The sequence below is a fragment of the Homoserinimonas sp. OAct 916 genome (assembly GCF_003260275.1).
Taxonomy (GTDB): Bacteria; Actinomycetota; Actinomycetes; order Actinomycetales; family Microbacteriaceae; genus OACT-916.
In genome coordinates, this window is record NZ_QJHB01000009.1 from 114,603 (window position 1) to 172,273 (window position 57,671).

The window sequence follows — 57,671 nt, forward strand, 5'->3', positions numbered from 1 at the left end:
ACCGGTACCGACCCCGAGCATGATGCGACCCGGGTACAGGCAGCCCATCGTCGCGAACGCCTGGGCCATGACAGCGGGGTTGTAACGGAACGTCGGCGTCAAAACCGAGGTGCCGATCTGGATCGTCTCGGTGCGCTCGCCCACCGCCGCCATCCACGCCAGGGAGAAAGGCGCGTGCCCGCCTTCGTGACGCCACGGCTGAAAATGGTCACTGACGGTGACCGAGTCGAATCCATGCTCCTCGGCCATCACCCCCAATTCGACCAGTTCCCGCGGTGCGAACTGCTCCGCAGACGCCTTCAAACCCAGTTTCAGCACGGTGCCTCCGTAAAGTCGTGGTGGCGGACGTCAGACCGTCCGTTTCTGCTCACTTCAGTGATGCTATCGATAAATGGGGTGTGCGGTCCGAAACAGCGCAGCCGCACTGCCAACGAAAACAAGGGGCGAGTACCGTTTTAGGTGAACTACCGAGAAGGTGTCCGGCCACGCCTCGTCCATCCGACTGGAGTCTGTCGGTCTGCCGAACAACGAGAGAGCCATCTCTCGGATTGGCGCCATTTCCCGGTGGCGGAGGAGCGGCACATGACGATCAGCAAACATCCGACTTCCGACGATCTACCCGCCTCGGCGCCCGACCTATTGCCGGAGATCCTGGGCAGTTTTCGTTCTGAGTTGACTCGCAAGAAACATGATGTCATCGACCCGGAGTGGGCGGGCAGCATTCCGGCACAGTACGGTGTTGCCCCACGGATTCGGATCGGGCGCTCGAAGTGGTTCAACCTGCTCTGGTTCATTCCGATCGGATTTGTGCTTCTCATCGCAGCGATCGCGGTCGCACGCGGGTTGCGCACGGTCCCGGCCGTACAGGATTTCCTGATCACGTACCCCGGGACATCCGAGTTGCCCGCCTGGGCGCCGGTCGGTTTTCCGGCCTGGGTCGGGTGGCAGCATTTTCTGAATGCATTCATGATATTTTTCATCATCCGCTCCGGGTGGCAGATTCTGGCTGACCACCCACGGTTGTACTGGACGCGGCACAGTGGCCCGGGTAAGAACTGGTTTCGCATGCAGAAGCCGATCCCGCCGAACCCGCTGTACACGGCGAAGGAGGACTCCATCTCGTTGCCGTCCGCCGTCGGCCTGCCCGGGCGCCGGCACACCATCGGTCTTGCCAGGTGGTGGCATTTGGGGATGGACACCCTGTTCCTAGCGAACGGCATCATCTTCTACATCCTGATTTTCAGCACCGGGCAGTGGGTGCGTCTCGTGCCGCTTCACTGGGATGTGATCCCCAATTCGATTTCGGTGGCGATCCAATATCTGTCGATGGATTGGCCGTTGGAAACGGGCTGGACGAACTACAACGGGTTGCAGCTGATTGCCTACTTCATCACTGTGTTCATCGCCGCACCGCTCGCGTTGATCACCGGGCTGGGGATGTCTCCGGCGTTGTCCACGAAATTTCGCTGGGTCAGCCGAGTGTTGAGCATCCAGGTCGCCCGCTCATTGCATTTTTTTGTGATGCTCTGGTTCGTCGGTTTCATCATCATTCATGTGACCTTGGTGATGGCGACCGGCGCGCTTCAGAACCTCAACCACATGTACGCGATGCGCAACGACGATTCGTGGGCCGGGTTCTGGATCTTCACCGCCTCCATGGTCGTCATCGTCGTCGCGTGGGTTGCGGCAACACCGGTGACCTATCGGTATCCACGGATGATCCAGAAGATTGGGTACGCGTTGATCGGGCCGGCGCAGCGATTGTTCGAGCACATCGATTCCAAACCCGGCCAATACACGGAGAAGGATATCTCGCCGTACTTCTGGCACAACGGCAAGTATCCCGAGAGCAAGGAGTATCACTCGTTGCGAGATAAAAACTTCGCCGACTACCGGTTGCGGATCAACGGGTTGGTGGAGAGCCCCGTTGAGTTGGACCTGCTGCAGCTGCGGGCGCTGCCCCATCACGAGCAGATCACCCAGCACTACTGCATTCAGGGCTGGTCGGGGGTGGCCAAGTGGGGCGGTGTCTCGATGAAGGCGATCATGGACGTGGTAAAGCCGAAACCGGAAGCGAAGTGGGTGGTGTTCTACTCGTTCGCCGACGGTTCCGACGGCGGAATCTACTACGATGCACAACCGATCGCACAAATGAGCTATGAGTTGACGATGCTGGCCTACGACATGAACGACCAAGCACTGTCGTTCGGCCACGGCGCGCCGTTGCGTCTGCGCAACGAGGTTCAACTCGGGTTCAAAATGGTCAAGTGGATCAAGGGCATCGAATTCGTCGAGAGTTTCTCTGACGTCGGAGGTGGCCAGGGCGGATACAACAATGACCACGAGTTCTTCGGGTACAGCCAGTCCATCTAGGCAATTTTTTCAGAGGCGCCTTCTCGGCTTCAGGGCTTCGTCGGCTCCGATCTGCTTCTGCATCTGGTCCACAACGACTGGAAGCCACAGGAGCGGCGGGAAGGCGGGCGCGCCACCGGGGAATGCGCGTTCGGCCGGAGTAGGCTCCATATTCGAATGAACCGGATGACCGCTGCCCTGCTCGCCTCCCTGGAGGCGGTCATTGCTGCGGCCGTGGGCATCGGGATCGCCCTCGTGCCACTGACCGTACTCTGGGCCACTCACTTCGACCTGATGGTCGACTGGGCGATCTTCTGGCGCGCAGCCGCCGACACCTGGCTGCTCGGCCACGGGACGGACCTGATGGTCGCGTTGGACCCATCCACCGCGACGGCCCTGGGGCTGCCTGAGGCCGGGAGCGCGTTCGCCGTCACGCTCGCCCCCCTCGGATTCGCGCTGGTCGCAGTGCTCTTCGGGCTGCGCGCCGGAACCCGAGGGGCAGCCAGCGGGCACCGCACCCTGGCGCTTGCAGTGGCGATCGGCACGTATGCCCTGATTGCGGCGTTGGTGACCTGGAGCGCGAATGACCCTGCGGTGCAGGTGAATGCCGTGCAGGGAATCGTATTGCCGGCGCTGGTGTACGCGGTCGGGGTGCTCGCGGGGGCGTTCGTGCGCAACCGTCAACCGGCCGAGCAGAAGGACGCGCTCAGCCGCCTTGTGCGCATCCAATGGGAACGAGTGCCGGTTGTGGTGCGGGCCATGACCCGACCCGTGCTCGCCGGAGGTGCGGCGGCCGCAGCGAGCATCGTCGCGCTGGCAGCGGTGGCGGTGGCGTTCAGTCTGGTGTTGAACTACGCCACCATCATCCAGTTGTACGAGAGTCTGCAGGCCGGGGTTCTTGGCGGAGCGACACTGACAGGTGCGCAACTGCTTCTGCTGCCGAACCTCGTGATCTGGGCTGCGGCGTGGCTGATCGGGCCGGGATTCTCAATCGGGGTGGGCTCGTCGGTGTCGCCACTCGGAACGCAACTGGGGCCCGTTCCGGCGCTCCCGATTCTCGGGGCACTGCCGGAGGGTCAGTTGGCGCTCGGCTACCTGGGTCTGCTGGTACCCGTGCTGGCAGGCTTTCTCGCCGGAGTGCTTTTTCGCCCGGCAGTGGTTCGTGCCCTCTCCGGTATGGCAAGCTGGCGCTGGCAGGCCGGCGCCGGGGTCGGAGTAGGGGTCGTCGGCGGGGCCATAATCGGCGCCCTGGCATGGTTTTCAGCCGGTTCGCTCGGCCCCGGACGGCTGGTCGAGGTTGGCCCGCACCCCTGGCAGGTCGCCGGATTCGCGGCACTGGAGATCGGGATCGGGGCCGCGGTGGGGATGCTCGTGGGAGCGCGAGCCAGGACAGACGCCGTATCAGGTGCCGCACCCGGCTTCGGCTGGGCCGACGACGAGACCGGCACACCCCTGATCGCACCGCCCAAAGCCGCCTCCGACGGCGCTGATGATGACTCCGCCAACGACACCGGTGATGGTACCAGCAGTGCCCCGGATGGGTCCTCCTGGCTGCCCGTCTGGCAATCCGCATACCAGCCCGCAGACCCACCCGTCTCCAGCTCGGCCGACGACACCGATACCCAGGAGATAACGCTGCCCGGGGATCCGGCGACGGACGAGGGCTCACACGCGCGCGGGTAGGCTTGACCCGTGCTGAAAGTGCTGGTTCTCGTCTCTGGCGCGGGGTCGAACCTGCGTGCATTCCTCGAGGCTGCCCAAGCCGAGAACTACCCCGCCCGCGTCGTCGCGGTGGGTGCCGATCGGCCGGCGTCGGGGTTGGAGCACGCGAACGAGCGGGGCATCCCCACCTTCGTCGTGCCGTTCACAGACTTCGAGAACCGGGAGAGCTGGGGCGAAGCGCTACTCGAGGTCATCAGATCCTGGCAACCCGACCTGGTATTGCTGAGCGGATTCATGCGCCTGTTGCCCGAATCGGTGGTCGACGCATTGTCTCCACGCCTCGTGAACACGCACCCGGCCTACCTTCCGGAGTTTCCCGGGGCCCATGGCGTGCGCGACGCACTGGCCGCCGGGGTGCGAGAATCGGGGGCCAGCCTCATCGTGGTCGACAGCGGGGTGGACACCGGCCCGATCATCGCGCAGGAGAGGTGCCCGGTCCACCCCAACGACACTGAAGAGACCCTGCACGACCGCATCAAAGTGATCGAACGCGAACTCATCGTGCGATGCGTGCGGCAGATCGCAGACAACACCATCAATCTCAGGGAGCTGAAACCGGCATGAGTCACGAACCAGAATCCACGGCCCAGGCCGCAGGGAAGGTCGCCGGCGCCACAAGCCCGTACGACCAGGCCGAACGAATCCCCGTGCGCCGTGCGCTGATCTCGGTCAGCGACAAGACCGGTCTGCTCGACCTGGCCGGTTCGCTCACCCGTGCGGGCGTGGAGATCGTCTCGACCGGGTCGACCGCGAAGGCGATCCAGGATGCCGGGTACCCGGTGACCGAGGTGAGCCAGGTGACCGGATTTCCCGAGTCGCTCGACGGCCGCGTGAAGACATTGCACCCGGCGATCCATGCCGGAATCCTCGCCGACCTGCGCCTGGAGTCACACCGAGCGCAACTGGCGAGCCTGGGCATCCAGCCCTTCGAACTGGTGGTTGTGAACCTGTACCCGTTCCGCGAGACAGTCGCCTCCGGTGCCCCGAGTGGTGAGATCATCGAGAAAATCGACATCGGCGGGCCCACCCTGGTGCGCGCCTCGGCGAAGAACCACGCCAATGTGGCGATCGTCGTGTCGCCCGCGGGATATGCGCTCCTGGCCCAAGCGGTGACGGCCGGTGGGACCACGCTCGCTCAACGGCAGCGCCTGGCGGCCGAGGCGTTCGCACACACCGCCTCCTATGATGCCGCCGTGGCGGGCTGGTTCGCCCAAGGCATGTCGCTCAGCGATGACCTGCGTTCCAGCACCCAGGCCGCGGTGCCGACACCGTCGGGTGCGGCGGGCGACGGGGAAGAGCCTCCGGCGCTGCCAGCCGCACTCAGCCTCACAGCGACGCAGGATCGGGCATTGCGCTATGGCGAGAACTCCCACCAGCGGGCCGCGCTCTACCGTGACGCCAATGGGCGAGGAATCGCGCAGGCCACCCAGCTGCAGGGCAAGGAGATGTCCTACAACAACTTCGTCGACGCCGATGCGGCGGTGCGTGCCGCGTGGGACTTCGACGAACCCGCAGTGGCCATTGTCAAGCACGCCAACCCGTGCGGCATCGCCGTGGCGCAGGCCGGGGCCGAAGACTCGATCGCGTCGGCGCACCTCAGGGCACACGCCTGCGACTCGAAGTCGGCGTTCGGCGGCGTCATCGCCGCGAACCGAACCGTCACCGCCGCGATGGCGCAGACGGTCGCCGGGATCTTCACCGAGGTGTTGGTGGCGCCGGCCTTCGACGCCGACGCACTGGAGATCCTGGCAGCGAAGAAGAACCTGCGGCTGCTGCAGCTGCCCACCGTGTTTGCGCGCGACGCCGTTGAACTGCGACAGATCTCCGGCGGAATGCTGGCACAGACTCCAGACACGTTCGACGGCTTCTCCTCGGTGAGTTGGCAACGGATGTCCGGGGCACACGCCTCGGACGAGACCCTGGCCGACCTCGAGTTCGCCTGGCGGGCGTGCCGTTCGGTGAAGTCCAATGCGATCCTGCTCGCCACCGGGGGTGCCGCTGTCGGGGTGGGCATGGGGCAGGTCAACCGGGTGGACTCCTGCCATCTGGCCGTGACGCGGGCGGGGGATCGTGCGGCTGGGTCGGTGGCCGCATCTGATGCATTCTTCCCCTTCGCCGACGGATTGCAGGTGTTGATCGACGCGGGTGTGCGTGCGGTCGTGCAGCCGGGTGGATCGATGCGGGACGCAGAGGTGATCGCCGCGGCGCAGGCGGCCGACGTGACGATGTACTTCACCGGCGAACGGCACTTCTTCCACTGATCCTCAGCTTCCAGGGATCCCAGCGAACTCAAGAGATTGTGTGGGTTCGCTCCCAGCGAGCGTTCGGTAGGCTCGAAGTCATGACTTCTGCCCCAACCGCCGCGCTCTCACCCACCGCCCCCCAATCGTGGGCACGCCGAATCGCAGCATCGGGGGTCTCCGCGCTGGCGGTCGCGCTCGCCGCACACGCGATCACTGTGATCGCGCTGTTCATCGGCAATCAGACGAATAGCCAGATGCTTCTGCCGATCAGCGACTTCTTCGCCCTGCCGACCGTCTTCGTATTCATTCTGGTAGCGGTCCTGGCGATTTTCAGCGGGCTGCGTTGGTGGTACACGGCACTGGTCGGCGGGTTGCTCGCGGGCATCATCGCCGTGGTCGTGGGCAACATCATCACCGCGGTCGTCGGCGCCAAGGCCGAGGTCTCCGGTGAACTGTTCCTCGCCCTGCTCGACTCGATCATCGGCATCAACCTGGTGTTCGTGCTCGCCACCGGAATTCTCACCGCCACCCTGGCGCGGGTCGTTTACTCCGCAATGCTCCGCCAGGGAACCCAGATCCGAGCCGGGCAGGGGCGCACCGCGCTGATCCGAGTACCTGCTTCGAACCTCAACGCCGGGGAACTCACTCACATCGAGCGTGTGCCCGTCGACGCCGACCTCGCCGACAGCCAGTGGGACAACTACGTCAATGCCCTGCACGAAGCCGGTTGGCAAACCGTCGAGGTTCCGCCGGCGCCCGAGATGGCCGACTCCGTGTTCGTCGAGGATACCGTCGTGATGTTTGGCCGCACCGCGGTGATCACCAACCCCGGCACCGAATCCCGACAGGGAGAAATCGTCGATGTCGAAGCGACCGTGCGCGGCCTCGGCCTGCCCGTGCTGCGCATCGAGGCCCCAGGCACCCTCGATGGCGGCGACGTGCTCAAGGTCGGCCAGACCGTGTTCGTCGGCCGGGGTGGGCGCACCAACGGCGAGGGCATTCGCCAGTTGCGCGCACTGGTTGCACCGCTCGGCTTCACCGTGGTCGCGGTGCCGCTAACCCGCGTGCTCCACCTGAAGAGCGCCGTCACCGCCCTTCCCGACGGCACCGTCATCGGTTACGGACCGGTTGTCGACGACCCGACGATCTTCGGTCGCTACCTGGATATGCCCGAGGAGGCTGGGGCGCACGTTGTGATCCTGGCCGATGACACCGTTCTGATGGCAACATCAGCGCCGAAATCGGTCGCGTTGATCGAAGACCTCGGCTACCGGGTGATCACCGTGGACATCAGCGAGTTCGAGAAACTCGAGGGCTGCGTGACCTGCCTGTCCGTGCGCATCCGCTGAGTCGGCGCGTCAGATGATTCATCCCGTCGGATGAGCCAGCGCATCCGCTGAGCTCGGCTCTGACCTCTGGCGTCAAAAGACGGCCGTGAGGTCGAGCGATAGCGGCGCACGAGCATCTTTCGAACTCTCGGCGATGGTTCGCCGTTACGCCAGGTAGACCTTGCGCAGAGTCTCGGTGACCGTCCACTCGGTTTCCATGCCGGTGCGCAGGGTGACCACGTCACCCGCGACCAGGTTGAGCGGTTCGTCCTGGCCCGCGATGGTGACCGTCGCCCGACCAGAAATCACCACGAACACCTCGTCGACCTCGACGTCGGTCATGGTGCCGACCGACATCTCCCAGACGCCCACTTCTAAGCCTTTGAACTCACCCAAGCGGGCGGAGCCGGTTGTGGGCGAGTTCGCCACACTCTGCTCCGCCGGCACCGCCTCGTGCTCGAGCCGGAGCGCTGCCGCGTTCACCGCTTGGGTCGGCGCTGCCTGACCCGCCTGTGCTGTCGAAACCATTTCGTACCTTTTCTAGGAGTCGAAACCGAGGCCGAGGGCGTCGAGAGTCTTGAGGATCACGTTGCGGCGTCCCTGGTTGTGATCGGCCTGGTTCAGGGACATTCGGGTGGCCTGGATGCCGATGGAGGCAACCGGCTCGGGGGGGAACGGGATGGCGCTCTGACGCACCATTTGCAGTTGGGTGCGCTCTGTCCGTTGCCCCGCCATGAAATCGACCATGACGTCGGCCGCGAAGTGCGTGCTGGCCACACCGAGCCCGGTGAACCCGGCCGCATACGCGACCCGGCCCTGTCTGGCCTGGCCGAAGAAGGCACAGAACCGGGTGCTGGTGTCGATGGCGCCGGCCCAGCGATGCGAGAACTTCAGGCCTTCCAGCTGCGGGAAGGTCGTGAAGAAATGGGCCGCGAGCAATCTGTAGGTTGCGGTGCGGTCTTCATAGCTCGGGTCAACCTTGCGCCCGTAGTGGTAGATCGCGTCGTAACCACCGAACAGAACGCGGTTGTCTGCGCTCAGCCGGTAGTAGTGGAACTGGTTGGCCATGTCGCTCAGCCCCTGCCGATTGGCCCACCCGATGCTCGCCATCTGTTCGTCGGTGAGCGGTTCGGTCATCAGCGCATAGTCGTACACCGGGACGGTGTGCAGCTTGGTGCGCTTCAGCAACGATGGGAATACGTTTGTGGCGAGCGCGACGCGCCGGGCACGGACCGTACCGCCGCCAGTGACCACGTCAACGGGTGCGGTCGGGGTGCTCCTGGAACTGTTCAAAGTGTCGACCTTGGTGTTCTCGAAGATCTCCACACCCGCATCCGTCGCAGCCTTCGCGAGCCCCACGGCCAGCTTGGCCGGATGCACGAGGGCGGTGCTGCGCTTGTTCCAGATTCCGGCGAGGTAGGTGGGTGAGATGACCTGGGCGGCCAACGCCTCACGGTCGAGGAAGACATTGTCGGCGTCGGTCTCCAGCTGGCGCAGTTGGTCGACCTGGTACGGCTCGACGGCCACGGAGATGGAGCCGGGGCGCTCGAACTCGCAGTCCAGGCCCAATGCGCCGATCTGGCGCTCCAGGGCATCGAGGTTCTCGAAGCCCAACTCGTTCAGCCGATCGATCTCCTTCGGCCAGCGGCTGGCGCCGTTGTCTTCACCGTGGGTCAGGCTGGCCTCCATGAAACCGCCGTTTCGACCGGATGCCGCCCAGCCGACCGTCTTGGCCTCGAGTAGCACGACGCGCGCGTCGGGGTTCGCCTGTTTGGCCTTGAGCGCCGTCCACAACCCGCAATAGCCGCCTCCGACGACTGCTACGTCTGCGTCGAGATCGCCTTGAAGCGCCGGGTAGCGTCCGGGGTCCACCAGATCATCCAGCCAGAACGGGGCGTGCTTCGTGCCGGCGAGGGAGTGCTGCACGGTTGAGGCAGCGGGAACGGATCGCTCGAAAATGGTCGACTTCATAGTCTCAAGCCTAATTGAGGGAATCATCGCTTGCGGCCCGGCCCGATGTGGAACTATCCTGAAAGGCTGCCTGCCACGGGTGGTCCCTGATCGATCGGCGGTCGTCGGGAAAAAAATACGCACTCGGGAGGATGCCATGACATACACAATCACCTCGGAATGCGGCGTGGCCTGCAATCTTGGCGCCGGTGTCGTCATGGCCGGTGCCACCACACTCACCTCGGTCACAGCCCACCCCGCCCGGCGTGACCGGTGAAGCCCCACTAGGGACTTTGCACGGCCGATCGCCAGAGACTTTCCACAACGTTCGCCAGGACACACCCGTTTGACGTGTCCTCAGAAAACATCCCATGATCGCCCCGTCCCGGGCGCGCTCGATCGGGTCACAGCCTGCGGGTAGCTCGCCCGTCACTACTTGAAACGTCACTACTTGAAAGAAGACCTCAGTGTCTGCCACAATCCAGGCCGAACACCTTCCTGAACCGGGTGTCCCACCGAAGAAGCCGAGCACGTTCCGCGCCATCATGCGCGTCTACCCGTATGCGAAGCCGGCCATGCCCCGCATCTACATGGGGATGATCGCTGCACTTCTCGCCGGTCTCGTCGCGCTGGCGATCCCACTGGTTCTGCAACAACTGGTCGACGGACCGCTCTCCAAGGGTGACCCCGGCCAGGTCTGGCCCGCCGCGCTCGCTGTGCTGGGCCTGGGGATCGTCGAGGCAGTGATGATCGCACTCCGCCGCTGGTTCGTGCTCACCCCCGGCACCCATATCGAGGCGCGCATGCGCAACAGCCTCTACAACCGGTTGCAGGCGTTGCCGGTGGCCTTCCACGATCGCTGGCAGTCGGGGCAGCTCCTCTCCCGAGCGATCAGTGACCTCAGCCTGATCCGCCGCTGGTTCTCCTTTGGAATTGTGCTGCTGGTCGTCAACCTGATCACGATCATGGTCGGTTTTGGCATACTGCTTTCTTGGAGCTGGATCCTGGGGCTGGTCTTCATCGTCTGTTCGATTCCGCTCTGGATCTACGGGTATGTGTTTGAGGAGAAGTACTCGACGATCGCCCGCCGCAGCCAGGACCAAGCTGGCGACCTGGCCACTGCCGTCGAGGAGTCGGTGCACGGCATCCGCGTGCTGAAGGCATTCGGCCGCGGCAAACACGCGCTGAAGAACTTCACCACCCGCGCCGAGGACCTGCAGGGCACGGAGATCGAGAAGGCGAAGGCGATCGCCGGAATCTGGCTCTGGCTGGTCCTGGTTCCGGACGTCGCGTTTGCCCTCTGCCTGTTCGGTGGCGTATGGCTGGCGTCGGTCGGGGAGCTCAGCGTCGGCGAACTGTTCGCGTTCTTCGCGACGGCCGCCGTACTGCGCTGGCCCGTGGAGTCGATTGGATTCCTGTTGTCGATGACGTTCGACACCCGCACAGCCGCCGACAGGTTCTTTGAGGTGCTCGACGCCGAGAACACGATCGTCGATCCACTTCAACCGAAGACCATCGTCGACCCGCGCGGCGAACTGCGTTTCAAAGACGTGCACTTCCGCTACCAGGACTCGCCCACGGGGGTGCCCGACCTCATCAATGGGGTCGACCTCACGATCCGCCCCGGTGAGACGATGGCCCTTGTTGGCCTGACCGGCAGCGGAAAGACCACTCTCGTCTCGTTGGCCACCCGCATCTACGACGTCACCGGCGGCGCTGTCCTGGTCGACGGCGTCGACGCCCGCGACCTCACCCTGGACGAGTTGCGCACACATTTGGCGATGGCCTTCGAGGATGCCACCCTGTTCTCCACGTCGGTGAGGGAGAACGTGTTGCTCGGCCGGCCCGATGCGCGGGAGGAGGACCTCCTGGAAGCGTTGGCCATTGCTCAGGCCGACTTCGTCCACGAACTGCCCGACGGGCTTGACACGGTGGTCGGCGAAGAAGGCATGAGTCTGTCCGGAGGCCAACGGCAGCGGCTGGCGCTTGCCCGCGCGGTTGCCGCCCGACCCCGGATTCTGGTGCTCGACGACCCACTGTCCGCGCTCGACGTGGACACAGAGGCTCTGGTGGAGGCGGCGCTCAGGCGTGTGCTGGCCACCACCACCGCCCTGATCGTGGCGCACCGGCCGTCGACAGTGATGCTCGCCGACCGGGTGGCGTTGCTCGAGGCCGGGCGAATCACGGCGGTTGGCACGCATTCCGAGCTGCTCGCAACGAGCGCACATTACGCCTTCGTGATCTCGAGCCTTGAAGACGAGAACCGGCGCGAGACTCGGATGCGCACCGAGGTGGAACTGTGAGCGTGTACGGGGTGCAGGGAGAGGAGCGCAACGACTTCACCAAGAAGGAGAGCAGGCAGATCCGCTCGAGGTCGCTCGCCCTGCTCGGATCATTGATGCGTCCGTTGCGGGTTCGGGTGATCTGGATGAGCATCGTGGTCATCGTCGCCGTCGGAGCCCAGGTGGCCGGCCCGGCGCTGATCGCGGTCGGAATCGACCGCGGCCTGCCAGCGGTTGTCGCCGGTGACTGGGCGCCCCTGTACGTGATTGTGATCGCTTACCTCGTGACCGGTGTGGTCGGCGCCGTCTTCATCGCGCAGTACACCGTGATGTCGGCACGGATCAGCCAGGCCATTCTGATTGACCTTCGCAAACGGGTCTTCTTACACACGCAGCGACTCAGCCTCGAGTTCCACGAGAAGTACACGTCGGGCCGCATCATCTCCCGGCAGACCAGCGACCTCGATGCGATCAGGGAACTGCTTGACTCAGGCATCAACTCGCTGATTCAGGGATTTCTCTACATGTTATTCATCGCCGTCGCCCTGTTCTCGCTCGACTGGGTGAGCGGTGTCGTGTTGTTCGGCTCCCTCGTTCCGCTCTGGATCCTCACCCGGTGGTTCCAGCTGCGTTCGCAGACCATGTTCCGCCAGTCGCGGGTCGCTTCGGCCAGACTGATCGTCTCCTTCGTCGAGACGATGACCGGGATCCGGGCCGTGAAGGCGTTTCGCAAGCAGAAGCGCAACCAGGCGGAATTCGGTGCTCAGGTGGAGGCCTACCGAAAAGTCAACAACGACGTGATCCAGCTGTTCGGTATCTTCGACCCTGGCCTGGTACTCATCGGCAACGTGACGGTCGCCGTGGTGCTCCTGGTCGGCGGGTTCCGGGTGGCGGAGGGCCAGCTGGAGATCGGCGCGTTGCTGGCCGCGTTGCTCTACACCAGGCGCTTCTTCGACCCGATGGAGGAGATGGCGATGTTCTACAACTCCTACCAGTCGGCGGCTGCAGCTTTGGAAAAGATCTCCGGTGTGCTGGAGGAAAAGCCGAGCGTGCCCGACCCTGTGGATCCGGTGGATCTGTGGGAGGCCAAGGGGAACCTGTGCTTCAAAGGCGTCGAGTTCGCCTACGCGGCAGACCGGGTGATCCTGCCGAAGTTCGACCTGTCGATGACCGCCGGGCAGACGATCGCCCTTGTGGGGTCGACCGGCGCCGGCAAGTCGACACTCGCCAAGCTCATGTCCAGGTTCTATGACCCGACCGAGGGCTCGATCACCCTGGACGGTGTAGACCTGAGGAAGTTGCACCCGAAGGACTTGCGCCGAGCGATCGTGATGGTCACCCAGGAGTCGTACCTGTTCTCGGGCACTGTGGCTGACAACGTCTGGATCGGTGACCCGGAGGCGACCTTCGACGATGTCGTTCGAGCAACGAAGGCGGTGGGGGCCCACGAGTTCATCGAGGCGCTCCCGCACGGCTACGACACGGAGGTGAACAAGCGCGGTGGCCGGGTCTCGGCCGGGCAGCGGCAGTTGATCTCGTTCGCGCGCGCGTTCCTCGCGAACCCGGCCGTTCTGATCCTGGACGAAGCGACCAGTTCCTTGGACATCCCGAGCGAACGTCTTGTGCAGGAGGCGCTGCAGACCCTGCTGGCCGACCGCACCGCAGTGATCATTGCACACCGATTGTCCACCGTCGCGATCGCCGACCGGGTGCTGGTGATGGAGCACGGAAAGGTGGTTGAAGACGGCACACCCGAGGAGTTGATCTCGGGAACCGGCCGGTTCGCGAAACTTCATGCTGCCTGGCGGGACTCTCTGGTCTGAGCCTTCGTGGCTCGAGCTCCCGTTGTCGGAAAAGGGTGGGTCTGAGCAACGCTTTCCGAAGCGCTGGGCCGAATTCACTGCGAAAGTCGTGGCAAAAGCACCCGCCGATGTGCGCATCCGCAAACCGCGCGATACGATGTGGGAACTCAACAGCCAGTCGATTTTCAGGCGTACCACCCCGGAGGTGCCGTGAGCGCAACGATTCCCGTAGTGCCCGTTTCAGGCGAACCCACGCGCAATAAAGGCGCGCAGACCGAAGAGACCGGCACGGTGGTGCTGGAGTCGGTGACAAAACGGTACGGCACAGCCACCGCCGTCGACAGCATCAGCCTCCGGGTCGAAGCTGGCGAGTTCCTCTCGCTGCTCGGCCCGTCTGGCTGCGGCAAGACCACGACCTTGCGAATGCTCGCGGGTTTTGAGCAGCCGGATGCCGGCAGTATCCGCATCTCCGGTCAGAACGTCATCGGTGTGCCGCCGCACAGGCGCAATGTCAACACCGTCTTTCAGGCGTATGCCCTGTTCCCGCACATGAGCATCGCCGAGAACGTGGCGTATGGCCTCAGGCAGAAGCGCGTCGGCAAGCAGGAGATCCGCGAGAAGGTCACCGAGGCGCTTGACATGGTGCAGATGGTGTCGTTCGCCGATCGCCGGCCGACCCAGCTCTCCGGGGGACAGCAGCAACGCATCGCGCTTGCTCGTGCCCTGATCAACCGGCCGGCGGTGCTACTGCTGGATGAGCCGCTCGGTGCTCTCGACCGCCAACTCCGCGAAGAGATGCAGTTGGAGCTCAAGCTGCTGCAGTCGCGCCTCGGCATCACCTTCATCTTCGTCACCCACGACCAGGGGGAGGCCCTGTCGATGAGCGACCGCATCGCGATCATGCGCGACGGCCGGATCGAGCAATTGGCGAACGCCGACACGATCTATGATTCTCCGGCGAACGCCTATGTGGCTGGATTTGTCGGCCAGCAGAACTTTCTCAGCGGTCGGATAGGAGTCGACCCGCACGTGATGGACACGGAGTTCGGCCAGTTGCGCGCAACCACGGTGACCGGCGAGCTCATCGTCGGCTCTGATGCTCAGGCGGCTGTTCGGCCCGAAGCGGTCACGGTGTCTGCAGAAGAGCCGGCATCGGTGACCACTCCGAACGTCGTGCCCGGCGAGCTGATCGGGGTCTCTCACCTGGGTGAGACCCTGCAGTTCCTCGTCCAGATCGGGCACGAGCACACGCTTCTGGCCCGTCTGCCCCGGCCGGCGGCACCCCGCCTGGCAGTGGGAGACCGGGTCTGGTGCTCCTGGTCTGACGAGAGCGTGAACTTCTTCCCGGCCAAACAGGCCGCAGCAGCCAAAGCAAAGATCGCGAAGGATGCGGTTGACCCCGCAGCCAGCACCCGAGCCATTTCAATCAAGGAGTAGAACCGCATGCCCGAGTCGACACCCGTCAGAATCCTGGCGTCCACCACCGCAGTCAAAATGATCCGCTCCGAGGTCTCCCGGCGCCGGTTCCTGAGCTTCACCGCCGCGGCCGCCGGAACCGGATTGCTGGCAGCATGCGGCACCGGATCGGGGCCCGAAGAGGTTGCGGGCGCCGTCGGTGGGCCGTTGGAGGACAAACTGTCCATCTTCACCTGGGGAGACTATGACGACCCCGAGGTGCTGACTGACTTCACCGCCGAATTCGGCCCCAAGATCACGCTCGACTCGTTCAACTCCAACGAGGAGATGATCTCCAAACTGGTCGCGGCGAAGGGCACCAGCGGTTATGACATCGTCATTCCGACCGGCCCCTTCATTCCGCAGATGGTCGAGAACGGTCTGCTGGCGAAACTCAACCACGACCTTTTGCCCAACCTGGAACACATGGACCCCGCGTTCCTCGGACGCGACTGGGACCCGAACAACGACTACTCGATCTGCAAGGCGTGGGGGACTACCGGCTTCGTCTACGACAAGACCAAGATCACCCGGGAACTGAACACGTGGGCCGACTTCATCGATGCCGCCCAGAACGAGGCGAGCGGCAAGATGAGCGTGCTGGATGACCCGGCGCCGCTGCTCGGACTCTACTTCTGGTCGAACGGGATCGACTGGAACACCACTGACCCCGCCCACCTCGACGCGGGTGAGGACTTTCTGGTGAATACGCTCGCCCCGCACATCTCTACCTTCGACTCCTATCCCGGTGGCGTTGCAATTCCGCAGGCGCAGCAGATGCTCATGCAGGTGTGGAACGGTGACGCCCGGATCGGCATCCAGGAGAGTGACGAGCCGGACCGCTGGGTCTGGCGCCTCGGTTCCCCCGATACGGAACTGTGGATGGACAACTGGGCGATCGCGACCGGTGCTCCCAACCCTGAGGCGGCGCACGCCTTCATCAACTTCATTATGGATCCGGCGATTTCGCTGCGCGAACTCGACTACAACGGCTACCACACCGGGGCAACCGGCATCGAGGAGGCGGCCAAGGCCGAGGGGATGGAGATGCTCGACCTGGTCTTCTTCTCTCCCCAGCAGATCGAGACCATGCACACCCAGGTGTTGGGTGAGCAGCAGCAGCGGATCGTCCAGATCTGGGACAAGACAAAGGCCGCGGCCGGCGCCTGAGGGCACCGGCGGTGACCCGACCACACCAAGGATGAGATGACGACGCAACTGGAAGCGATCGGCGCGGCCGCGCTGCAATCGGAGCCGCCTTCGGCGGCATCGGCGCCGGGGCGCGACTGGAAACGCCTGCCGCGCGCGATTCTGGCGTTCCCCGCCTGGGCCTGGCTGATCGCCTTCTTCCTGGCCCCGGTCGGCATGGTGATCTGGTTCAGTTTCGGCTACAAGCCGGGAATGTTCGGCACCCACGCGAATGACGTGCTGTCGTTGGATCGCTACGCGGAGGCGCTCTCGCCGACGTTCTTCGCCACCTTCCAGAACACCCTCTGGGTCGGGGTGACCGGCACACTGATCATTCTGGCGATCTCGGTTCCGTTCGCCTACTGGCTGGCGCTCAAAGCGCCGATGCGCCATCGGGGCATCCTGTTGGCGATGGTGATGATTCCGTTCTGGACGAACTTCTTGATCCGTACCATCGGCTGGCAGATCATTCTGGCGCCGGAGGGTTTCTTCTCCCAGGTGCTCCAGACCCTGGGGATCACCGACGGGCCGCTGGAAATCATGTTCACCCGCACCGCGGTGCTGATCGGGGTGGTCTACAACTACCTGCCGTTGATGGTGCTGCCGCTGTTCGTCGCCTTCGACCGGGTCACCCTGTCGTTGCGTGAGGCGAGCAAGGATCTTGGCGCCGGGCGATGGTCGACCTTCCTGCACATCACTCTGCCTCTGGCCAAGCCCGGGCTGATCGTCGGGGTGCTCCTGGTCTACATCCCGTTGATGGGTGACTACATCACGGCCACCGTGCTCGGCGGCGCCAAGGGGAACATGGCGGGCCAGATGGTGGCCAACCAATTCCAGACTGCGCAGAACTGGGCGCTGGGCTCGGCCATGGCGGTGGTGTTGATTCTCACGATCCTCGGTACCGCTGCATTGGCTGGCCTGATCGCCTGGCTCGGCACCTGGCCGATGCGGGCTCGCCGCCGACTGGTTCTGGGGGTGGAGAAATGAGACGTCTTGGTCTGATGGAGCTGTCGATGAGGGCCTGGGCGGTCCTGGTGTTCCTGTTCCTGTTCGCGCCCATCCTCGTCATTCTGATCTACTCGTTCAACGAGGGCCGGCTCCTGGTCTCCTGGGATCACTTCGGGTTCGGTTCGTTCGCTGCGATTGTCACGAAGCCGGCCATCCGCGACGCCGTCGTGGTGTCGTTGCAGACCGGGATCATCTCGGCGGTTCTTGCGACAGTGCTGGGCACCATGGCCGGTGTCGCCCTGGCGCGCCGCGCCGGCCGATGGGTGCCGTGGTTCCTGGGGTTGCTGGTGTTGGTCACTGTGACCCCCGAGATCGTCGATGCTGTGGCCCTGCTGCCCTGGCTGGTCTTTCTCGGCCAAGATCTCGGTCTGGGCATCTTCGATAACGGGATCGCCCGACTGGTGGTTGGGCACTCTCTGTTCTCCACCGCCGTGGTCACCTATATCGTGCGCTCGCGGTTGATCGGCCTGGATGAAAGCCTGGAGGAGGCGGCCGCGGACCTGTACGCGCCACCCCTTCGCCGGTTCACCCAGATCACCCTGCCCCTGGTGATGCCGGCTGTGCTGGCTGGTGGACTGCTGGCGTTCACTCTCAGTCTTGACAACACCATCGTCGCCGCGTTCATCCAGGTCTCCGGCTCCACGCCGTGGCCGGTCTACGTGCTGAGTGCCGTGCGCACCGGCCTTCGGCCCGAGATCGCCGCGGTCTCGACGATCATGCTGGTGCTCACGCTCGGAGCGATCGCTCTGGTCGCCGTCGTGCTGCGCCGGTCGGGAGATTCCGCCACCGACATCGCGAAGACCATGGGCGGAGCCTAGGAGTACCAGAATGCCAGACGCCGACATCGTCTTCGCCGGCGGACCGGTCTTCACCGCTGACACCGTGCGCTCACGGGCGACCGCTGTGGCCGTGACCGGCAACCGCATCACCGCGGTCGGCCACGACGAGGTGCGCGAGATGGTCGGCCCGAACACCGAGGTGGTCGACCTGGCTGGCCGCATGCTCGTGCCCGGCTTTCAGGACGCCCATGTGCACACCGTCTGGGGCGGCCTCGACCTGATCCGGTGCGACCTCGCGAGCGAGTCCACGCAGGCCGGCTATCTGGACCGCATCGCCGGGTACGCGTCCGCGAACCCCGACGCGGAGTGGATCCTGGGTGGCGGCTGGTCGATGGCGGCGTTCGAGGGGGGAAACCCGCGGGCTGACGACCTCGACCGGGTTGCCCGCGACCGCCCGGTGTTTCTGCCGAATGCTGACGGGCACGGTGCGTGGGTCAACAACCGGGCGCTGCAAATGGCGGGAATCGACGCCGCCACGCCCGATCCGGTGGACGGCCGGCTCGAGCGCGACGCAGATGGCACACCCACCGGTTCGCTGCATGAAGGTGCGATGACACTGGTGAGCCGGCTCCTGCCGGAGACCAGCGCGGCTGACTACCGGAGAGCCCTGCTCCTCGGGCAGGAGTATTTGCACTCATTGGGCGTGACGGCGTGGCAGGATGCGATCCTCGGATCCGCGAGTGATGCGGGTGATGTCACGCCCGCCTACATGGCCGCGGCCTCGTCCGGCGAGCTCACGGCACGCGTGGTGGGCGCATTGTGGTGGGATCGCGCACGGGGTGCCGAACAGATTCCCGAACTGGTGGCCCGGCGCGACGCGTGCCGCGTGGGCCGGTTTGCAGCCACCAGCGTGAAGATCATGCAGGACGGTGTGGCCGAGAACTTCACGGCCTCCATGTTGGCCCCGTACCTTGATGCCTGCGGACATCGCGGTGACAACTCGGGGATCTCCTTCGTGGATCCGAACGAATTGCGCGAGAACGTCACCGCCCTGGATGCACTCGGTTTCCAGGTTCATTTTCACGCCATCGGCGACCGGGCGGTGCGGGAGTGTCTGGATGCGGTGGAGCAGGCCCAGGCCACGAACGGGCGCAACGACAACCGCCACCACCTCGCTCATCTGCAGGTCGTGCACCCGGATGACGTGCACAGGTTCCGTGACCTGGGGGTCGCGGCCAACATGCAGACGCTCTGGGCAGCACTGGAGCCGCAGATGGTCGACCTCACCCTGCCGTTCCTCGGGGCGGAGAGAAGCTCGTGGCAGTATCCGTTCGGCGATCTGCTGCGCTCTGGTGCGATCCTCGCCGCCGGCAGCGACTGGTCGGTTTCAACCCCCGACCCCCTTGCCGCGATCCACGTCGCCGTGAACCGGTTGGCGGCTCCCAGCGAGGCAGAGGGTGACTATGACGTGTTTCTGCCCGAACAACGCATCGACCTGGCCAGTTCCCTCACCGCGTACACGGCGGGCTCAGCGTATGTGAACCACCTCGATGAGACGGGCACCATCGAGGTCGGCAAGCTGGCCGACTTTGCGTTGCTCGACCGTGATCCGTTCGCTCATCCGGAGTCGGAAATAGGCCACACCCGTGTGTTGCAGACCTTCGTCGACGGCGAGCGGGTCTACGCGGCGCCCGACGCCTGACCAGCACCCGACCTCGCTCCCGCGCATCCACCCTGCCCTCAGCCACCCTGCCCTCATCCACCCCGCCCAGAGTGCAATTATTGGGGTTATTCGAAGGCGATAACCCCAACAACTGCACGGTCGGCGAAGGATGAGTCTGGAAGATGTGGATCCTGGCCACCATCCGGCTCCGGAGTATCGACAGCCGGGAGGCGGCACCACCACTTCCGGGCAGGCGCGCCCTGCCCCTCAGTCGAACGGGGGAGTCCACCTGGAGGTTCTGTAGTCGATGCGGTAGCCGGCCTCGACCGCTGACGGCAGGAGGGGGGTTCCCTCGGCTTCATAGTGTTCCAGCGCTTCGGCGTCGTGGCAGAGCGGCGGATGGCCGCCCGCGCGGATCACGCGCCACCACGGCAGATCGCCACCGGAGCGACTCATCACCTGGCCGACCATGCGTGATGCCCGTGAACCGAGCACGGCGGCGATGTCGTCGTAGGTCATCACTCGGCCGGGAGGGATCGCCTGTACGATCTCGAGCACGTTCTCGGCAAACTCGGCACGGGAGGGGGTGGATTCCGCCATGCGCTACAGCTCCATCGCCCCGATGGTCTCGCCGTATTCGGTCTCACCGACCGTTTTGAAGCCGACGCGGGTGAAGAACGCGCCGGGGCCGTCATCGCCCGGTTCCCAGATCACGGTGACCCGTTTGAAGCCGCGGCTTCGTGCCTCTTCCGCGAGGCTCAAAACGGCGAAACGTCCGACGCCCCGACTCTGCTGGTCGGCCTCGACGTTGATGCGCCAGATGCAGCTGCGGAATTCTTCGTGCCGGCTTTCGGGATCGAAGTTGCCCATGATGAACCCCACGACGCGGTCTTCGGCATCCAATACCACGCGCGACCACGATGTCGACGGGTTGATGAAGGCCCCGGCCACTGAATACGAGACCGGGGCGATGAATTGTTCCTGACCCGGCTTGAGCGTGAGGCTGTTCGCGGCAACGATGTTCGACGCTGATAACTCGTCCAGTCTGAATTCACTCATGTCAACAACCTAGCCCGCGTATGGGGGTGGCCGATAGTCCGAGGCGCCCCCGGACGGCAATTTATCTTGATGTCGAGATATTTGTGCGGATCGGCTAAACTGTACCGGTTGACCTGAATACGGATCCGATCGATTCGAAAGCGGATCCGGTTCACTCGAATCAAATGGCGCGCCAGCACTGTTCGCGCCGACGGCCTCATGAGGAGTAAGAATTTGTCGAAGATCAAGGTAGAGGGAACAGTCGTCGAGCTTGACGGCGACGAGATGACCAGAATGATCTGGCAGGAGATCAAAGACACTCTCCTTCTGCCCTACCTCGACGTGAACCTCGAGTACTACGACCTGTCGATCCAGAAGCGTGACGAGACCGACGACCAGATCACCATCGACGCCGCGCACGCCATCCAGAAGCACGGTGTCGGCGTGAAGTGCGCCACCATCACCCCCGACGAGGCACGGGTGGAGGAGTTCGGCCTGAAGAAGATGTGGCGCTCGCCGAACGGCACCATCCGCAACATCCTCGGCGGCACGATCTTCCGCGAGCCGATCATCATCTCGAACATCCCGCGCCTGGTCCCCGGCTGGAACAAGCCCATCATCATCGGCCGTCACGCGTTCGGCGACCAGTACCGCGCGACCGACTTCCGGTTCGAGGGCGAGGGCACCCTCACCATGACCTTCACGCCCAAGGACGGCGGCGAGGCCCAGTCGTTCGAGGTGTTCCAGTCACCCGGTTCCGGTGTCGCAATGGGCATGTACAACCTCGACGACTCGATCCGCGACTTCGCCCGCGCGTCGTTGAACTACGGTCTCGAGCGCAACTACCCGGTCTATCTCTCGACCAAGAACACCATCCTGAAGGCGTATGACGGCCGGTTCAAGGATCTGTTCCAAGAGGTCTTCGACGCCGAGTTCGCTGCACGCTACGCGGACGCCGGTCTCACCTATGAGCACCGCCTGATCGATGACATGGTCGCGGCCAGCCTCAAGTGGGAGGGCGGCTACATCTGGGCCTGCAAGAACTACGACGGCGACGTGCAGTCAGACACCGTTGCGCAGGGCTTCGGATCCCTCGGGCTCATGACCAGCGTGCTCACCACGCCCGACGGCAAGACCGTCGAGGCCGAGGCCGCGCACGGCACCGTCACCCGGCACTACCGCCAGCATCAGGCGGGCAAGCCCACCTCGACGAACCCGATCGCATCGATCTACGCCTGGACCCGGGGCCTCGCGCATCGCGGTCACCTCGACGAGAACCAGGCGCTCGTCGACTTCGCCCACACGCTGGAAGACGTCGTGATCAAGACCGTGGAATCCGGCAAGATGACGAAGGACCTGGCGCTGCTCGTCGGGCCGGAGCAGCCGTTCCAGACCACCGAGGAGTTCCTCGCCTCGCTGGCAGAGAACCTTAAGATTCGCCTGGCCTGAGTCAGCGCCGGGGCCGACTCAGTGCCCGGCACAACTTCACGAGCGACACTCGCCCGTGTACCCCACAGGGTGCACGGGCGTTTTCGTCGTGACGCGGATTAATATCACGATTTGGTAACGCCCGTACCCAAAACGGGGTACAACACGGTTTACTGAGTCTGCGTGCAGGCCCGACTGCTCGTTGTCCTTGTCCAATGAAGAACAGGATTCGATCGTGGGTATTCGCACTCTCAGCGCCGCCACCTGTGCCGCGCTCATCACCTCCCTCGTGCTCGTGGCCACTCCCGCCGCAGCCGCCCCGCAGTCCATCGGCGGCAGCGGCAAGATGTCGTTCGAGCCCGGCCGGTACATCGTCACGCTGGTTGAGCCGTCGGCCGCGACATACGAAGGAGGCATCGACGGATTTGCGCCCACCGCGCCAGAAGATGGCGAACAGTTGCAGCGCCGTGCCGTGCAGAAGTACACCGATCACCTGGCCGAGCGGCAGGAGGAGGTCGCAGCCGACGCCGACGGGGTGGTGATCACCCACTCCTACACGCTCGCCCTCAACGGCTTCGCGGCCGACCTCACCGCCGAACAAGCCGCCCAACTGGCAGCGGACCGCTCAGTGGCGAACATCACCCCAGACGAGCTCAAGCATGTGACCGCCGAGCCGTCCACGGAGTTCCTGGGGCTCTCCGGCCCCGGTGGGGTCTGGGAAGCAGTGGGGGGCATCGACAGTGCCGGCGCGGGCGTGGTGGTCGGCGTGCTCGACACCGGCGTCGCCCCGGAGAATCCGTCGTTCGCCGGTGAAGCCCTCGGAACCGCGTCGGGCGCCGCTCCCTACCTGGACGGTGACACCATCCGGTTCGAGAAGGCTGACGGTGGCACCTTCACCGGAACCTGTGAGACCGGCGTACAGTTCACAGCCGCTGATTGCAGCACCAAGATCATCGGTGCCCGCTACTTCGTTGACGGTTTCGGGGCGATCGGAGATGTCAGCCAGGGCGAGTACCTCTCGCCCCGTGACGGTAACGGCCACGGTTCGCACACCGCGAGCACCGCCGCCGGAAACGCTGGTGTTTCCACCAGCATCAACGGCGTGGACTTCGGCCCCATCAGCGGGATGGCGCCTGCCGCAAAGATCGCCGCCTACAAGGTGTGCTGGACCGGAAACGATCCGACAACGACCGACGATGACGGCTGCGCCACCAGCGACATCCTCTCGGCCATCGACCAGGCCGTGGCCGACGGCGTCGACGTGCTCAACTACTCGATCGGCGGCGGGGCAGCCCAGACCACGATCTCACCGACCGATGAGGCATTCCTCGGTGCCGCCGCCGCCGGTATCTTCGTTGCGGCATCTGCAGGAAACTCCGGACCGGCCTCATCCACGCTCGACAACGCGTCGCCGTGGATCACGACGGTCGCCGCCAGCACGATTCCCAGCTACGAGGCCACCGTCACCCTCGGTGACGGGGCGAAATATGCGGGCGGCTCGATCACGGTCAACATGGACCCCACAGCCGTCCCGCTGACTGGCCCGCTGGTCACCGCCGCCGCGGTAGCGCTCGCCGGTGCGGAATCGGCCAACCTGTGCCTGACCGGCACACTTGACCCCGCACTGGCCGCCGGAAAAATCGTGACCTGCGAACGTGGCGTGAACGCCCGGGTCGACAAGTCGGCCGAGGTGAAACGTGCCGGCGGGATCGGCATGATCCTGGTCAACGTGGTGCCAGGCTCCGTCGACCTCGACGAGCACACGGTGCCGACCATTCACCTGGACGCTCGCTACCACGACGCCGTGATGGCCTACTCGGCCACACCGGATGCGACGGCAACCTTCACGCCCGGAAACCAGACCGACTACACGCCGCCCACGCCGCAGGTGGCCGGATTCTCGTCCCGCGGCCCGGTTGAGGCCGACGGCAGCGACGTGCTGAAACCGGACATTTCCGCACCCGGCGTGGCGATCCTCGCCGATGGACCGAACGCAGCCGGTGAGGCGCCGACCTTCGAGTTCCTGTCGGGAACCTCGATGGCGTCGCCGCACATCGCCGGTCTCGCCGCCCTGTACCTGGGCGAGAGGCCTGACGCCAGTCCGGCCGAGATCAAATCGGCGATGATGACGACGGCCTACAACACCGTCGACGGCGACGACAACCCGGTGACCGACCCGTTCATCCAGGGTGCGGGCCACGTCGACCCGACGAAATTCTTCGAACCCGGCCTGCTCTACCTCAACGATCTCGGGGACTGGCTGGCCTACATCCAGGGCATCGGCTACGACGCCGGTGTCGACCCGATCGATCCGAGCAACCTCAACCTCGCGTCGATCGCCATCGGCCAGTTCACGGCACCCGAGACGATCACGCGCACGGTGACCTCCACCCAGGCCGGAGACTTCACTGCGGCCGTCTCGATGCCCGGATTCGAAACCGTGGTTGAGCCCTCGACCCTCACCTTCGGCCAGGCCGGGGAGAGCAAAGAGTTCCAGATCACCTTCACCCGAACGGATGCCCCCTTGGACACATTCTCAACGGGCGAGTTGACTTGGACCGGTGGCTACGGGAACACCACCGTGGTGCGCTCGCCGCTCGCGGTGCGCCCGGTGACAATCGTGGCGCCGGCCGAGGTCGCAGGCACCGGGGTCACCGGGTCGGTTGACGTCACCGTCACCCCCGGTGGTGACGGCCCGATCCCGCTCTCGAGCACCGGCCTGACCGCCAGTGTGCTGCAGCCCGACCCAACCGGCGCCGAGAAGAACCACTCCGGCTCGGGCGCTGCGGGCGCCGAGTTCGATTATCTGGTGTCCGTGCCGGAGGGCGCCGCGTTTGCGCGGTTCGATCTGGTCACTGTCGACAAGGCTGCCGACCTCGACCTCACCGTCTACCTGCTGAATGATGCGGGCGCGCCGATCGCCGGGTGGCAGTCGGCCACGGCGTCCGGTGACGAACGTGTCGACCTGGTCGATCCGGACGCCGGAACCTACCGGGTGTTCGTGGACATCTATTCCGTCACCGGGACGACCGCGTTCGACCTCACGACGACCTCTGTGATGCCGAGCGGCGAGGCGCTTGCACTCGCGCCTGACGTCCTGAACGGGCAGACCGGCATCCCCGTGACGTTCACCGCGTCGTGGCAGGATCTCATCCCGCAGACCGCTTACCTCGGGCTGATCGATTACGGTGACACCGGCGTCTACACCGTTGTCACTGTGGCGACCGGCGAGGCGGGGCCGAAGGCGCCGGTGAACACTGCGCTGCCGACGATCACCGGCACTCCGGCGGTGGGCAAGACCCTGACCGCCACCCCCGGAACCTGGGATGTGGCGAAGCTGACCTTCACCTACCAGTGGCAGGCTGACGGGGTCGACATCGCGAAGGCAACCGGAAAGAAGTACAAGGTTGGTGCGGGCGATGCGGGCAAGGCCATCACGGTTAAAGTGACGGCCAGCAAGAAGGGGCTGCCCGACGGAACGGCTGTCTCCGAGGCGGTGACGATCCCAGCCGGGCCCCCGGCACCGGTGAACACTGCGCTGCCGACGATCACCGGCACTCCGGCGGTGGGCAAGACCCTGACCGCCACCCCCGGAACCTGGGATGTGGCGAAGCTGACCTTCACCTACCAGTGGCAGGCTGACGGGGTCGACATCGCGAAGGCAACCGGAAAGAAGTACAAGGTTGGTGCGGGCGATGCGGGCAAGGCCATCACGGTTACGGTGACGGCCAGCAAGAAGGGGCTGCCCGACGGAACGGCTGTCTCCGAGGCGGTGACGGTCGCCTACCCGTCGCAGACAACCCTGCGGCTCAACAGGCTGATCGCCTTCTCCTGGAACACCGTGACCGCACAGGTGCGGGTGACGTCGCCCTCGAGCCAGGCGCCGACCGGGTCGGTTGCGCTCACCGTGAACGGGAAGGCCACCACAGTGCCGTTGACCGCGGCAGACAACGGGACGGTGAAGACCACGGCGCTGAAATTGCGTCGAGGCCTCAACAAGGTGCAGGCCACGTTTGTCCCCGACGGCGCCGGGATCGCCGGTTCGACGAGCCAGACCGAGTGGGTCTGGGTGGTCTTCTGATCGGGTGAGGTGAGCCTTGCCTCGCTGGAAATCGGCGGCGGATCCGGCTAGAACTTGAAGTATGAACTGGTTGTCTGCCGCGGTGCGTCGCTACCCCATAGTCGCCATCACCCTTGTGGTCGGGATCGTTGGAATCGGCATCGCGCTCGGCGGGCATCCGGAAGTCAGCGGCTGGATCATCAGCGTGTACGCCTTGGCGGTCGCAGCGATCCAAACGGTCGGCATGGTGAAAGACGTGCTGCGCGGGCATTGGGGAATCGACCTCCTCGCAGTCACAGCTATCGTCGCCACAGTGCTGGTCGGCGAATTCTGGGCGAGCCTGGTCATCGTTCTCATGCTGTCGGGTGGCGAGGCGCTTGAAGACTATGCGGGCAACCGAGCGAAACGTGAACTGAGCGCCCTGCTCGCCCGGAGCCCACAGACCGCGCATCGGCTCGTGGGCTCCGACGCCGTCGACGTTCCGGTCACCGAAGTGCTGATCGGCGATCTCCTACTGGTGAAACCGTCTGAGATCGTGCCGGTCGACGGCGAGTTGGTCACCGACGAGGCAACCTTCGACGAGTCTTCGCTGACGGGCGAGAGCCTTCCCGTGGACCGGGTGGCCGGTGACGGACTGCTCAGCGGAGCGGTCAACGGCGACCGCGCCATCACCATGCGAGCCACGGCTCTGGCCGAGGACAGCCAGTACCAACGCATCGTCGCGCTGGTCTCGGAGGCGGCAGCCAGTCGCGCCCCGCTGGTGCGCCTTGCGGACCGTTACGCGGTACCGTTCACTCTGGTTTCGTTCGCGATCGCCGGGTTCGCCTGGTGGATGGCGGGGGACCCGGTGCGGTTCGCCGAAGTGCTCGTGGTGGCCACACCGTGCCCGCTGCTGATCGCGGCTCCGGTGGCATTCATGGGCGGCATGAGCCGGGCATCCCGGATCGGTGTGATCGTCAAGAATGGCGGCACCCTCGAACAACTGTCACGGGTGAAAACGGCAGCATTCGACAAGACCGGAACCCTGACCGAGGGGGCACCGACGGTGGAGTCGATCCACCCGGAGCCGGGATTCACCGACGACGAGTTGTTGCAACTGGCCGCATCGGCTGAACAGTATTCCACACACGTGCTGGCCAAATCGGTCGTGGATGCCGCCCTCGCGCGTTCGCTGTCCCTGATCACCACCGATACCGCCAGCGAATACGCGACCAACGGTGTCACGGCCACCCTGTCGGGCCGCCAGACGGTGGTCGGCAAGCGCGCCTTCGTCGAGCAGCACTCCGCTGCCGAAAGCGTGCCGGAACCCGACATGCTGGGAGGGCAGCAGGCGGTTTATGTGAGTGTCGACGGTGTGTTCGCCGGAACGCTGTTATTGCGCGACCAGCTCCGTCACAATTCGGCCCAGACGCTGCGGGCGCTGGCCAGCCTCGGCGTGCAGGACACGCTGATGCTCACCGGAGATGCGCGTCACACCGCCGAACACATGGGTCAGGAACTGGGGCTCACCGATGTGCGTGCCGACCTGCTGCCGATGGACAAGGTGACCGCGGTCGAAGCGATCAGCGCGCGCCCCGTCATGATGATCGGCGACGGTGTCAACGATGCCCCCGTCCTGACGGCCGCGGATATCGGCGTCGCGATGGGGGCAAAGGGGTCGACGGCCGCCTCTGACTCCGCCGACGTGGTGATCATGACCGACGACATCTCACGGGTGGTCGACGCCGTTCTGATCGGGCAGCGCACCATGCGTGTGGCGACGCAAAGTATTTGGTTGGGCATCGGGTTGAGCGTGGGACTGATGCTGGTGGCCACCTTCGGATGGTTGCCGGCCATCGTGGGGGCGACACTGCAAGAGGTGATCGACCTCGCCACAATTCTGAACTCGTTGCGCGCGCTCACTGCTGGCCGCGCGGCCCGTCGTGCGGCACCCGCCCAGCGAGTGGAGAAGGTGCCCGTCACCATGCACTAGTGTGATAGCGTGCTATTACACAGGAACGGATGAGCATGAAGCGGAACACCACGGCTACGCCCGGCGCCAATGATTCAACAGATGCGCTGGATGACCTCGCCGATGCTTTCGTCCGGCTGACCGATGTCGACGACATGCGGGCGTTCCTCACCGACCTGTGCACTCCGGCCGAGCTGGAGGCGATGACCGATCGCTGGCGAGTGGTTCCGGCCCTGGTCGGCGGCGTCTCGTATCGGCAGATCCACGAGAATACCGGGGTGAGCGTCACGACCGTTGGCCGTGTTGCCCGACATCTGGAGCATGGTGCGGGCGGCTATGCGGCAGCGCTCGCCGGCCGTCGGACAGGCAACGCCGGCTGAACGCCGACCAGCGGCCACCGCGGTGCGACTGTCCGAGCGTCCACCATCCGGTGGCCATGTGTGCTCCCGCCGATTGCCGTTCCCCACCGATTGCCCTTCCCCACCGATTGACCATTTCCCGCCGCTTGCCCTCCCGCCTGATCGCGTTTCTTCCCTGATTGCCCGTCTGACCTGATTTCCCTTCTGACCTGATTGCCCTTTTCAACTGATCGAGAGACCACATGCTCCCCACCACCGTCGCAGCCGCCACCGAAGCGCCTCCGGCCAAACCGGTACGCGACCGATTGCGCATCGCGATCCAGAAGTCGGGCAGGCTCGCTGATCCTGCACGCGAACTGCTCGCCGCCTGCGGGCTCAGCTGGCGCGAAAGCCGCGACCGGCTGTTCTGTTACGGGGAGTCGTTGCCGATCGACCTGCTGCTCGTGCGCGACGATGACATTCCGGGACTCATCACCGACGGTGTCTGCGATCTCGGAATCTTCGGTCGCAATGTTGCCCTCGAATACGATTCGGCCCGGCGGTCTCGCGGCCTCGATTCCAGCTACAGCGAATGGCGGGCGCTCGGGTTCGGGGCCTGCCGGCTCGACCTGGCCGTTCCGCAGGATTTCGACTGGACGGGACCTGCAGACGTGGAAGGCCTCCGGATCGCGACCAGCTACCCGAACCTGCTCAGCGACTGGCTGGCCGGGCAACAGATCGACGCCGAAGTGGTGCAACTGATGGGATCGGTCGAGATCGCACCCAGGCTCGGCCAGGCCGATATCATCTGCGACCTGGTCTCCAGCGGGGGAACCCTGGCAGCCAACCAACTCAAGCCGGTGCACACCATGATGCAGAGTGAGGCGATCATCGTCGGACCGACGGGCGAACTCGATGAGACTCGGGCCCGGATCGCTGACCAGTTGATGCGCCGCCTCGACGGCGCGCTGAGCGCACGCGAGGGACGACTGTTGTTGCTTCGCACCAACCGCACGACGCTCGACGCCGTGCTCGCCGAACTGCCCCCGGGCGAGACACCCACAATCACCGCCGTCGATGGTGGCGCCGAAGTGTCGGTGCAGGTCCTCAGCCGTGGTGCCGTCTCCTGGCAACGTCTTGAAGACCTGAAACGGGCCGGTGCCAACGGCATCTTCGTGCTTCCGGTCGAGGGCATGTTGGCGTGAGTACGACATCCGCCTCCGAGAACCTCGCGTCGCCGCTCGACCTGGTTCGACCCGACCTCAAGGGATTCACCGGCTACTCATCGGCGAGGCTCGAGACACCGGCAGATGCATCGGATGAGGTGCCGGCCGAAAGTGGGCAGCCCGAGCGACTGTGGCTGAACGCGAATGAGTCGGCGTGGGACAACCCTGCCGACGATGCGGGCGCAGCGCGGCGCTACCCCGAGCCACAACCGGATCGCCTGCGCCGGGCGCTGGCCGAACTCTACGATTGCAGCAGTGCTGAGTTGCTCGCCTGCCGGGGAAGCGACGAGGCGATCGATCTTCTCGTGCGCGCACTCTGCGCTCCCGGCGGCGACGCGATCGTGATAACGCCGCCCACGTTCGGCATGTACACCGTGAGCGCCCGCCTGAACGGCACCCGCGTGTTGGAGGTGCCGCAGCTGGATGAGGCAGATGGGCTTCGGGTCGACCTCGATGCCGTCCGCCGGGTCACGCTCGCCGAACGTGCCCGAGTGGTGTTTCTGGCCTCGCCCGGGAACCCGTCTGGGGCCAGCATTCCGCTGGACCGTGTACGCGAACTCGCGCTCGCGCTCGCCGGCCAGGCTCTGGTCGTGGTCGATGAGGCCTACGGAGAGTTCGCGATCGAGGCGTCCGCGGTCACCCTGCTCGCGGACGTGCCGAACGTGGCCGTGTTGCGAACGATGTCGAAGGCACACGCGCTGGCCGGAGCGCGGATCGGGGCCGTGATCGCGCGGCCGGAGTTGATCGCGGTTCTCGGTCGCTGTCAGGCGCCCTACCCGCTGCCTGTCTGCAGCGTCAATCTCGCCTGCGCCGCGCTCGAAGCCGACTCGGTGCAGCGCACCCGGGCCGCGGTGCGCGAGGCGGTTGCCGGGCGAGCGAGGCTCGCCGATCTGCTCGAGGCCAGCCCCGGGGTGAGCCGGGTCTACCGTTCAGACGCGAATTTCGTGCTGGCCCGCTTCGTCGATGCCGAATGGGCGTTGCAAAGGTTCGAAGACCAGGCGATCGTGGTGCGAGACATGCGCGACAAACCCGGACTGACCGATGCCCTGCGTATCAGTGTCGGAACAGGCGATGCCCTGAACCGGGTGGCGGCCGTGCTTGCCGACCTTCCGGCAGAGCCTGCCGCGCGCCAACACACTTCAGCCCAGCCCTCGTCAACCCAGACCCGACCGACCGAACCCGCAACCAGGAGTACAGCCCCGTGAGCAGCCAACGCCCCATCCTCTTCATCGACCGTGACGGCACCCTGATCGAAGAGCCCGAAGATTTTCAGATCGACGCCTACGACAAGCTGCGATTCGTTCCGAACGTGATCGCCCCGCTGCTGAGACTGCGTGACTCCGGCTGGGAGTTCGTGATGGTCACCAACCAGGACGGGCTCGGAACCGACGCTTTTCCCCAAGCCGACTTCGACGGGCCGCACAACCTGATGATGGAGATCTTCGCCAGCCAGGGGATCACCTTCAGCCAGGTGCTCATCGACACCTCGTTCCCGGCCGACAATGCATCCACTCGCAAGCCCGGGATCGGGTTGATGGTCGAACTGCTCAAGGACCGCGGGGTCGACTGGGCCAGGTCGGCGATGGTGGGAGACCGTGCAACCGACAAGGAGTTCGCCGACAACCTCGGCATTCGCTCCTTCACCCTGAAGTCAGAGGCGTTCTCCGAGGGAGAGTGGGACTGGCCCGGCATCGCCCAGGAGCTGATCGATGCGCCACGCCGTGCCCGCGTTGTGCGCAACACCCGCGAGACGAAGATCACCGTCTCGGTCGACCTGGACACCGTGGCCGATGCCCAAGTGAGCACGGGGCTGGGTTTCTTCGACCATATGCTCGACCAACTGGGCAAGCACGGCGGGTTCGCGCTGTCTCTCACCTGCGACGGTGACCTGCACATCGATGAGCACCACACCATCGAGGACAGCGCGCTCGCACTGGGCCAGGCGCTGAAGGAGGCGCTCGGCGACAAACGCGGGATCGGCCGTTACGGGTTCACCCTGCCGATGGATGAGGCGCTGGCCCAGGCGGCGATCGACTTCTCCGGGCGACCCTACCTGGTGTTCAACTGTGACTTCACCCGCGAGATCGTCGGTGACTTCCCGACCGAGCTAGTCGAGCACTTCTGGCGGTCGCTGTGCGAGTCGGCTGGCCTCAATCTGAACCTGACCGTCACCGGTGACAACAACCACCACATGATTGAAGCCGGTTTCAAAGCGGTCGCTCGTGCCTTGCGGCAGGCGATTGCCCGCAGCGGTACCGAGTTGCCCACCACCAAAGGGTTGTTGTGAGTGAAGCAGATTCAAATGCAGCGCGCCCGGTACGGGTCGCACTGATCGACAGCGGGGGCGCCAACACCGGCTCGGTGAAGTTCGCGCTCGACCGGTTGGGGGCAAACTCTGTGATCACGGTCGACCCTGCCGTCATCGAGGAAGCCGACCGGGTGATCCTGCCCGGGGTGGGCGCCGCCCGGCACGCCATGGCCAGATTGGGTGACGCTGGGCTGGTCGAATTCGTGCGCAACCTCACCGTTCCGCTGCTCGGCATCTGCCTCGGAATGCAATTGCTGTACGAGTTTTCCGACGAGGGCGAAACACAGTGCCTGGGCATTCTTCCCGGCAGAGTCGAACGCATGCAGCCGGCCGAGCACGTTCGCATTCCGCAGATGGGGTGGAACAAGGTTGACCGGCTGCGAAGAGATACGCTCACGGTGGCACTGAGAGACGGCGCCCCGGCCTATTTCGTGCACAGCTACGCGGCGCCGGTCACCGAAGACACGATCTCGACCTTCACACACGGCGGCACCTACACGGCCATCGTCGGCCGTGGTACGGTGCGCGGTGCGCAATTTCATCCGGAACGTTCCGGGTCATTCGGGCAGCAACTGCTGCGCACATTCCTTGAGGAGAAGATTTCATGACCCAGGGCCAGGAACCCGCCTTCATTGTCTACCCTGCGATCGACGTGCGCGAGGGTCACGTCGTACGGCTGGTACAGGGCGATTACGCCCGCGAGACGCGCTATCCAGGGACACCCATCCAGACGGCCGCCGGCTACGCCGCCGATGGTGCCACCTGGTTGCACCTGGTCGACCTCGATGCGGCCAAGGCGGGCGGCTACACGCTCGGCCCCCTGCTTCGCCGAATCGCCGACGAGACCGGCCTGAAAGTGCAGACCGGTGGCGGTGTGCGGAACGAGACTGACGTGGAGGCATTGCTTGAGGGGGGCGCCGACCGGGTGGTGATCGGCTCACTCGCGGTGCGTGCGCCTGACCTGGTTCTGGCCTGGATGGAACGATTCGGTGCCGACCGCTTCACGATCGCATTGGACGCCCGAGAATCGAACCGTCGGTGGACCCTGCCGATCGCCGGTTGGACAGAAGACAGCGATGTCGATCTGCTGCCTCTCGTCAATGAATATGCCAATGCGGGCATGCGCCACCTGCTGTCGACAGACATCGGCCGCGATGGAATGATGGCCGGCCCGAACACCGACCTCTACCAGGAAGTCGTGGCGATCGCGCCTGGGGTGGCCGTTCAGGCCTCGGGAGGTGTGCGTGATGTCGCCGACGTGCTGGCCGCCCGGGACGTGGGGTGCGCCGGTGCGATCATCGGCAAGACCCTGCTCGACGGCAGGCTGGAACTGGCCGATGCGCTCGCTGCGGTCAAGAACGCCGCGGCGAAGAACACCGCGGCGAAGAATACAGCCGGGAAGAATATCGCCGTGAAGAATCCAGCGGCGAACAATACAGCGGTCGACACGGCGGCGGGCGCCTGATGCTGAGCAGACGCATCGTGCCCTGTCTGGATGTGCGTGACGGCCGCGTGGTCAAGGGCACCCGGTTTCGTGACCACCGTGACATGGGTGGGATCGTTGAGCTGGCCGAGCGTTACCGTGACGAGGGTGCCGACGAGCTGGTTTTCTACGACATCACGGCCAGCCCCGACGGGCGCAGCGCCGACATGGAATGGATCGAGAAGGTGGCGCGTGTGATCGATATTCCGTTCTGCGTTGCCGGTGGGATCCGGGATGTCGACACGGCGCGCGCGATCCTCAACGCCGGTGCCGACAAGGTCTCGGTGAACACCCCGGCGACGGAGCGGCCCGAGCTGATCACTGAACTGGCTGACGCCTTTGGCGTGCAATGTGTTGTGGTCGGCATCGACAGCCTGCGCGACGACGACGGTGAATGGCGGGTGCGGCAGTACACCGGGCAGGTGGAGCGCACGCGCGCGCTGCCCACCCGCACGCTCGACTGGGTCACCCGCGTGCAGGAGCTGGGGGCGGGCGAAGTGGTGCTCAACTGCATGGGCAGCGACGGGGTGCGTGACGGCTACGATCTGGAACAGCTGGGCGCGGTTCGGCAGGTCTGCGATGTGCCCCTGGTTGCCAGTGGTGGTGCCGGCACCATGCAACACTTCGTCGATGTGTTCCGCGTGGCCGACGTCGATGCCGCCCTCGCAGCGACCGTGTTCCACTCGGGGGAAATACTCATTCCGGAGCTGAAGCTTCAGCTGCGGCGCAAGGGAATCGAGGTACGTGATGTTGCCTGAACAAAAGGGTCCAGCGGGGCCGGGCCCAAACACGATCGATCTCGACGCGCTCGACTGGGCGAAGATGGACGGGTTGGTCCCCGCCATTGTTCAGGATGCCGCCACCGGGCGGGTGCTGATGCTCGGCTATATGAATCGGGAGGCTGCCCGTGCCACCCGTGATTCCGGGCGGGTCACCTTCTACAGCCGCAGTCGCCAGAAGCAGTGGGTCAAAGGAGAGAGCTCGGGCAACACGCTCACCCTCGTACACATGGAAGCCGATTGTGACGCAGACACTCTGCTGGTGCAGGCGATCCCGGCCGGGCCGACCTGTCACACCGGCCGCACCAGCTGCTTCGCGGATGCTCCCGGGAACTTTCTTGGCGAACTCGACGCCCTGGTCGCCGACCGTGCGGCCACACCGGTCGCCGGCAGTTATACAACGAGCCTCCTCGAGTCGGGTATCCGCCGCATCGCCCAGAAGGTGGGGGAAGAAGGCGTCGAGACGGCGCTGGCCGCGGTCGTCCAGGAAGACGATGACCTACTGGGGGAGGCCTCTGACCTCATCTACCACGTGCTCGTGTTGCTGCGAGCCCGCGGCCTTTCCCTCGCCGATGTTGTCGACCTGCTGGAGCTGCGGCACCAGCCCACGGCGTGAAGCAGCGTGCAGAGCAGGACGCGAATCGTTAATCCGAAATCTTCACCGGCCCAGCTGCACAGCCATCAACTCTCCGATTCTCGTCCTCGAAGCGCTCGGTCAACACGTTCTCCGGGCCGCGCCCAGACTTCCTCGTCCCGGAGCTCATCCTTTTCTCGCTGTGCCTGAGACGTTTCTTCGGCGGCCCTTCTGACAGCGCGAATGATCCCGTGGTATCCGGTGCACCGGCAGAGGTTTCCGTCAATCGCTTCTCGAATCTCGGCTTCGCTCGGATCGGGGTTCTTCTTGAGCAGCTCTTCGGTGCAGAAGAGCATGCCGGGCAGGCAGTAACCACACTGAAAACCAAACTCTTCCCAGAACGCCGTTTGAATGATCGACAGGTGCTCGCTGCTCTCGGCAAAGCCCTCGATCGTGCGAATCTCGGCCTTGTCGGCGCTGACACCGAGGGCAAGACACGATTTCACCACTTCGCCATCGACAGTGACCGTGCATGCTCCACAGTCGCCGGTGCGGCAACCGACATGCGTACCGGTGAGGCCGAGGTCCACGCGGATGAAATCCACCAATGTCTCACGGACGTCTATGATCGCGTCGCGACTCTCTCCGTTTACCGTCACGTTGATTCCAACGCCCTCGTGAGTGGTCATCGTTCTTCTCCTTCAATCTGTTCGCGGACAGCCCTCACGGCGCGTGTGGCCATGGTTCCTGCGGTATGGCGTCTGTAGTTCGCGTTGGCCAGTGCATCGCTCCAGGGATGGCTGATGAGCGAACGCGTGAGGTCGGCGATCTCATCCTCGGACTCGTCTCCGGCGAGGTCGACCACGACCGGCGTGGTCGCGGCGCCGCCGATCACGACGCGCTTGGCGAGCCCGTCTTCGGAGGCGATGCACCCGGCGGTGACGATCGGCGTGCTGCCTGTCACGTTCCTGAACTTCTGATAGGAGAAGATCCGCTCGGTGTCGGCGATCGGCACGAGGATCTCCTCCAAGAACTCGCCGGGACGAAGTGCCGTCGTCAGCGCGTCAAGGAAGAAATCGGTTGCCGCAACCTTTCGTTGACCGTCACCCGATCTGAGAACCATGGTGGCGTTCAGCGTGACGAGTGCTCCGGGAGCATCGGACGGGGGATACGCGAAACACGCTGATCCGCCGATTGTGCCTGCGTTCCGAATCTGAATCCCACCGGTGATCCCCGACGCCACCTTTCTCAAGAACGGGGGAGTGTCGCCGGCCTCCAGCAGCTGGGTGTACGTCGTGCTCGGACCAATAGAAATCGTGTCCTGGTTTGTGGACACGCCCGACAGCCCGGCAGCTGAAAGATCCACGACGACTTTCGGCCGACGCAGGTGTTGCCCCATCTGCTGGACAACCCAGGTGCCGCCGCTGATGATCGCGACCTCATCCTCGGTCGTGATCGCTGTCACCACCTCGTCGACATTTGAGGGGCGTAAGTACTCGAAACGGTCCAGAATCATTTCTTTAGCTCCTTCTCGCGGTACTTGATCGCATGCAACACGGTGCCCGGGCTGAGCGGCATCTTCCGAATGGTGATATCCAGTGGGGCAAGAGCATTGTGTACGGCATTCGATACTGCGGCCTGCGCCCCGCCAATACCCGCTTCGCCCGCCCCCTTGAGACCAAGTGCCGTGTACGGGCTCGGCGTCACCTGGTGCATCGTCTCGATCATGGGGAGATCGCTCGCGCGTGGCATCAAGTACGACTTGAAGCCGTTCGTGGTCAGCACACCGGTCTCCGGGTCGTGAATCGAATGCTCCATGAGCGCAGCGCCGACTCCCATGGCGATCGCGCCCTCCATCTGGCCCTCGACAAAACGAGGGTTGATGATGGTTCCGCAGTCATGCACGACGCCATACCGCTGCAGGTCGACTTTTCCGGTCTCGATATCCACCTCGACGATCGCGACATGCACCGCATTGGAATACGTCGGGTAGATGTTGATCCTGCCGTCCGCATCCGGCGTCTGCTGAATATTTCCGGGCAGATAGGTTCGGGTCGATTCCAGAGGAGGCTCGACTCCAGTCGCCGTCGCGAAAGCCAGCGTGTAAATCGTGTACGCCACATCGGCGATCGGGATGGACCTGGAGGGATCCGAGATTCGTCTGGCGAAGCCCCCACCAAGCTCGACGTCGGTATTGTCCGTTTCCAGAATCCGTGAAGCGACTTCGACGAGCTTCACACGGATGTCGCAGGCCGCGAGATAAGCCGCATTGCCACCAGTTACCATGCTGCGGCCGCTGTAGTTTCCGAAACCGTACGGAGTCGTCAACGTGTCACCCTGCAGAATCGAGGCGTCGGCCATCGTGACACCGAGTTCGTCAACGACAATCTGCAGGATCGACGTATCATTTCCGCCACCGGGCGTTGTCACTCCCGTGAGAACCGTCACTTCTCCCGATGGGCTCATCTTGACGGTGGAGGTATCGAATCCGCCGACGAGTGTTCCGGGGATATCCCCGGACTCCGGGGTGAGTTCGAAAGCAAACCCGACCCCAAGGTGGCGGCCCTCCTGCAACAGCCGCATCTGCTCGGCTCGCACATCATCCAGGCCGATCATTTCGACGGCCTTGTCGAGCGCCGCATGGTAGTCGCCGGAATCGATGTTCAGTCCGCCGGTCGTCTTGTACGGAAACTCATGTGATTCGATCAGGTTCCGCCGACGCACTTCCACCGGATCCATATCGAGGCTGCGAGCCACGAGATCAATGATCCTCTCCATCACGAGGTTCGTGGCTTCTTTTCCGTAGCCGCGTGCAGCGTTCCACGGGCTCTTGTTGGTTGTGGCGACCGTCACGAGAACGTCCACATTCTCGATCTTGTAACCGGTCGGTATCGACATTCCTGTCAGGAAGGCCATCCCCCACCCGGGAGGGGCGCCCAGCGCGCCGACGTTGGCGACGAAGTGATCCTTCAGGGCTGAGATCTTGCCCTGGGAGTTGAAGCCGACCTTGAAGCGATGAGTCTGCTCACGGGCACCGATCAGGAGGGTCTCGCTGCGGTCCTCGATCCATTTCACTGGCTTTCCCGAGAGCCGGCTGAGGAGGCAGACCAACGATTCCTCGGGGTGACCGTGCATCTTCAGACCGAATGCGCCACCGACGGCGGGGGCGATGACCCGCACCTGTGATTCTTTGACTCGCAGCGCGCGAGACAAGACCCACTTCAGTGGGTGTGGGTTCTGCGAAGCTCCGTAAAAGGTGTAGCTGCGTGCGCTTTTGTCCCAGTCGGCGATGTAGCCACGAGGCTCGATCGGTTGGGTGGAGTAACGCTGGATCTGCAGTTCGTCTTCGATCACGTGCTCCGCGTCGGCAAATGCGGCTGCCGGGTCGCCACCACCGAACGGGATCTGGATGACCACGTTGTCGTCCCAATCCTCGTAGAGGCGAGGGGCATCGGCTGCCAACGCCTCATCACCATCAATGACGAACGGCAGAGGTTCGTACTCGACGTCGATCAGCTCGATCGCGGCTTCAGCATTCTGCCGCGAATCCGCAACCACTGCTGCGACGGGTTCACCTGCGTACACCACTTTGCCGAGCGCCAGGCAACGAACGTCTGTGCTCTTACCTCCGAAGGCCAAGGGGCTGATGAAGTGAGGAATGGGGTCGGTATGCTCTGCAGCCTCGGCTCCGGTCAGCGCGAACTCAACGCCTTCGGCGCGCCTGGCGCGTGTCAGGTCGATCGAGACGATCCGAGCATGCGGATGGGGGCTTCGCAGGATCCCCGCGAAGTGCATGTTCGGGAGGCGGATGTCGTCGATATACACCATTTCACCGCGAAGGAATAGTTCCCCATTGTGCTTTCGTTCCGACGTACCGACTATTCGCGTCGTCTCGGAGTCAACTTTGACTGTCATAGTTGTATACAATCAGAGCATTGACTGGCCGTCAATAGCACTGGGACGAATTCGCGGGATTCTCTCGTTCACCGATGCCTGCCCAGGGTGACGTGATTCGTGGGGGGTGCGATGGCCACCGCTGTGCATAATGCGACCGTTCCGCGGATTGTCGGTATTTCTGGCGGATGTGTGTGCCCCTGCAGAGGGGGTGCGCGAACCGAACCGCGGTACGCGCCACTGAGGAATCTGTGGCCCTTGCGAGGCCGACTTGTTTTGCGTGTACTCTGTTGAGAACGATTCGGCCGGTGTTCCGGTGCGGCAGGATTCCTCATGGTTGTATGTGATCTGGCGAATCGCGACAGAACGTACGATCGTTTGCGTGCTGCACGAGCCGAAGCGGAGGAGCGATCATGAAACTCAGCCCGTTCACTTACTGTCGCCCCGACAGCGTTGCGGAGGCTATCGAGTTGCTGGCCGGCGACCCGGCGTCCTATCCATTGGCGGGCGGGCAGAGTTTGATGCCGGCCATTGCGCTGAAGGAGCGGAGAGCAGACCTATTGGTTGATATTTCGCGCCTCGATGACTTGCGGGGGATCTCCTTCAGCGGAACGAGCGTGACAATAGGGGCGGCTGAGCCCATGTGGGACCTGGAGCGGTCAGAGTTGATCCGCACGCACCTGCCGTTGCTCACCCGGGCGCTGTCAACAGTCGCGGCGGCAGGAATTCGCAGCCGGGCAACCCTCGGCGGGAGTGCCGGATGGGCCGATCGCACGTCGCAATTGCCGGCGACGCTCGTGGCGCTTGACGCCACCATCGTGTCGTCAACTCGTCGCATCAAAGCACACGAGTTCTTCGTCGGACACGGACAGACCGCACTCAACCATGATGAACTCGTGCTCCGCTTCGAGATCCCCTCAGCATCGTTGGGGCATCACGACCTCCAAGTGGTTCGACGCACCTACATCACCTGGCCGGTCGCCGGGGCTGCGGCCGTCGGCACCGATGCGGGCACCATCAGGGTCGCGCTTTTCGGGGCGGCACCCGCCCCGATCCTCATCGTTACCAGTGATCCCGCCGATGCCGCGGAACAAGCATCTGACCGGGCGGCGCCTTTCGACGATGAGCACGCGACGTCGACGTACCGTCAACGTGTGATTCCTGTCCTCGCGCGGCGTGCCGTCGCGAACGTACTGCGAGTGGAGACCTGATGAAAGTGATCAACCTTGTGATCAACGGCAAATCCACGACCTCGATCGTGGGGGACCGCATGACGCTTGCCGACTATCTCCGCGACGAGCAAGGACTGACCGGCACACGGCTGGGGTGCGAGCAAGGCGTCTGCGGGGCGTGCACGGTCATCGTGCGAAAGCGCCCCGTCCGCGCGTGCCTCTATCTGGCAGTGCAGGCCGATGGGCAAGAGATCGAGACGATTGAGGGCCTTGCCCCGAACGCAACTGAGCTTTCGCCCATCCAGGACGCATTCCGGCAGGGCCATGCAGTGCAGTGTGGCTTCTGCACATCCGGAATGCTTCTGACGGCCAAGGCGCTGCTCGACGAGAATCCGAATCCCGATGAGGACACGATTCGTGACTGGATGCACGGCAACATCTGCCGCTGTGTCGGCTACCAGCAGATCATTGAGGCCGTGCAATTGGCAGCAGAGCAGAATGCGACCGAGACGCCATGACGAGTGAACGAGACCGGCGGTTCGTCGGCCAGAAGAGAACAACATTCGAATCGGCGCGTCATGTTCGCGGTCGCGGAAAGTTCGTGGCAGACATCCAATTGCCCGGGATGCTGCACGTCGTGATGGTTCGGAGCCCGCACGCCCATGCTCTCATCACGTCCGTTGATACGTCCGAGGCGCTGGCCATGCCCGGAGTCCACGCCGTGATCACCGGTGCCGACGTCCGTGCCAGAACAGAGCCGATCTTCACCCTCGCCGCTTTGCACGATCCTCCGCTCGATATACCACTGCCCGCCCTGGCGCACGACAAGGCCCGGTATAAGGGGGAAGCAGTCGCGGCGGTCGCTGCGACGTCACGGGCGTTGGCAGAGGATGCCGCCGAACGGGTACGGGTGCAGTACGAACCGCTGCCACCAATCACCAACGCAACACAGGCGATGGCCGAGGGGGCGCCCCTCGTGCACGACGGTTCCCCGGGCAACGTGATCATGCACCGCAAGTACGACTTCGGTGACGTGGAGGGTTGCTTCGAGCGCGCTGAGACAATTGTGCGACGAAAGCTCTCCTGGCCCCGGCAGACCGGCGCACCGCTTGACACATTCGGCTGTGTGGCTCAATGGGAACCGGGCACGGATGAGATCACATTCTGGAGCAACCACCAGAGCAACGTCCTACTGTGGACCCTGGGGGCGACGCTGGGCGTGCCGTCACACCGGGTGCGGGGAATTTCTTGCGACATCGGTGGAGCATTCGGCGGCAAGTTCTGGCAACCGCGTGGGATGGTCGTCTGCGCGCTCCTGTCCCGCGACACGGGACGGCCGGTGCGATTCGTCGAAGATCGGGTGGAGCACCTCGAGTCGGGGGACAACCACGGCGAAGATCGAACCTACGACGCAGAACTGGCGCTCGATAAAGACGGAAAGATGCTCGCGCTGCGCTTCGACATCGTCGAAGACTACGGCTCTGCCTTCGTTCTGGGATCAATCAACAACTCGGAGCCATTGGCGCAAGCAGTCGGCCCGTACGGTATCGAAGCGGTGGGGGTCGACTTCACGGCGGTACTGTCGACGAAGCCACCGCAAGCAGCTTTCCGAGGATTTGGCGGGGCGTCACTCAACTTCCTTCTCGAGCGAATGACGGATGCTGCGGCCCGTGAACTTGGATTGACGGCCGAGGAGATCCGCCGACGAAACCTTCTGCGTCCAGAGCAGTTCCCTTACACGACGCCCACGGGCAACCTTTACGACTCCGGTGATTACCCCCAGGCCCTGGACAGGGCACTCGAACTGGCGGATGTCGATGGCTGGCGTCACTACCAGAAGGATGCACGCCGTGAGGGTCGTGCCATCGGCATCGGCTTGGCCACATGCCAGGAGCGAAGTGTGCAATCCGGCAGCGCCTTGTGGCTCATGTTCGACCAGAACCATGGTCGCGTGACAACGGCCGCGGAGACCGCGACGTGCCGTGTGGACGGGCACGGGAAGGTCACCGTGGCGCTTCACTCCCCATCGCTCGGGACTCCGATCGAAACTGTGGCTGCAACCGTTGTCGGTGAAGAACTTGGCGTCAATCCCGGCGATGTGTCGGTGCGCCACCTGGACACGGCGGTAGCCGGGCCGGCGATGGGTCCCGTTGCCAGTCGAATGACGGTCATGCTGTCTGGGGCCGTGTCCGGCGCAATCCACGAGATTCGCGAGATGATGCGCCCGATCGCGGCAAACATGCTGGAGGCAGCGCCCGACGACCTCGTCTGGAACAAGGACGAGTTGGGCTATTTTGTGAAGGGCGCGCCCGACGCTCACGCCTCGATGGCCGAGATAGCGCATGTTGCGTATTCTTCGGCGTATCTGCTGCCTGACGGCACTCGAAGTGGTCTTGAATCCACATATACGTTCGATCACCCCATGGCGACCCTCCCGAACGGTTCAGACTGGGGAATATTCGCGCCGATCATCGGACATGCGGTTCACATTCCCGTTGTCGAAGTCGACCTTGAGACCGGAGGGGTGACGTTCCTCGATTATGCCGTCGTCCATGACTGCGGCACCGTCATGAATCCGGATGCAGTGCGAGGCCAGCTCATCGGTGGGATCTGCCAGGGAATCGGTACCGCACTGACAGAAGAACTCCACTACCAGGATGACGGCTCTGTGATCGGGCGTGATTTCCGGAGCTATCTGATCCCCACTTTTCTGGACATGCCCAATATTCGTATTGAACATTTGGAGACGCCTTCACCTTTCACCTACAACGGCGTCAAAGGCGTGGGCGAAGGTGGCCGGATGGTTGCGCCGGCAGCCGTCGTCTCAGCAGTGGAGGATGCACTTTCGACCTTTGGCTGCGCTATCGATGAAGTTCCCATGACGCCCGAGAAGATACTGGGTTGGATCGACGGGAAGAACCGGCGCTGAACAGCAACAATCGAGATTGTGTACAACCTCGGCTCGCGCGGATTCGTCCATCCACCGTCCAGGAACCGGACTCCCGCGAGTTTCGCGAACCGATCCCGCCGCAATTGTAGTTGCTGTCGGCCCGGAATCGCTCATATTCAGCGAGCACCTTCGTTCAGGGGAGACCGGGCGCGAGTGTGGGGCGGGTCACTGAGGCCGCCAGTTGGGTTCCCAGCACAATCTAATTCTGTCGCCAATCAGTATACAATCCGCCCAACCATCAGCTAGGGTGAACAACAACCTCGTGATCCGGGGTGACGGCAATATCCTGTTCACGAGCAATCACTGTTCAAGTGGATAGCGCGTTGAAGCAATCCTGTGGATGTTATTTTTACGAGTGGAAGGAACGAGCATTGACTGACTCAGTTGGATATCGGCGGAAATTTGCAATCATCATGCCTTCGACCAATACGGTGGTCGAGCATGATTACTCCGCGATGAAGATCCCGGGCGTCACCTGTCACTTCGGACGAATCTACCTCGAAGATGGCGCGGCCGGCGACAATGATGCGTTTGAGCAGCTGATCAGCCAGATCAGGGCTTCCACGGCCGAAGCGGTCAAGGTTGTCATGACCTGCAAGCCCGACTACCTGGTCATGGGGATGTCCGCCGAAACATTCTGGGGCGGAAAGGCCGGCAATGAGGCCTTCACGCAGCGGATGAAGGATCTTTCGGGTGTTGAGGTGTCGACGGGTGCTGACGCCTGCCACAAGGCCGCAGAAGTCCTCGGAATCAAACGGATTGCCGTCATCACGCCGTACCAGCCTGTCGCCGATGACCAGGTCTATACCTTCTTCTCCGAAACCGGACTCGAGGTGGTGCGCATCAAAGGACTCAAGTGCGAGACGGCGACAGCCATCGCGGAGGTCCAGGAAGACCGCCTCATCAACGAACTGAAGGAGATCGACGGCGACGATATCGACGCGATCGTACAAGTGGGTACGAATCTTTCGATGCTGCGGGTGGCCGCCGAAGCCGAACGCTGGCTGGGTAAGCCGGTGCTGGCCATCAACGCTGTGACACTGTGGCACGCGCTTCGTGCGAACGGCATCGATGACCAGATCGCCGGTTTCGGACAGTTGCTCGGAAAGCACTAGCGGCGAGAGGCCTCCTCAGAGCTGGCGCAGCGGGTAGCTCCTCGGCGAGTTCGCCGGTGTAGTTTCGGGGGAATCCTGGCTTGGGAGTCAGGGCGAAGCGGCGTGAGCGTGCAACTGGCAGAATGGATCGAGGCGACTCGGTATCGGCCGGCGCCCGAGCTGGAAGTGAGTGCATGGTAGAAGTCGTTCTTGTCGAGAGTCCACGCGAAGCCGGGCAACTGGTCGCCCGTTCGATCATCGACCTGGTGGCGGCGAAACCCGACGCCGTGCTCGGATTCGCGACCGGGACCACGCCGCTGGTGATCTACAACGAACTGGCGGCCGCGGTCAAGCGGGGTGAGTGCGACTTGAGCCGTGTGCGAGGTTTTGCACTGGACGAATACGTGGGGCTCTCCGAGGCTCACCCGGAGAGCTATCACTCGGTGATCGAACGTGATGTGATCGGCCCGCTCGGGCTCGACCCGAACCTGGTGCATGTTCCGAACGGCGCACTCGATTCGATCCAGCACGCGGGTCAGGATTTTGAGGACGCCATCATTGCTGCCGGAGGGATCGACCTGCAGATCTTGGGTATCGGAACGGTGGGTCACCTGGGCTTCAACGAGCCCGGGTCCTCTCTCTCATCACTGACCCGGGTGAAGACCCTCACCCACCAGACCCGTCAGGACAACGCCCGGTTCTTCGGAACGATCGACGAGGTGCCGATGCATTCCATCACCCAGGGCCTGGGCACCATTCTTCGTTCCGAGCACGCAGTCATGTTGGCGTTCGGCGAATCGAAGGCAAAGGCCGTGCAACGCGCGGTCGAGGGCGGAGTCAGCGCCAGTCTGCCGGCATCGATCCTGCAGCTGCACCGCCACGCCACCGTGCTGGTCGATGCCGAGGCGGCAAGCCGGCTCGAGAACCTCACCTACTACCAGCGTGCCTGGGAGCAGAAGATGGTCTGGCAGCGGTTGTAGCCGGGAGCATTCAGCCCGAAGCCGTGACCGCTCGGGTCAGGCCAGTTGTCTGCGACCGTGGATCACGCCGCTGACCACGGCGACGACACCGAAGACGAGCGCGACGATCGGCTGGCCGAGCGACCACCACGCGAACGCAACGGATGCGAAAATGACGATCTCGATCAGAGACCGGGCGAACAGGTCGACGCGAAACACCGCCTTGGGCGAGAGGAACAGCCCCCAGACAAGGATCGCGAAGACCGGCGCGCCGAGCCCGAATGCGATGTTCTGCCACGGGGCGGGCCACGCCAGGAATCCCCAGATTCCGAGGCTGACGAAGGCGAAGATCTCGAGCACGAATCGAATGATGTCGTTGATGCCGGGTCGAGTGGTCTGGGCAGGGTCTGGAGTCACCCGACCAGCTTACTTACTTGGGCGAGCCGGGGGCTTGACAGCGCTTGCTACACTTGCTGTTGGCCGGTGTGTTCCGCCTGGCCCCGGGCGCGTCCGTTCACGCGTAGTCGATCCCCTCATCGTTCCCCCGCCCAAGGCGTGGTAGGAAATAGTTTGGATCCTTTTCCCCAAAGTGCTTTCCCTATGACCCCATCTACTTCACTGCCCCCGCACACACAGGTGTCCTCCCCAGCTCAGCCCACCGGCCAAGGCCCAGGCGACGTTCCGGTGACCACAGCCGGGATTCCGACGACACCACCGCTGTTCGTGAACACCCAGGCGACCCGCACTGCGGATGCCAGGTTCCCCTGGCTCGGCCTGAGCATGCTGTCGTTCGCGGTATTCCTCTCCGTCTCCTCAGAGATGCTGCCGACCGGACTGCTGCCCGAGATGAGCGCAGGACTCGGAGTGAGCCAGTCACAGGTGGGCCTGCTGGTGAGTATTTTCGCGTTCACCGTGGTGCTGACCAGTGCACCCTTGACCATCCTCACCAAGCGACTGCCCCGGCGCGCACTGGTCATCGCGGTGCTGCTGATCTTTGCGGCCAGCAACGCGTGGACCGCGCTCGCCCCCAGTTACGAAATGGTGGTGGCATCGCGAGTGCTGGGCGGGTTGGCGCACGGCGTGTTCTGGGCGGTGGTCGGCGCGTACGCGAGCTACCTGGTGCCCAGGCGCCTGATCGGTCGGGCCGTTTCGCTGGTGATCAGCGGGGGAACCCTCGCCTTCATCCTCGGCGTGCCGCTCGGCACCTGGCTCGGCCACATGCTCGGCTGGCGACTCGCCTTCGGAGTGCTGGCCGGCGTGACCCTCCTGATCACCATCATGGTGGCGCGGTTCTTGCCTGCCGTGGTCCGTGACCAACCGGCCCCGGCACGGACGACAGCCGCCCGTGCGACATCCACGCTGACGACAAATACTGATCCGGTATCGGCCAGGGCCGCGCGCCGCGCTCGTCGGGATCCGACCATTCTTGCTGTCGCCCTGGTCTGCACAATCACTTCGATCGTCATGATCGGGCACTACTCCTTCTACACCTACATCGCCCCGTACCTGATCGACGCGATGGGAATGAGCACCGATGCGGTGGGCCCGCTCCTGTTCGTCTTCGGCATCGCCGGCGCTGGCGGGCTGATCGTGGCCGGATCCCTCGGTTCGCAGAAACCACGGATGTGGTTGCTGATCGCGCTCGTCGCCTCTGCCGTGACCGCGACCGTGTTGGGGCTGTTTGCCGATCAGACGGCGATCGCAATGATCGCCTACGTGTTGTGGGGGCTGGCGTTCGGCGCACTGCCGCCGCTCCTCCAGACCCGACTGTTGCACGTGGCGTCCGTTGGCATCCGCGACACGGCGAGTTCGTTCTACACCACCGGGTTCAACATCGGCATCGGTGGCGGCGCGTTGCTCGGGGCGATCGTGTTCGACCAGATCGGCCTCGTCGCGCTCCCGTTCGTCTATGTGGGCATTCTCCTGGTCGCGCTCACCCTGGTTCTCGTCGGTGACCGGTTCGTGCCGATGCCGGTCACCGCTCAACTCTCGACGATCCGGTCACGATAACAGTCAGCGGCCCGTCGTGCACGCACCGTGCCGCCCGTCAGTCAGCCAACACTTCTGTCAGGTAGCCGGCACACTGTCAGGCAGCCGATGCAGCGCCACTTGCACAGCGCTCGTTGCCCAGCGCTACTTGCCCTCTTTCTCCAGGCGCTTGCGTCGTGCTTCCGCCGAGATCTGAGTGATCAGAACGAGAATGATCGCCAGGAAGAACACTGCGGATGCGATCACGTTCGCTTCAGCCGGGATGCCGCGTGCCGCCGAGATGTAGATGAACTTCGGGAAGGTGCTGGTGGTGCCCGCGTTGAAGTTCGTGATGATGAAGTCATCGAAGCTGAGTGCGAATGACAGCAGTGCAGCGGCGATGATGCCCGGCAGCAGCAGCGGGAACGTGACCCGCCAGAACACCTGCGCGGGGGAGCCGTACAGGTCGCGCCCGGCCTCTTCCAACGCGGGGTCGAGGGTTGACACCCTGCTCTTGACCGCGACCACCACGAAGCTGATGCAGAACATGGTGTGGGCGATGATGATCGTGCCGATGCCCTTCTGAACGCCGGCAGTCAGGAACTCGGCAGCCAGGGCCGCACCCAGCACCACCTCGGGGGTGGCCATCGGGAGGAACAACAGCAGACTGATCTGGGATCTGGCCCGGAACCGGTAACGCACGAGCGCGATCGCAATCATGGTGCCGAGGGTGGTGGCGATAACGGTGGCGACAACGCCGATCACCAGCGAGTTGCCGAAGGCCTCACACACCTCGATCTTCGCGCAGACGTTGGTCCAATTGTTGAGGGTGAACCCGCGCCAGACAACGTTCGACTTGAGCGCGTCGTTGAAGGAAAAGACGAAGGTGTAGGCGATCGGGATCGCGAGGAACACGAGCGCGACGAAGGCATAGACCGGAAGCACCCAGGATCCGAAGCCGATCCGGCCGCGTCGCGCCGTCGCGGTGCGGTCGGTGACCGCTTCGGAGAGTATGCGGGCCTCTTGGGTGCTCACAGCAGGTCCTCCGTTCCACTTCGCTTGATATAGACCACGACCATCACCAGGATGACGGCCATCAGGATGATCGACAGGGATGCCGCCGCCGGATAGTTGTTGGTGACAAGGAAGTTGCTCTCGATCACGTTCCCGATCATCGCGGTTGACGGCCCCCCCAGAAATTGTGGGCTTGCGTTGATGTAGTCACCGGCGGCCGGAATGAAGGTGAGCAGCACGCCAGAGACAATGCCGGGCATCGACAGTGGCACGGTGACCTTGAAGAACGTGGTCGCCGGCCTGGCGTACAGGTCGCCGCCAGCCTCCACCAACCGGGTGTCCAACCGTTCCAGGTTGGCGTACAGCGGCAATGTCATGAACGGAATGAAGTTGTAGGTGAGGCCGAACACCACGGCGGCGCCGGTACCGGTGAAGTGCGCGTCCGGAGCCATCAGCGACAGCGCCTTCAGCGAGCTCACCAGGAATCCTTCATCCGAGAGCAGGGACTTCCAGGCCAGGGTGCGCAGCAGGAAGCTGATGAAGAAGGGTGCGATCACCATCACCAGCATGAGTTTCTGCAGCAGTGGCCACGGCCTGGCCTTCACCCCGATGAAGTAGGCCAACGGGTAGGAGAACAGCAGGGCGAAGATGGTGGCCATCAACGCGTAGCCGAACGACCGCAGAATGTGTTCGCCGTAGGTGGAGATCGCGACGACGTAGTTCTCCCAGCGAAATGCGGTTTCGTACTCGCCGATGTCACCGAATTCGACGGGTGCCTGCAAAGACGTCATCACCAGCGACACCAGTGGCACCAAGAAGAACAGCATCATGTAGAGGATGCCCGGCAACAGCAGCAACAGCGCGATCCTGCTCTTGCGACGGGGGGCCTGCTCCTTTGCGGTCCCCGTTGCGAATGCGGCGAACGCCATTGTCAGCTGACCTCGAGTTCGGCCGCCAGATCGCGCTTCGCCTGCACTGCGATCGTCGCAGTGTCGAGCTCGGGCGCGAACTTGGCTTCTTCGGAGGCAGAGTCTTCGAGGCCGAAACCGTGATCGACCTTCCACGACACCCACACCTCGGTGCCGGGGGTCACCACCGGGCCGAAGTCGAGGTTCTGGGCGAACACGGTGACGCTGTCCGCACCGGGAACATCCACCTGGTATTGGGTGGAGACGCCGCTGAAGGAGACATCGGTGACCGTGCCGGGTCCGAGGGTGTTGACGCCGGCGGTGGTCGGCGGGGCCTCGGTGAGCAGGCGCAGCTTCTCGGGCCGGATGCCGACGGTCACTTCGCCGCTGTGCTTGCGGGCGCGGGCCTTGGGCACCAGCACCCGTGTGCCGGCCACCTCGACGGCGATGGCGTGTGACGTGGCTTCCAGCACCGGCCCGGTGAACAGGTTCGACTGGCCCAGAAAGTTCGCCACGAAAGCGGTGTGCGGAAGCTCGTAGAGATCCTCCGGGGCGCCGAGCTGCTCGATCCGTCCCTTGTTCATCACCGCAACGGTGTCAGCCATGGTCATGGCCTCTTCCTGGTCATGGGTGACGTGCAGGAAGGTCAGGCCGACCTCTTCCTGGATCGACTTCAGCTCGAGCTGCATCTGGCGTCGCAGCTTCAGGTCGAGCGCACCCAGCGGCTCATCCAGCAGAAGCAGCGCCGGGCGGTTGACCACCGCGCGCGCCAGGGCGACACGTTGCTGCTGGCCCCCAGAAAGCTGGGTCGGCTTGCGTGACGCGAGGTGCTCCAACTCCACCAGTTCCAGTGCCTCCTGCGCCAGTTCCAGTGGCTTCGCCATCTTGCGGCGGCGCAGGCCGAAGGCCACATTCTCGAGCACCGTCATGTGCGGGAAGAGGGCGTACGACTGAAAAACGGTGTTCACCGGGCGCTGAAACGGCTTGCGATGGGTGACATCTTCCCCGCCGATCAGGATCGACCCCCGGGTGGGATCCTCGAGACCGGCCACCAGGCGCAGCGTGGTCGTCTTGCCGCAACCTGATGGACCGAGCAACGCGAAGAACGAGCCCGCGGGGATGACCAGGTCAAGGTGCTCGATCGCAGTGAATCCGGGGAACCGTTTCTGGATCCCAACGAGTTCGAGGTCAGCGCCGCTGGTGGCGAAGGATCCTGTCGCCATCACTAAGCCCCCAGGATGAGCGCCTGGAACTCGGCGCCGTACTTCTGCTCCTCTTCGGAGGTGAGGGTACGGAACACCTTTGAGTTGGCCAGAGTTTCATCGTTCGGGAAGATCAACTGGTTCTCGGCGAGCTCGGGATCGATCGCGATGGCCGCTTCCTTGGCGCCGACCACGGGCGGAATATAGTTCACGTACGCGGCAACGATCGCAGCGATCTCCGGGTCGTAGTAGTGGTTGATCAGCATCTCGGCGTTCTTTTTGTGCGTGGCACCCATCGGGATCATGAAGTTGTCGTTCCACAGCGGGCCGCCCTTCGCGGGCAACGCGAACTCCCAGCGGTCGCCGGCCTCTTCGTTGAGCATGGTGATGTCGCCCGACCACACGATCGCCGCGAGAGTGTCTTCGTTCTGCAGGTCTTCGGAGTAGGAGTTGCCCTTGATGTTGCGGATCTGACCGTTGGCCACATTCTCGCTCAGCACAGCCATCGCCTGGTCGAACTCGTCGTCGCCCCAGTCGCCCGAGATGTCGGTGCCCTGGTCGAGCATCAGGCAACCCATGGTGTCGCGCAGCTCGGAGAGCACGCCGACGCGGCCCTTCAGCGACGGATCCCACAGGTCTGAGACGGAGGTGAGCCCGCCGGGCAGCGCTTTCTTGTTCCACGCGATGCCGGCGAAACCGCCCTGCCAGGGCAGGGTGAACTTGCGGCCCGGGTCATAGTCGAGGTCTTTGAGTGCCGGAACCAGGTTCGCGGTCACATTGGGCATGTTGGCGTAATCCAACGGCGCGAGGTAACCGAACCGGATGAGACGGCTGACCATGAAGTCGGTCATACAGGCGATGTCTGCGCCAATGTCCTGGCCGAGCTTCAACTGGTCCTTGATCTTGCCGTAGTAGGAGTTGTTGTCGTCGATCGCCTCGGTGTATGTCGGCTTGATGCCGGTTGCCGCTTCGAACATATCGAGCGACGGGTAGTCTCCGCCGTCGGTGACGTCGAGGTAGTACGACCAGTTGTCCCAACGCACGACCTTCTCGGTGTCAGAGACATCTGTGGCCGGGCTGAGCTCAGACTGCCCACCGGAGGAGCAGGCCGCCAGCGTCAGGGCGGCGGCGCCGACGCCCATGCCCTTCAAGACGTTACGGCGTGAGAACTGAGCCTGCTGCGCCTGCAGCACCAACCGGCGCAACATGGGGTCTTGGGGCAGGGGTCGGGTCATGTCTTCGATCTCCTTCACGGCAATGTGAGATTTGGCGAGCAATGTGCGCGCGAGCCGGTTTTCGTCTACTGTGCCATGTTTCCGGCCGTGGTTCCACATCGTCACGGCTGAATACCGCCGTCATGGTCCAAATTGTTACGAAATCAGTATAAAGTCGCCTGCTTTTGGTGCGATATCAACGTCTGAGGTGAGGACGCTGGGAGCCGGTTGTGTGAATGGCTGCGTGTGTGGGGGACAGGAATGCCGTCGGCAATCCGGTGGCTATCCGCTCAATCCTGATCCCCGGTCGTGAGTTTGGCGAGGGGCCGGTGGTGGCTCTAAGGGAGCAGTGGGTGCGCGACGCGAGGGGCGGGCAGTCGCAGGATGTCAGTAGCCGCAGGATGTCAGTAGCCGCAGGATGTCAGTAGCCGCAGGATGTCAGAAACCGCAGCATGTCAGAAGTCGCAGGATGTCAGTAGCCGCACTGTGTCAGTAGCCGCACTGTGTCAACAGTCGCAGTAGCATGCGCGGCGCGGTGCGGTACCGTTGTAGGGTCATCCGTTCGGATGCCGCCGGCCCAGTTGCCGAGCCCGCTGCTGACGAAACGCGCGAATACAAGGAGCCCCCGTCTTGACTGACAAACTGCCCTCAACCTTCACCGACCCACTCTCCGTCGTAGACCCCGAGATCGCCGCTGTTCTCGACCAGGAACTGGGCCGCCAGCGCGACTACCTGGAGATGATCGCCAGTGAGAACTTCGTGCCCCGCGCGATCCTCGAGTCGGCCGGCTCGGTGCTCACCAACAAATATGCCGAGGGATACCCAGGGCGCCGTTATTACGGCGGTTGCGAATATGTGGATGTCGCCGAGCAGTTGGCGATCGATCGCGCCAAAAGCCTGTTCGGGGCCGAGTACGCCAACGTGCAACCGCACTCGGGCGCCACCGCGAACGCGGCCGTGCTCGCGGCGATCGCGACCCCTGGCGACACCATCCTCGGCCTCGAGCTCGCGCATGGTGGGCACCTCACCCACGGGATGCGCCTGAATTTCTCCGGCAAGCTCTACCACGCCACCGCCTACGGTGTGAACCCTGACACCTTCCGGGTCGACATGGATGATGTGCGCGCCAAAGCGCTCGAACACCGCCCGACCGTGCTCATCGCGGGTTGGTCAGCATATTCACGCCAACTCGACTTCGCCGCCTTCCGAGAGATCGCCGACGAAGTCGGTGCCAAGCTGTGGGTGGACATGGCCCACTTCGCCGGACTGGTCGCCGCAGGGTTGCACCCCAACCCGGTGCCGCACGCGGATGTGGTCTCATCGACGGTGCACAAGACCCTGGCCGGGCCGCGCTCGGGATTCATTCTCAGCCGCGACATGCAGCTGGCCAAGAAGCTGAACTCGAACGTGTTCCCCGGCCAGCAGGGCGGGCCGCTGATGCACGTGATCGCGGCGAAGGCCACGGCGTTCAAACTGGCTGCGACCGATGAGTTCAAGAACCGTCAGGAGCGCACCGTGCGCGGCGCACAGATTCTGGCCGAGCGCCTCGTCGCCGAGGATTCGAAGGCGGCCGGCATCGACGTGCTCACCGGGGGAACTGACGTGCACCTGGTGCTCGCCGACCTGCGTAACTCGCCGATGGACGGCCGACAGGCCGAAGACGTTCTGCATGAGGTGGGCATCACGGTCAACCGCAACTCGGTTCCGTGGGATCCTCGTCCGCCGATGGTCACCAGCGGGCTGCGAATCGGCACACCGGCACTGGCAACGCGTGGCTTCGACGACGCCGAGTTCGTCGAGGTCGCCGAGATCGTGGCCGCCGCACTCATGCCGGGTGCTGACGTCGACAGCCTGCGCTCGCGAGTGCGTGCGCTGACCGAGGCGTTCCCGCTCTACCCCGGTCTCGAGTCGTGGTGATCGGCTTCCCGAAGGCAGGGCAACTTCGATGACTGCGACGAAACTCGACGGGCGCGCGACCGCGACGGCGATCAAGGACGAACTGTCAGAGAGGGTCGTGGCTTTGCATGCACTGGGCGTGCGGCCGGGCCTCGGAACCCTACTTGTTGGAGATGACCCGGGCTCGCTGTCGTACGTCAAGGGCAAGCACCGCGACTGTGCCGAGATCGGCATCGAATCGATCCGGGTCGACCTGCCCGGTACGTCAAGTGAGCGCGACGTGCTTGCGGCGATCCGTCATCTGAACGAGTCGAACGCTACGACCGGGTACATCATCCAGTTGCCGCTGCCCGAAGGTCTGGATGAGCGCGCCCTGCTGGAGGAGATGGATCCTGACAAGGATGCCGACGGTCTGCACCCGATGAACCTCGGGCGGCTTGTGCTCGGGGTTGACGGCGAACTCGCCTCACCGCTGCCCTGCACCCCCGCCGGCATCATCGAGCTTCTGAATCGGTACGACGTGCCGATTGCCGGGCAGCACATGGTCGTCGTCGGGAGAGGGCTGACCGTGGGACGGCCGCTCGGGCTCCTGGCCACCCGACGAGGAATCGACGCGACGGTGACCCTGGCGCACTCGCGCACGAGAAATGTGGCCGAACTCGTTCGTCAGGCCGACATCGTCGTTGCTGCCGTGGGGGTTCCCCGGATGATCCGCCCGGAGTGGGTGAAGCCGGGTGCCGCAGTACTTGACGTCGGGATAACCCGGGTTGTGGATGAAGAGACGGGCAAGACGAAGTTGCGGGGCGACGTGCACCCGGATGTGGCCGAAGTTGCCGGCTTCCTCACACCGATGCCCGGCGGGGTCGGTCCGATGACCCGAGCAATGTTGCTGGAAAATGTGGTTGGGTCAGCTGAGCGTGGCGTAGCCGCAGATAATGCGCGCGCGAGTCGGCCGATGACCGCGGCCTACAGGACAGTGGACGGAGACCTCTAGGTGGAAACGCAGCCTTTTGACACGCATCCCGCGGTCACCCGGGTCGAAGAGGCGCTGCGCGCCAAGGGTGCAATGGGTGCGACCCGTTGGCTTCCTGACGCGGTCACCACTGCTGTGGCGGCGGCCGAGGCGCTCGGGGTTTCGCCCGGTGCGATTGCGAACTCCCTCGTGTTCACCCTCGACGGTGAGCCGCTGCTGGTGATGACCTCTGGCGGGCACAGGGTCGACACGGAATGGTTGGGTCGGCAGCTGGGCGGCACGATCGGCCGGGCATCCAAAGAGGTGGTGAAGGATGCCACGGGCCAGGTCATCGGAGGGGTCGCCCCAGTGGGGCATCCGGCACCGCTTCGCACCCTGGTGGATGAGGCGCTCGCCGAGTTCCCGGTGCTGTGGGCCGCAGCAGGGCATGCCCGCACGGTCTTCCCGCTGACCTACGAGGAATTGCTGCGCATCACCGACGGCACCGCGTGCGCCGTCGTGCCCGACTGACGCGCGCCTCCGCATCCGTTTGACGCGCGCCGCCGACGTGGCACACGTTCGCGGTTTCGCGGGTCAAGCGTCACGAGTCGCGACCGATGCCCGCGAGCGAACACCGTGATACGTGGTTCTCAATCAGAGGCCGTGGTTCGCGAACCACGGCACGGGATCGATGTAGCCGCCGTTGATATGGAGCTCGAAGTGCAGGTGGGGGGCGACGCTCTGCCCGGTGTCACCGACGTTGCCGAGCAGTTGGCCCGAACCCACCCAGTCGCCGACCGAGACCCGCAGGGTTCCGACGAGCATGTGGGCGTAGGTGCTGCGAACCGTCTGCCCATCAATCTGGTGCTCGATGAACGCGTGCACGCCGAGGCCGCCGTCGTCGAGTGCGGAGGTCGCGACGACCACACCGTCGGCCATGGCGTAGATCGGGGTGCCCTCGCCGGGGTTGAGGTCGATGCCCTTGTGGAAGGTGGAGCAACCCTCGCACGGCGCGATGCGCGGGCCGTAGCCGTCACTGAACTGGTAGGGCGGAACCGGCCATTGCAGCCCGGATGTCCCCGACCTCGCGATGACCAGTTCGGGTTTGGGCGGCGGCTTCGGAACCTCCCCGATCGTGAAGGAGTCGCGCACGACCGGTGACGCCGTGAGGCCCACGACGGCCAGCGATTGCAGCTGCTGGGCGATCGCCGGGACGGCCTGGTTGGCAATCGAAAGGAGCGAACGGTTGCCTTCGGCCCGCACCGCCGCGGTCGGAGTGGACATCGTGAGCACCGAGATTCCCACGCACAGCACGGTGGCCGACACGAATGAGATACCAAACCGCCCGGAGCCGGCCCGCAGTCGGCGTGCGGAGCTCGCCGGAGACCTCCGGGTAGCTGCGCCGCGGTGGCGCGACCGTTGGATGCGCGTGGCGCGCCGACGCGGTCGCGATGCGGTTCTTTCCGCTTCTCGCAATTCGCGTCGAGTCGGATGGGCAGCCAACTGGCGAGGAGCCGGCAGTTCCACTTCGCTCGAACAACCAAGATGAAAAGATGTCGTGTTCAGCATTCACGGCCCATGCTAGGCGAATATAGTGGCCGCTTTCGCCCCCCAGCTAAAGGGCCAGAGGCGGGGTCCAGTGCTCGCCCGGGCGCCGACTCACCCGCTCATTCCGCCAGCGATGGTCATGAGGTCGAGCGATGGTCGCGCGCGGTATCGCTCGACCGCTACAGTCGAATCTGCTCGGGCATCCGGACGCGTAATTCCGTGGAGGACGAACCCCGAGGCTAGAGGCCGTGACTGGCCATCCAGGCGATGGGATCGGTGGCGACCCCGTCGACGTAGATCTCGAAGTGCAGGTGTGGCCCGGTGCTCTGCCCGGTGTTGCCCACGTTGCCCAGCATCTGACCGACGCCGACGACTTCACCGACGGCTACGAGCAGCGAGCCCTCGGTCATGTGGCCGTAGGTGCTGCGCACGGTCTGCCCATCGATCTGGTGCTCGATGATCGCATGAACGCCGAGACCGCCGTCGTCGTAGCTCGATGTCGCCACGACGACTCCTTCGTACATCGCAAGGATCGGGGTGCCTTCGCCCGGGGTGATGTCGACCCCGTCGTGGTAGGTGGAGCACCCGCCACACGGCGCGGAGCGCGGGCCGAAGTAGTCGCTGAACGTGTCGTGGGGGACGGGCCATTGCAGCCCGCCGGAACCCAGTCCGGCAATGGCGAGTTCCGGTTCGGGTTCGGGCTCTGGCGGTGCCGGAACCGCGCCGACCGTGAAACCGTCGCGGGCGACCGGAGTTGTCGCGGAGCCGGTGACGGTCAGCGCCTGCAGGTCCAGTTTCGGGGCGGGCACGATGGTGGAGGTGGGAGCGGTGGTCGTGGTGCTCTCTTCGACGCTGACCGCGTTTGCGGGGGTCGACGTGGTGAAGAGGGTGATCCCGACGATCAGCAGGGTTCCCGCAACAAAGCTTGCGCTCCAATGGGCCCGCGAGTCGGCCGGTCGGCGTGCGGGTCGGGGGTGACGCTGCGTGCGGGCCTTGCGGGCGGCCCGCGGCGGCGCGGCTCCGGCGGGATTGTGCTTTGTGCGCACGTGAGGCTGGGTGGCATCGCCTTCTGCGTGAAGTGCCGCTCGTTCGGCGTCACGGCGTTCGCGCCGCGTGAGGGGAGCGGGTCGTGACGGAGAGGCGGCGACGGGGTTCGGCAGGTCAGAGTGTAACGGGGAGTGTGATGGGGGCAGCATACCCGCGCTACAGTAGGCGAAGTTTTCGGGCGTCGCGTGAGTATTGGTCGGCCGTCACCGTGCCGGTTGGTGCACGAAGACGAGGCGCGCTTCCCCAAACGTCTCGCGGATCAGGGATTATCTCTCCCGGTCTGGGGCGCGGTGGGGAATATGGCACTCTCAGGGTTCGTGAGATACACCCGAAATTCTCAGCGGAACCCACGAGACCATCAGCTTCGGTGGGGCGAATCGGCCGGTCGTGGCGGGCTCAGGCCAGCGCGGCCGCCGCGATGTCGTCGGCGGCTTTCATCCCGCTGCGCAATGCGCCTTCCATCAGGCAGGTGAACTCGGGGTCAACGTACTCACCGGCGAAGTAGAGGTTGCCGATGGGGCTGCCCACCTCAATGCTGTCGGCGTCAGACCAGCCGGGCGCGTGCGAGGAGAAGCTTCCCCTGGCCCAGGGGTCTTCATCCCAGACGGTCAGGACCCGCCCCAGGTCATCGTCGAGGTCGAGGTCGGGCCGAATGGCCTTGATCGCGGCATACAGTTTGCCGTCGCCGTCGTGCACCTCGCTTTCGCGAACCGCGGAGGGCGACCCGACGAGCGAATTGAGCACCGCGCCGACCTCGCCGGAGGCATCCATTGCGGTCCAGGTCCAGAACCGTCCGGCGACCGACATGATCGCGCTGGTCTCGGGCCGGGCGGCCAGGGGGATGTGCAGTTTCGCGACGTGGCCCTGGACGATGCGGGAGAGCACCGTGCGGCGGC

At 64.3% G+C, this 57,671-nt stretch carries 48 protein-coding genes (2 of these 48 cut by a window edge); 32 read left to right on the forward strand and 16 right to left on the reverse strand.

Annotation, left to right across the window (positions count from 1 at the left end; translation table 11 throughout):
- A protein-coding gene (gene fgd, locus DL891_RS11955; protein WP_111720666.1) for a glucose-6-phosphate dehydrogenase (coenzyme-F420) crosses the window boundary here: on the reverse strand, nt 1-318 show its 5' portion. 687 nt of this gene lie to the left of the window's left edge; 318 of the gene's 1,005 nt are visible here — the first part of the coding sequence; the start codon lies at nt 316-318; the stop codon falls past the left edge of the window.
- Between the two features lie 264 nt (nt 319-582).
- Between fgd and DL891_RS11960 the strand changes: the two genes are divergently transcribed.
- From DL891_RS11960 to ddaH, 5 genes are all read left to right on the forward strand, one after another.
- Nucleotides 583-2,373 carry a molybdopterin-dependent oxidoreductase gene (locus tag DL891_RS11960; RefSeq protein WP_111720667.1) on the forward strand — a complete coding sequence of 597 codons (1,791 nt, stop codon included), beginning with the start codon at nt 583-585 and terminating at the stop codon, nt 2,371-2,373.
- 165 nt (nt 2,374-2,538) lie between these two features.
- Complete coding sequence (locus DL891_RS11965; protein ID WP_111720668.1) at nt 2,539-4,035, forward strand: DUF6350 family protein; 1,497 nt, start codon at nt 2,539-2,541, stop codon at nt 4,033-4,035.
- Nucleotides 4,036-4,044: 9 nt separating this feature from the next.
- On the forward strand, nt 4,045-4,638 hold the full coding sequence (gene purN / locus DL891_RS11970; protein ID WP_111720669.1) for a phosphoribosylglycinamide formyltransferase: 594 nt from the start codon (nt 4,045-4,047) through the stop codon (nt 4,636-4,638).
- The gene (gene purH, locus DL891_RS11975) at nt 4,635-6,335 is read left to right on the forward strand and encodes a bifunctional phosphoribosylaminoimidazolecarboxamide formyltransferase/IMP cyclohydrolase (protein ID WP_111720670.1); all 1,701 of its coding nucleotides are present in this window, start codon (nt 4,635-4,637) and stop codon (nt 6,333-6,335) included. The genes purN and purH overlap by 4 nt, the downstream gene beginning before the upstream one ends.
- 80 nt (nt 6,336-6,415) lie before the next feature.
- Nucleotides 6,416-7,666, forward strand: coding sequence for a dimethylargininase (gene ddaH / locus DL891_RS17735; protein WP_111720671.1), 1,251 nt, complete (start codon nt 6,416-6,418; stop codon nt 7,664-7,666).
- Nucleotides 7,667-7,810: 144 nt separating this feature from the next.
- Here ddaH and DL891_RS11985 read toward each other — a convergent pair whose 3' ends face one another.
- The gene (locus DL891_RS11985; RefSeq protein WP_111720672.1) at nt 7,811-8,173 is read right to left on the reverse strand and encodes a cupin domain-containing protein; all 363 of its coding nucleotides are present in this window, start codon (nt 8,171-8,173) and stop codon (nt 7,811-7,813) included.
- Nucleotides 8,174-8,185: 12 nt separating this feature from the next.
- On the reverse strand, nt 8,186-9,616 hold the full coding sequence (locus DL891_RS11990; RefSeq protein ID WP_111720673.1) for an FAD-binding oxidoreductase: 1,431 nt from the start codon (nt 9,614-9,616) through the stop codon (nt 8,186-8,188).
- Nucleotides 9,617-10,140: 524 nt separating this feature from the next.
- Here DL891_RS11990 and DL891_RS11995 point away from each other — a divergent pair.
- The 7 genes from DL891_RS11995 to DL891_RS12030 all read left to right on the forward strand — a co-directional run bounded on the left by DL891_RS11995 (nt 10,141) and on the right by DL891_RS12030 (nt 19,811).
- Entirely contained in the window at nt 10,141-11,898 is a 1,758-nt protein-coding gene (locus DL891_RS11995) for an ABC transporter ATP-binding protein (RefSeq protein ID WP_111720750.1), read from the forward strand.
- Nucleotides 11,895-13,700, forward strand: a complete 1,806-nt coding sequence (locus tag DL891_RS12000; RefSeq protein WP_111720674.1) for an ABC transporter ATP-binding protein — start codon at nt 11,895-11,897, stop codon at nt 13,698-13,700. The genes DL891_RS11995 and DL891_RS12000 overlap by 4 nt, the downstream gene beginning before the upstream one ends.
- 189 nt (nt 13,701-13,889) lie before the next feature.
- Nucleotides 13,890-15,116 (forward strand): ABC transporter ATP-binding protein, encoded by a 1,227-nt coding sequence (locus tag DL891_RS12010; RefSeq protein WP_111720676.1) that lies wholly within the window; start codon nt 13,890-13,892, stop codon nt 15,114-15,116.
- A gap of 6 nt (nt 15,117-15,122) precedes the next feature.
- On the forward strand, nt 15,123-16,304 hold the full coding sequence (locus tag DL891_RS12015; protein ID WP_111720677.1) for a spermidine/putrescine ABC transporter substrate-binding protein: 1,182 nt from the start codon (nt 15,123-15,125) through the stop codon (nt 16,302-16,304).
- Nucleotides 16,305-16,340: 36 nt separating this feature from the next.
- Complete coding sequence (locus DL891_RS12020; protein WP_111720678.1) at nt 16,341-17,309, forward strand: ABC transporter permease; 969 nt, start codon at nt 16,341-16,343, stop codon at nt 17,307-17,309.
- On the forward strand, nt 17,306-18,148 hold the full coding sequence (locus DL891_RS12025; RefSeq protein ID WP_111720679.1) for an ABC transporter permease: 843 nt from the start codon (nt 17,306-17,308) through the stop codon (nt 18,146-18,148). The genes DL891_RS12020 and DL891_RS12025 overlap by 4 nt, the downstream gene beginning before the upstream one ends.
- Nucleotides 18,149-18,158: 10 nt before the next feature.
- The gene (locus tag DL891_RS12030) at nt 18,159-19,811 is read left to right on the forward strand and encodes an amidohydrolase (RefSeq protein WP_111720680.1); all 1,653 of its coding nucleotides are present in this window, start codon (nt 18,159-18,161) and stop codon (nt 19,809-19,811) included.
- 228 nt (nt 19,812-20,039) lie between these two features.
- Here DL891_RS12030 and DL891_RS12035 read toward each other — a convergent pair whose 3' ends face one another.
- Nucleotides 20,040-20,372 (reverse strand): MGMT family protein, encoded by a 333-nt coding sequence (locus DL891_RS12035; RefSeq protein WP_111720681.1) that lies wholly within the window; start codon nt 20,370-20,372, stop codon nt 20,040-20,042.
- Between the two features lie 3 nt (nt 20,373-20,375).
- Nucleotides 20,376-20,831, reverse strand: coding sequence for a GNAT family N-acetyltransferase (locus DL891_RS12040; RefSeq protein ID WP_111720682.1), 456 nt, complete (start codon nt 20,829-20,831; stop codon nt 20,376-20,378).
- A gap of 213 nt (nt 20,832-21,044) precedes the next feature.
- On the opposite strand from DL891_RS12040, the gene DL891_RS12045 reads away from it, so the two are divergent.
- The 11 genes from DL891_RS12045 (at nt 21,045) to hisIE (ending at nt 34,999) form a co-directional block, all read left to right on the forward strand.
- Nucleotides 21,045-22,259, forward strand: coding sequence for an NADP-dependent isocitrate dehydrogenase (locus tag DL891_RS12045; RefSeq protein WP_111720683.1), 1,215 nt, complete (start codon nt 21,045-21,047; stop codon nt 22,257-22,259).
- Nucleotides 22,260-22,473: 214 nt separating this feature from the next.
- Nucleotides 22,474-26,319: a S8 family serine peptidase gene (locus DL891_RS12050; RefSeq protein WP_157962489.1), complete on the forward strand. Its 3,846-nt coding sequence runs from the start codon at nt 22,474-22,476 to the stop codon at nt 26,317-26,319.
- A 61-nt stretch (nt 26,320-26,380) separates the two neighbouring features.
- The gene (locus DL891_RS12055; protein WP_111720684.1) at nt 26,381-28,270 is read left to right on the forward strand and encodes a heavy metal translocating P-type ATPase; all 1,890 of its coding nucleotides are present in this window, start codon (nt 26,381-26,383) and stop codon (nt 28,268-28,270) included.
- Between the two features lie 29 nt (nt 28,271-28,299).
- Nucleotides 28,300-28,629: a YerC/YecD family TrpR-related protein gene (locus DL891_RS12060; protein WP_232819139.1), complete on the forward strand. Its 330-nt coding sequence runs from the start codon at nt 28,300-28,302 to the stop codon at nt 28,627-28,629.
- Nucleotides 28,630-28,850: 221 nt separating this feature from the next.
- The gene (gene hisG / locus DL891_RS12065) at nt 28,851-29,792 is read left to right on the forward strand and encodes an ATP phosphoribosyltransferase (RefSeq protein ID WP_111720685.1); all 942 of its coding nucleotides are present in this window, start codon (nt 28,851-28,853) and stop codon (nt 29,790-29,792) included.
- Nucleotides 29,789-31,018, forward strand: a complete 1,230-nt coding sequence (gene hisC / locus DL891_RS12070; RefSeq protein ID WP_111720686.1) for a histidinol-phosphate transaminase — start codon at nt 29,789-29,791, stop codon at nt 31,016-31,018. Before hisG ends, hisC begins: the two co-directional genes overlap by 4 nt.
- Nucleotides 31,015-32,100: a bifunctional histidinol-phosphatase/imidazoleglycerol-phosphate dehydratase HisB gene (gene hisB / locus DL891_RS12075; protein ID WP_111720687.1), complete on the forward strand. Its 1,086-nt coding sequence runs from the start codon at nt 31,015-31,017 to the stop codon at nt 32,098-32,100. The genes hisC and hisB overlap by 4 nt, the downstream gene beginning before the upstream one ends.
- Nucleotides 32,097-32,729, forward strand: a complete 633-nt coding sequence (gene hisH, locus DL891_RS12080; RefSeq protein WP_111720688.1) for an imidazole glycerol phosphate synthase subunit HisH — start codon at nt 32,097-32,099, stop codon at nt 32,727-32,729. The genes hisB and hisH overlap by 4 nt, the downstream gene beginning before the upstream one ends.
- Complete coding sequence (gene hisA / locus DL891_RS12085; RefSeq protein WP_111720689.1) at nt 32,726-33,586, forward strand: 1-(5-phosphoribosyl)-5-[(5-phosphoribosylamino)methylideneamino]imidazole-4-carboxamide isomerase; 861 nt, start codon at nt 32,726-32,728, stop codon at nt 33,584-33,586. The genes hisH and hisA overlap by 4 nt, the downstream gene beginning before the upstream one ends.
- Entirely contained in the window at nt 33,586-34,362 is a 777-nt protein-coding gene (hisF, locus tag DL891_RS12090; protein WP_111720690.1) for an imidazole glycerol phosphate synthase subunit HisF, read from the forward strand. Before hisA ends, hisF begins: the two co-directional genes overlap by 1 nt.
- Complete coding sequence (gene hisIE / locus DL891_RS12095; protein WP_111720691.1) at nt 34,352-34,999, forward strand: bifunctional phosphoribosyl-AMP cyclohydrolase/phosphoribosyl-ATP diphosphatase HisIE; 648 nt, start codon at nt 34,352-34,354, stop codon at nt 34,997-34,999. Before hisF ends, hisIE begins: the two co-directional genes overlap by 11 nt.
- Nucleotides 35,000-35,064: 65 nt before the next feature.
- Here the strand turns inward: hisIE and DL891_RS12100 are convergent, their stop codons facing one another.
- Genes DL891_RS12100 through DL891_RS12110 form a run of 3 tightly spaced genes read right to left on the reverse strand, consistent with a single transcriptional unit; the run spans nt 35,065 to nt 38,872 of the window.
- Entirely contained in the window at nt 35,065-35,646 is a 582-nt protein-coding gene (locus DL891_RS12100; protein WP_111720692.1) for a (2Fe-2S)-binding protein, read from the reverse strand.
- On the reverse strand, nt 35,643-36,473 hold the full coding sequence (locus DL891_RS12105; protein WP_111720693.1) for a xanthine dehydrogenase family protein subunit M: 831 nt from the start codon (nt 36,471-36,473) through the stop codon (nt 35,643-35,645). Before DL891_RS12105 ends, DL891_RS12100 begins: the two co-directional genes overlap by 4 nt.
- Nucleotides 36,470-38,872 carry a xanthine dehydrogenase family protein molybdopterin-binding subunit gene (locus DL891_RS12110; protein ID WP_111720694.1) on the reverse strand — a complete coding sequence of 801 codons (2,403 nt, stop codon included), beginning with the start codon at nt 38,870-38,872 and terminating at the stop codon, nt 36,470-36,472. The genes DL891_RS12105 and DL891_RS12110 overlap by 4 nt, the downstream gene beginning before the upstream one ends.
- Nucleotides 38,873-39,264: 392 nt before the next feature.
- Here DL891_RS12110 and DL891_RS12115 point away from each other — a divergent pair, with 392 nt between their 5' ends.
- From DL891_RS12115 to nagB, 5 genes are all read left to right on the forward strand, one after another.
- The gene (locus tag DL891_RS12115) at nt 39,265-40,062 is read left to right on the forward strand and encodes a xanthine dehydrogenase family protein subunit M (RefSeq protein WP_111720695.1); all 798 of its coding nucleotides are present in this window, start codon (nt 39,265-39,267) and stop codon (nt 40,060-40,062) included.
- Complete coding sequence (locus tag DL891_RS12120; RefSeq protein ID WP_111720696.1) at nt 40,062-40,541, forward strand: (2Fe-2S)-binding protein; 480 nt, start codon at nt 40,062-40,064, stop codon at nt 40,539-40,541. The genes DL891_RS12115 and DL891_RS12120 overlap by 1 nt, the downstream gene beginning before the upstream one ends.
- Complete coding sequence (locus DL891_RS12125; protein ID WP_111720697.1) at nt 40,538-42,952, forward strand: xanthine dehydrogenase family protein molybdopterin-binding subunit; 2,415 nt, start codon at nt 40,538-40,540, stop codon at nt 42,950-42,952. The genes DL891_RS12120 and DL891_RS12125 overlap by 4 nt, the downstream gene beginning before the upstream one ends.
- Before the next feature lie 332 nt (nt 42,953-43,284).
- Nucleotides 43,285-44,088 carry an arylmalonate decarboxylase gene (locus tag DL891_RS12130; RefSeq protein ID WP_198668875.1) on the forward strand — a complete coding sequence of 268 codons (804 nt, stop codon included), beginning with the start codon at nt 43,285-43,287 and terminating at the stop codon, nt 44,086-44,088.
- A gap of 173 nt (nt 44,089-44,261) precedes the next feature.
- Nucleotides 44,262-45,047: a glucosamine-6-phosphate deaminase gene (gene nagB, locus DL891_RS12135; protein ID WP_111720699.1), complete on the forward strand. Its 786-nt coding sequence runs from the start codon at nt 44,262-44,264 to the stop codon at nt 45,045-45,047.
- 36 nt (nt 45,048-45,083) lie between these two features.
- Here nagB and DL891_RS12140 read toward each other — a convergent pair whose 3' ends face one another.
- The gene (locus tag DL891_RS12140; RefSeq protein ID WP_111720700.1) at nt 45,084-45,443 is read right to left on the reverse strand and encodes a YrdB family protein; all 360 of its coding nucleotides are present in this window, start codon (nt 45,441-45,443) and stop codon (nt 45,084-45,086) included.
- A 267-nt stretch (nt 45,444-45,710) separates the two neighbouring features.
- Between DL891_RS12140 and DL891_RS12145 the strand changes: the two genes are divergently transcribed.
- Entirely contained in the window at nt 45,711-47,036 is a 1,326-nt protein-coding gene (locus DL891_RS12145; RefSeq protein ID WP_232819140.1) for an MFS transporter, read from the forward strand.
- Nucleotides 47,037-47,159: 123 nt separating this feature from the next.
- Here the strand turns inward: DL891_RS12145 and DL891_RS12150 are convergent, their stop codons facing one another.
- The 4 genes from DL891_RS12150 to DL891_RS12165 form a co-directional block, all read right to left on the reverse strand.
- Nucleotides 47,160-47,957: an ABC transporter permease gene (locus tag DL891_RS12150; protein ID WP_111720753.1), complete on the reverse strand. Its 798-nt coding sequence runs from the start codon at nt 47,955-47,957 to the stop codon at nt 47,160-47,162.
- A 68-nt stretch (nt 47,958-48,025) separates the two neighbouring features.
- A complete protein-coding gene (locus tag DL891_RS12155) occupies nt 48,026-48,937 on the reverse strand; it encodes an ABC transporter permease (protein ID WP_111720701.1) in 912 nt (303 codons plus the stop codon).
- Nucleotides 48,938-48,939: 2 nt separating this feature from the next.
- Nucleotides 48,940-50,139 carry an ABC transporter ATP-binding protein gene (locus tag DL891_RS12160; RefSeq protein ID WP_111720702.1) on the reverse strand — a complete coding sequence of 400 codons (1,200 nt, stop codon included), beginning with the start codon at nt 50,137-50,139 and terminating at the stop codon, nt 48,940-48,942.
- Nucleotides 50,140-50,141: 2 nt separating this feature from the next.
- Nucleotides 50,142-51,353 (reverse strand): PotD/PotF family extracellular solute-binding protein, encoded by a 1,212-nt coding sequence (locus tag DL891_RS12165; protein WP_111720754.1) that lies wholly within the window; start codon nt 51,351-51,353, stop codon nt 50,142-50,144.
- A 609-nt stretch (nt 51,354-51,962) separates the two neighbouring features.
- Here DL891_RS12165 and glyA point away from each other — a divergent pair.
- From glyA to DL891_RS12180, 3 genes are all read left to right on the forward strand, one after another.
- Entirely contained in the window at nt 51,963-53,249 is a 1,287-nt protein-coding gene (gene glyA / locus DL891_RS12170) for a serine hydroxymethyltransferase (protein WP_111720703.1), read from the forward strand.
- A gap of 28 nt (nt 53,250-53,277) precedes the next feature.
- Nucleotides 53,278-54,222 (forward strand): bifunctional methylenetetrahydrofolate dehydrogenase/methenyltetrahydrofolate cyclohydrolase, encoded by a 945-nt coding sequence (locus DL891_RS12175; RefSeq protein ID WP_111720704.1) that lies wholly within the window; start codon nt 53,278-53,280, stop codon nt 54,220-54,222.
- A 72-nt stretch (nt 54,223-54,294) separates the two neighbouring features.
- Nucleotides 54,295-54,711 (forward strand): YbaK/EbsC family protein, encoded by a 417-nt coding sequence (locus tag DL891_RS12180; protein WP_111720755.1) that lies wholly within the window; start codon nt 54,295-54,297, stop codon nt 54,709-54,711.
- A 123-nt stretch (nt 54,712-54,834) separates the two neighbouring features.
- Here the strand turns inward: DL891_RS12180 and DL891_RS12185 are convergent, their stop codons facing one another.
- The 3 genes from DL891_RS12185 to DL891_RS12195 all read right to left on the reverse strand — a co-directional run.
- Nucleotides 54,835-55,464 (reverse strand): M23 family metallopeptidase, encoded by a 630-nt coding sequence (locus tag DL891_RS12185; RefSeq protein WP_157962490.1) that lies wholly within the window; start codon nt 55,462-55,464, stop codon nt 54,835-54,837.
- Between the two features lie 503 nt (nt 55,465-55,967).
- The gene (locus DL891_RS12190; RefSeq protein ID WP_157962491.1) at nt 55,968-56,774 is read right to left on the reverse strand and encodes a M23 family metallopeptidase; all 807 of its coding nucleotides are present in this window, start codon (nt 56,772-56,774) and stop codon (nt 55,968-55,970) included.
- A gap of 397 nt (nt 56,775-57,171) precedes the next feature.
- On the reverse strand, nt 57,172-57,671 hold the final stretch of the coding sequence (locus DL891_RS12195; RefSeq protein ID WP_111720707.1) for an NAD(P)/FAD-dependent oxidoreductase. It continues 757 nt past the right edge of the window; only the last 500 of its 1,257 coding nucleotides appear in the window; its start codon lies off the right edge, out of view; it ends in the stop codon at nt 57,172-57,174.

Bases quoted from the DNA above. Each gene is read 5' to 3' on its own strand.
- DL891_RS11960 (WP_111720667.1), top strand. From the start codon at position 583: ATGACGATCAGCAAACATCCGACTTCCGACGATCTACCCGCCTCGGCG.
- DL891_RS11965 (WP_111720668.1), top strand. From the start codon at position 2,539: ATGACCGCTGCCCTGCTCGCCTCCCTGGAGGCGGTCATTGCTGCGGCC.
- purH (WP_111720670.1), top strand. From the start codon at position 4,635: ATGAGTCACGAACCAGAATCCACGGCCCAGGCCGCAGGGAAGGTCGCC.
- ddaH (WP_111720671.1), top strand. From the start codon at position 6,416: ATGACTTCTGCCCCAACCGCCGCGCTCTCACCCACCGCCCCCCAATCG.
- DL891_RS11985 (WP_111720672.1), bottom strand. From the start codon at position 8,173: ATGGTTTCGACAGCACAGGCGGGTCAGGCAGCGCCGACCCAAGCGGTG.
- DL891_RS11990 (WP_111720673.1), bottom strand. From the start codon at position 9,616: ATGAAGTCGACCATTTTCGAGCGATCCGTTCCCGCTGCCTCAACCGTG.
- DL891_RS11995 (WP_111720750.1), top strand. From the start codon at position 10,141: ATGCGCGTCTACCCGTATGCGAAGCCGGCCATGCCCCGCATCTACATG.
- DL891_RS12015 (WP_111720677.1), top strand. From the start codon at position 15,123: ATGCCCGAGTCGACACCCGTCAGAATCCTGGCGTCCACCACCGCAGTC.
- DL891_RS12020 (WP_111720678.1), top strand. From the start codon at position 16,341: ATGACGACGCAACTGGAAGCGATCGGCGCGGCCGCGCTGCAATCGGAG.
- DL891_RS12025 (WP_111720679.1), top strand. From the start codon at position 17,306: ATGAGACGTCTTGGTCTGATGGAGCTGTCGATGAGGGCCTGGGCGGTC.
- DL891_RS12030 (WP_111720680.1), top strand. From the start codon at position 18,159: ATGCCAGACGCCGACATCGTCTTCGCCGGCGGACCGGTCTTCACCGCT.
- DL891_RS12035 (WP_111720681.1), bottom strand. From the start codon at position 20,372: ATGGCGGAATCCACCCCCTCCCGTGCCGAGTTTGCCGAGAACGTGCTC.
- DL891_RS12040 (WP_111720682.1), bottom strand. From the start codon at position 20,831: ATGAGTGAATTCAGACTGGACGAGTTATCAGCGTCGAACATCGTTGCC.
- DL891_RS12055 (WP_111720684.1), top strand. From the start codon at position 26,381: ATGAACTGGTTGTCTGCCGCGGTGCGTCGCTACCCCATAGTCGCCATC.
- DL891_RS12060 (WP_232819139.1), top strand. From the start codon at position 28,300: ATGAGCATGAAGCGGAACACCACGGCTACGCCCGGCGCCAATGATTCA.
- hisG (WP_111720685.1), top strand. From the start codon at position 28,851: ATGCTCCCCACCACCGTCGCAGCCGCCACCGAAGCGCCTCCGGCCAAA.
- hisA (WP_111720689.1), top strand. From the start codon at position 32,726: ATGACCCAGGGCCAGGAACCCGCCTTCATTGTCTACCCTGCGATCGAC.
- hisF (WP_111720690.1), top strand. From the start codon at position 33,586: ATGCTGAGCAGACGCATCGTGCCCTGTCTGGATGTGCGTGACGGCCGC.
- hisIE (WP_111720691.1), top strand. From the start codon at position 34,352: ATGTTGCCTGAACAAAAGGGTCCAGCGGGGCCGGGCCCAAACACGATC.
- DL891_RS12100 (WP_111720692.1), bottom strand. From the start codon at position 35,646: ATGACCACTCACGAGGGCGTTGGAATCAACGTGACGGTAAACGGAGAG.
- DL891_RS12105 (WP_111720693.1), bottom strand. From the start codon at position 36,473: ATGATTCTGGACCGTTTCGAGTACTTACGCCCCTCAAATGTCGACGAG.
- DL891_RS12110 (WP_111720694.1), bottom strand. From the start codon at position 38,872: ATGACAGTCAAAGTTGACTCCGAGACGACGCGAATAGTCGGTACGTCG.
- DL891_RS12115 (WP_111720695.1), top strand. From the start codon at position 39,265: ATGAAACTCAGCCCGTTCACTTACTGTCGCCCCGACAGCGTTGCGGAG.
- DL891_RS12120 (WP_111720696.1), top strand. From the start codon at position 40,062: ATGAAAGTGATCAACCTTGTGATCAACGGCAAATCCACGACCTCGATC.
- DL891_RS12125 (WP_111720697.1), top strand. From the start codon at position 40,538: ATGACGAGTGAACGAGACCGGCGGTTCGTCGGCCAGAAGAGAACAACA.
- nagB (WP_111720699.1), top strand. From the start codon at position 44,262: ATGGTAGAAGTCGTTCTTGTCGAGAGTCCACGCGAAGCCGGGCAACTG.
- DL891_RS12155 (WP_111720701.1), bottom strand. From the start codon at position 48,937: ATGGCGTTCGCCGCATTCGCAACGGGGACCGCAAAGGAGCAGGCCCCC.
- DL891_RS12160 (WP_111720702.1), bottom strand. From the start codon at position 50,139: ATGGCGACAGGATCCTTCGCCACCAGCGGCGCTGACCTCGAACTCGTT.
- DL891_RS12165 (WP_111720754.1), bottom strand. From the start codon at position 51,353: ATGACCCGACCCCTGCCCCAAGACCCCATGTTGCGCCGGTTGGTGCTG.
- DL891_RS12175 (WP_111720704.1), top strand. From the start codon at position 53,278: ATGACTGCGACGAAACTCGACGGGCGCGCGACCGCGACGGCGATCAAG.
- DL891_RS12180 (WP_111720755.1), top strand. From the start codon at position 54,295: ATGGGTGCGACCCGTTGGCTTCCTGACGCGGTCACCACTGCTGTGGCG.
- DL891_RS12185 (WP_157962490.1), bottom strand. From the start codon at position 55,464: ATGTCCACTCCGACCGCGGCGGTGCGGGCCGAAGGCAACCGTTCGCTC.